52 protein-coding genes, 2 tRNA genes and 1 riboswitch (1 of these 55 only partly in view) are annotated in these 56,094 nt (G+C 60.9%); of the genes, 23 read left to right on the top strand and 31 right to left on the bottom strand.

The genetic code is table 11. The features are described 5' to 3' along the window. From AAAU26_RS12215 to AAAU26_RS12200, 4 genes are all read left to right on the top strand, one after another. Positions 1-1,064, top strand: partial view of an MBOAT family O-acyltransferase gene (locus AAAU26_RS12215; RefSeq protein ID WP_217209805.1) — the 3' portion only. The gene continues 355 nt to the left of window position 1, outside the view; 1,064 of the gene's 1,419 nt are visible here — the last part of the coding sequence; its start codon lies off the left edge, out of view; the stop codon is at positions 1,062-1,064. Between the two features lie 15 nt (positions 1,065-1,079). After that, positions 1,080-2,252, top strand: coding sequence for a DHHW family protein (locus AAAU26_RS12210; RefSeq protein WP_227618921.1), 1,173 nt, complete (start codon positions 1,080-1,082; stop codon positions 2,250-2,252). A 200-nt stretch (positions 2,253-2,452) separates the two neighbouring features. Beyond that, a complete protein-coding gene (locus AAAU26_RS12205) occupies positions 2,453-2,785 on the top strand; it encodes a hypothetical protein (RefSeq protein WP_227618920.1) in 333 nt (110 codons plus the stop codon). 92 nt (positions 2,786-2,877) lie between these two features. Continuing rightward, the gene (locus AAAU26_RS12200; RefSeq protein ID WP_149793994.1) at positions 2,878-3,204 is read left to right on the top strand and encodes a hypothetical protein; all 327 of its coding nucleotides are present in this window, start codon (positions 2,878-2,880) and stop codon (positions 3,202-3,204) included. A gap of 139 nt (positions 3,205-3,343) precedes the next feature. Here the strand turns inward: AAAU26_RS12200 and dnaJ are convergent, their stop codons facing one another. The 5 genes from dnaJ to AAAU26_RS12175 all read right to left on the bottom strand — a co-directional run bounded on the left by dnaJ (position 3,344) and on the right by AAAU26_RS12175 (position 9,142). Continuing rightward, a complete protein-coding gene (dnaJ, locus tag AAAU26_RS12195; protein ID WP_217209795.1) occupies positions 3,344-4,525 on the bottom strand; it encodes a molecular chaperone DnaJ in 1,182 nt (393 codons plus the stop codon). A 263-nt stretch (positions 4,526-4,788) separates the two neighbouring features. Further along, positions 4,789-6,621 (bottom strand): molecular chaperone DnaK, encoded by a 1,833-nt coding sequence (gene dnaK / locus AAAU26_RS12190; protein ID WP_158395384.1) that lies wholly within the window; start codon positions 6,619-6,621, stop codon positions 4,789-4,791. 92 nt (positions 6,622-6,713) lie between these two features. Continuing rightward, positions 6,714-7,340, bottom strand: a complete 627-nt coding sequence (locus AAAU26_RS12185; RefSeq protein ID WP_149793998.1) for a nucleotide exchange factor GrpE — start codon at positions 7,338-7,340, stop codon at positions 6,714-6,716. Beyond that, positions 7,337-8,410, bottom strand: coding sequence for a heat-inducible transcriptional repressor HrcA (gene hrcA, locus AAAU26_RS12180; RefSeq protein WP_149793999.1), 1,074 nt, complete (start codon positions 8,408-8,410; stop codon positions 7,337-7,339). Before hrcA ends, AAAU26_RS12185 begins: the two co-directional genes overlap by 4 nt. A gap of 189 nt (positions 8,411-8,599) precedes the next feature. After that, complete coding sequence (locus AAAU26_RS12175) at positions 8,600-9,142, bottom strand: stage V sporulation T C-terminal domain-containing protein (RefSeq protein ID WP_217209793.1); 543 nt, start codon at positions 9,140-9,142, stop codon at positions 8,600-8,602. A 149-nt stretch (positions 9,143-9,291) separates the two neighbouring features. Between AAAU26_RS12175 and AAAU26_RS12170 the strand changes: the two genes are divergently transcribed. Then, positions 9,292-10,539: an aminoacetone oxidase family FAD-binding enzyme gene (locus tag AAAU26_RS12170; RefSeq protein WP_227618919.1), complete on the top strand. Its 1,248-nt coding sequence runs from the start codon at positions 9,292-9,294 to the stop codon at positions 10,537-10,539. 47 nt (positions 10,540-10,586) lie between these two features. Here the strand turns inward: AAAU26_RS12170 and AAAU26_RS12165 are convergent, their stop codons facing one another. Both AAAU26_RS12165 and AAAU26_RS12160 read right to left on the bottom strand, forming a co-directional pair. Continuing rightward, positions 10,587-12,104, bottom strand: coding sequence for an alanine/glycine:cation symporter family protein (locus AAAU26_RS12165; protein ID WP_217209789.1), 1,518 nt, complete (start codon positions 12,102-12,104; stop codon positions 10,587-10,589). 117 nt (positions 12,105-12,221) lie between these two features. Then, positions 12,222-12,314: riboswitch (glycine riboswitch) on the bottom strand. A 180-nt stretch (positions 12,315-12,494) separates the two neighbouring features. Further along, on the bottom strand, positions 12,495-12,791 hold the full coding sequence (locus tag AAAU26_RS12160) for a hypothetical protein (RefSeq protein WP_227618918.1): 297 nt from the start codon (positions 12,789-12,791) through the stop codon (positions 12,495-12,497). A gap of 239 nt (positions 12,792-13,030) precedes the next feature. Between AAAU26_RS12160 and AAAU26_RS12155 the strand changes: the two genes are divergently transcribed. After that, entirely contained in the window at positions 13,031-13,936 is a 906-nt protein-coding gene (locus AAAU26_RS12155) for a hypothetical protein (RefSeq protein WP_227618917.1), read from the top strand. Here AAAU26_RS12155 and pdxR read toward each other — a convergent pair. Beyond that, positions 13,843-15,276, bottom strand: coding sequence for a MocR-like pyridoxine biosynthesis transcription factor PdxR (gene pdxR, locus AAAU26_RS12150; RefSeq protein ID WP_217209782.1), 1,434 nt, complete (start codon positions 15,274-15,276; stop codon positions 13,843-13,845). The genes AAAU26_RS12155 and pdxR overlap by 94 nt on opposite strands. 164 nt (positions 15,277-15,440) lie before the next feature. Here pdxR and AAAU26_RS12145 point away from each other — a divergent pair, with 164 nt between their 5' ends. After that, complete coding sequence (locus AAAU26_RS12145; protein WP_227618916.1) at positions 15,441-16,115, top strand: ECF transporter S component; 675 nt, start codon at positions 15,441-15,443, stop codon at positions 16,113-16,115. 73 nt (positions 16,116-16,188) lie between these two features. Here AAAU26_RS12145 and AAAU26_RS12140 read toward each other — a convergent pair whose 3' ends face one another. From AAAU26_RS12140 to AAAU26_RS12080, 13 genes are all read right to left on the bottom strand, one after another. Continuing rightward, complete coding sequence (locus AAAU26_RS12140) at positions 16,189-17,028, bottom strand: putative RNA methyltransferase (RefSeq protein ID WP_227618915.1); 840 nt, start codon at positions 17,026-17,028, stop codon at positions 16,189-16,191. Then, positions 17,028-18,974, bottom strand: a complete 1,947-nt coding sequence (locus tag AAAU26_RS12135) for a DEAD/DEAH box helicase (protein ID WP_227618914.1) — start codon at positions 18,972-18,974, stop codon at positions 17,028-17,030. The genes AAAU26_RS12140 and AAAU26_RS12135 overlap by 1 nt, the downstream gene beginning before the upstream one ends. Before the next feature lie 12 nt (positions 18,975-18,986). After that, the gene (locus AAAU26_RS12130; RefSeq protein WP_227618913.1) at positions 18,987-20,279 is read right to left on the bottom strand and encodes a DUF1015 domain-containing protein; all 1,293 of its coding nucleotides are present in this window, start codon (positions 20,277-20,279) and stop codon (positions 18,987-18,989) included. A 49-nt stretch (positions 20,280-20,328) separates the two neighbouring features. Continuing rightward, positions 20,329-21,438 (bottom strand): putative glycoside hydrolase, encoded by a 1,110-nt coding sequence (locus AAAU26_RS12125; protein WP_227618912.1) that lies wholly within the window; start codon positions 21,436-21,438, stop codon positions 20,329-20,331. Between the two features lie 24 nt (positions 21,439-21,462). Further along, positions 21,463-22,074, bottom strand: a complete 612-nt coding sequence (locus AAAU26_RS12120; protein ID WP_227618911.1) for an Rnf-Nqr domain containing protein — start codon at positions 22,072-22,074, stop codon at positions 21,463-21,465. Further along, positions 22,067-22,792, bottom strand: coding sequence for an Rnf-Nqr domain containing protein (locus AAAU26_RS12115; protein WP_158395408.1), 726 nt, complete (start codon positions 22,790-22,792; stop codon positions 22,067-22,069). The genes AAAU26_RS12120 and AAAU26_RS12115 overlap by 8 nt, the downstream gene beginning before the upstream one ends. Continuing rightward, a complete protein-coding gene (locus AAAU26_RS12110; RefSeq protein ID WP_227618910.1) occupies positions 22,789-23,826 on the bottom strand; it encodes an RnfABCDGE type electron transport complex subunit D in 1,038 nt (345 codons plus the stop codon). Before AAAU26_RS12110 ends, AAAU26_RS12115 begins: the two co-directional genes overlap by 4 nt. A 13-nt stretch (positions 23,827-23,839) precedes the next feature. After that, positions 23,840-24,490: a ribulose-phosphate 3-epimerase gene (gene rpe / locus AAAU26_RS12105; RefSeq protein WP_149794013.1), complete on the bottom strand. Its 651-nt coding sequence runs from the start codon at positions 24,488-24,490 to the stop codon at positions 23,840-23,842. A gap of 243 nt (positions 24,491-24,733) precedes the next feature. Beyond that, on the bottom strand, positions 24,734-26,251 hold the full coding sequence (locus AAAU26_RS12100; RefSeq protein WP_149794014.1) for a sensor histidine kinase: 1,518 nt from the start codon (positions 26,249-26,251) through the stop codon (positions 24,734-24,736). After that, complete coding sequence (locus tag AAAU26_RS12095) at positions 26,251-26,949, bottom strand: response regulator transcription factor (protein ID WP_015564480.1); 699 nt, start codon at positions 26,947-26,949, stop codon at positions 26,251-26,253. Before AAAU26_RS12095 ends, AAAU26_RS12100 begins: the two co-directional genes overlap by 1 nt. Positions 26,950-27,242: 293 nt before the next feature. Next, complete coding sequence (locus AAAU26_RS12090) at positions 27,243-28,439, bottom strand: dicarboxylate/amino acid:cation symporter (RefSeq protein WP_227618909.1); 1,197 nt, start codon at positions 28,437-28,439, stop codon at positions 27,243-27,245. A 90-nt stretch (positions 28,440-28,529) separates the two neighbouring features. Next, positions 28,530-29,858, bottom strand: coding sequence for an L-cysteine desulfidase family protein (locus AAAU26_RS12085; protein ID WP_227618908.1), 1,329 nt, complete (start codon positions 29,856-29,858; stop codon positions 28,530-28,532). 37 nt (positions 29,859-29,895) lie between these two features. Further along, on the bottom strand, positions 29,896-30,270 hold the full coding sequence (locus tag AAAU26_RS12080; protein ID WP_015564491.1) for a RidA family protein: 375 nt from the start codon (positions 30,268-30,270) through the stop codon (positions 29,896-29,898). A 291-nt stretch (positions 30,271-30,561) separates the two neighbouring features. Here AAAU26_RS12080 and AAAU26_RS12075 point away from each other — a divergent pair, with 291 nt between their 5' ends. Then, positions 30,562-31,194 carry a helix-turn-helix transcriptional regulator gene (locus AAAU26_RS12075; protein ID WP_227618907.1) on the top strand — a complete coding sequence of 211 codons (633 nt, stop codon included), beginning with the start codon at positions 30,562-30,564 and terminating at the stop codon, positions 31,192-31,194. Positions 31,195-31,251: 57 nt separating this feature from the next. On the opposite strand, the gene AAAU26_RS12070 is transcribed toward AAAU26_RS12075, so the two are convergent. Genes AAAU26_RS12070 through AAAU26_RS12060 form a run of 3 tightly spaced genes read right to left on the bottom strand, consistent with a single transcriptional unit; the run spans position 31,252 to position 33,859 of the window. Continuing rightward, on the bottom strand, positions 31,252-32,739 hold the full coding sequence (locus tag AAAU26_RS12070) for a YveK family protein (protein WP_227618906.1): 1,488 nt from the start codon (positions 32,737-32,739) through the stop codon (positions 31,252-31,254). Between the two features lie 59 nt (positions 32,740-32,798). Beyond that, positions 32,799-33,566, bottom strand: coding sequence for a hypothetical protein (locus AAAU26_RS12065; protein WP_227618905.1), 768 nt, complete (start codon positions 33,564-33,566; stop codon positions 32,799-32,801). After that, positions 33,566-33,859, bottom strand: coding sequence for a hypothetical protein (locus AAAU26_RS12060; protein WP_227618904.1), 294 nt, complete (start codon positions 33,857-33,859; stop codon positions 33,566-33,568). Before AAAU26_RS12060 ends, AAAU26_RS12065 begins: the two co-directional genes overlap by 1 nt. Before the next feature lie 306 nt (positions 33,860-34,165). Between AAAU26_RS12060 and ychF the strand changes: the two genes are divergently transcribed. Together ychF and AAAU26_RS12050 are read left to right on the top strand one after the other, a co-directional pair. Beyond that, positions 34,166-35,299, top strand: coding sequence for a redox-regulated ATPase YchF (ychF, locus tag AAAU26_RS12055; protein WP_015564543.1), 1,134 nt, complete (start codon positions 34,166-34,168; stop codon positions 35,297-35,299). A 9-nt stretch (positions 35,300-35,308) separates the two neighbouring features. Beyond that, a complete protein-coding gene (locus tag AAAU26_RS12050) occupies positions 35,309-35,992 on the top strand; it encodes a 5'-methylthioadenosine/adenosylhomocysteine nucleosidase (protein ID WP_207677280.1) in 684 nt (227 codons plus the stop codon). A 356-nt stretch (positions 35,993-36,348) separates the two neighbouring features. On the opposite strand, the gene AAAU26_RS12045 is transcribed toward AAAU26_RS12050, so the two are convergent. The 3 genes from AAAU26_RS12045 to malQ form a co-directional block, all read right to left on the bottom strand. Next, complete coding sequence (locus AAAU26_RS12045; RefSeq protein WP_015564545.1) at positions 36,349-36,789, bottom strand: hypothetical protein; 441 nt, start codon at positions 36,787-36,789, stop codon at positions 36,349-36,351. Positions 36,790-36,842: 53 nt separating this feature from the next. Beyond that, on the bottom strand, positions 36,843-37,640 hold the full coding sequence (locus AAAU26_RS12040; protein ID WP_015564546.1) for a GGDEF domain-containing protein: 798 nt from the start codon (positions 37,638-37,640) through the stop codon (positions 36,843-36,845). A gap of 195 nt (positions 37,641-37,835) precedes the next feature. Next, the gene (gene malQ, locus AAAU26_RS12035) at positions 37,836-39,413 is read right to left on the bottom strand and encodes a 4-alpha-glucanotransferase (RefSeq protein WP_227618903.1); all 1,578 of its coding nucleotides are present in this window, start codon (positions 39,411-39,413) and stop codon (positions 37,836-37,838) included. 149 nt (positions 39,414-39,562) lie between these two features. Between malQ and AAAU26_RS12030 the strand changes: the two genes are divergently transcribed. The 4 genes from AAAU26_RS12030 to AAAU26_RS12015 are packed head-to-tail and all read left to right on the top strand — an operon-like array spanning position 39,563 to position 42,815. Next, a complete protein-coding gene (locus AAAU26_RS12030; protein ID WP_227618902.1) occupies positions 39,563-40,747 on the top strand; it encodes an alanyl-tRNA editing protein in 1,185 nt (394 codons plus the stop codon). Positions 40,748-40,784: 37 nt separating this feature from the next. Continuing rightward, positions 40,785-41,552: a tRNA (guanosine(46)-N7)-methyltransferase TrmB gene (gene trmB / locus AAAU26_RS12025; RefSeq protein ID WP_149794027.1), complete on the top strand. Its 768-nt coding sequence runs from the start codon at positions 40,785-40,787 to the stop codon at positions 41,550-41,552. Continuing rightward, entirely contained in the window at positions 41,545-41,724 is a 180-nt protein-coding gene (locus AAAU26_RS12020; RefSeq protein ID WP_015564550.1) for a DUF6472 family protein, read from the top strand. Before trmB ends, AAAU26_RS12020 begins: the two co-directional genes overlap by 8 nt. Before the next feature lie 14 nt (positions 41,725-41,738). Continuing rightward, positions 41,739-42,815 carry a putative ABC transporter permease gene (locus AAAU26_RS12015; protein ID WP_227618901.1) on the top strand — a complete coding sequence of 359 codons (1,077 nt, stop codon included), beginning with the start codon at positions 41,739-41,741 and terminating at the stop codon, positions 42,813-42,815. A gap of 52 nt (positions 42,816-42,867) precedes the next feature. Here the strand turns inward: AAAU26_RS12015 and AAAU26_RS12010 are convergent, their stop codons facing one another. Beyond that, positions 42,868-43,788 carry a nucleotidyltransferase family protein gene (locus tag AAAU26_RS12010; RefSeq protein WP_227618900.1) on the bottom strand — a complete coding sequence of 307 codons (921 nt, stop codon included), beginning with the start codon at positions 43,786-43,788 and terminating at the stop codon, positions 42,868-42,870. Positions 43,789-44,066: 278 nt separating this feature from the next. Here AAAU26_RS12010 and AAAU26_RS12005 point away from each other — a divergent pair, with 278 nt between their 5' ends. From AAAU26_RS12005 to thrS, 9 genes are all read left to right on the top strand, one after another. Beyond that, on the top strand, positions 44,067-44,597 hold the full coding sequence (locus AAAU26_RS12005) for a hypothetical protein (RefSeq protein WP_227618899.1): 531 nt from the start codon (positions 44,067-44,069) through the stop codon (positions 44,595-44,597). A 138-nt stretch (positions 44,598-44,735) separates the two neighbouring features. Continuing rightward, positions 44,736-45,737, top strand: coding sequence for an L-glyceraldehyde 3-phosphate reductase (gene mgrA / locus AAAU26_RS12000; RefSeq protein ID WP_217209717.1), 1,002 nt, complete (start codon positions 44,736-44,738; stop codon positions 45,735-45,737). Positions 45,738-45,740: 3 nt separating this feature from the next. Beyond that, entirely contained in the window at positions 45,741-46,514 is a 774-nt protein-coding gene (locus tag AAAU26_RS11995; protein ID WP_217209715.1) for an SDR family NAD(P)-dependent oxidoreductase, read from the top strand. Positions 46,515-46,787: 273 nt separating this feature from the next. After that, entirely contained in the window at positions 46,788-47,597 is an 810-nt protein-coding gene (locus AAAU26_RS11990) for a gluconate 5-dehydrogenase (protein WP_015564554.1), read from the top strand. A gap of 140 nt (positions 47,598-47,737) precedes the next feature. Beyond that, a complete protein-coding gene (locus AAAU26_RS11985; protein WP_158395445.1) occupies positions 47,738-48,376 on the top strand; it encodes an RpiB/LacA/LacB family sugar-phosphate isomerase in 639 nt (212 codons plus the stop codon). Next, positions 48,373-48,759: a DUF1622 domain-containing protein gene (locus AAAU26_RS11980; protein ID WP_227618898.1), complete on the top strand. Its 387-nt coding sequence runs from the start codon at positions 48,373-48,375 to the stop codon at positions 48,757-48,759. The genes AAAU26_RS11985 and AAAU26_RS11980 overlap by 4 nt, the downstream gene beginning before the upstream one ends. Before the next feature lie 314 nt (positions 48,760-49,073). Continuing rightward, the gene (locus tag AAAU26_RS11975) at positions 49,074-50,816 is read left to right on the top strand and encodes an ammonium transporter (RefSeq protein ID WP_227618897.1); all 1,743 of its coding nucleotides are present in this window, start codon (positions 49,074-49,076) and stop codon (positions 50,814-50,816) included. 199 nt (positions 50,817-51,015) lie between these two features. Then, a complete protein-coding gene (locus tag AAAU26_RS11970; RefSeq protein WP_227618896.1) occupies positions 51,016-52,284 on the top strand; it encodes a chloride channel protein in 1,269 nt (422 codons plus the stop codon). A 438-nt stretch (positions 52,285-52,722) separates the two neighbouring features. Next, the gene (gene thrS, locus AAAU26_RS11965) at positions 52,723-54,507 is read left to right on the top strand and encodes a threonine--tRNA ligase (RefSeq protein ID WP_227618895.1); all 1,785 of its coding nucleotides are present in this window, start codon (positions 52,723-52,725) and stop codon (positions 54,505-54,507) included. Positions 54,508-54,573: 66 nt separating this feature from the next. Here the strand turns inward: thrS and trpS are convergent, their stop codons facing one another. The 3 genes from trpS to AAAU26_RS11950 form a co-directional block, all read right to left on the bottom strand. Further along, positions 54,574-55,635, bottom strand: a complete 1,062-nt coding sequence (gene trpS, locus AAAU26_RS11960) for a tryptophan--tRNA ligase (RefSeq protein WP_217209701.1) — start codon at positions 55,633-55,635, stop codon at positions 54,574-54,576. 267 nt (positions 55,636-55,902) lie between these two features. Further along, positions 55,903-55,979: transfer RNA gene (locus AAAU26_RS11955), tRNA-Asn, on the bottom strand. A gap of 39 nt (positions 55,980-56,018) precedes the next feature. Then, positions 56,019-56,093, bottom strand: a tRNA-Glu gene (locus AAAU26_RS11950). Position 56,094: the final 1 nt, after the last annotated feature.

Here is a 56,094-nt window from a genome sequence, read left to right as displayed (position 1 = left end):
TACTGCCGCTGGGCATCAGCTTCTATACCTTCCAGACACTTTCCTACACCATCGACGTCTACCGCCGGGATGTGGAAACGGAGCATAACATCATTGATTTTGGTGCTTACGTCGTCATGTTCCCCCAGCTCATCGCCGGCCCCATCGTCAAGTACCGGGATGTCTCCGACCGTCTCCATGTCTACAAAGGCCGCTATGAGCTCAAGCAGATCGAGGACGGCATGACCCTGTTCACTTTCGGCCTGGCAAAGAAAGTCCTGCTGGCCGACGCCATCGGTGCGCTCTGGACGGACATCATCGGCGTAGCGGACAGCCCCTCCGTCTCCTTCGTGGGCCTCGCCAACGCCTCGACCCCGCTGGTCTGGCTGGGCGTCATCGCCTACTCGCTCCAGCTCTATTTCGACTTTTCCGGCTACTCCCTGATGGGCATCGGCATGGGCAAGATGCTGGGCTTCGACTTCCCCCAGAACTTCAACTACCCCTATATCTCCGCGTCCATCACCGAGTTCTGGCGGCGCTGGCACATGACGCTGTCCGGCTGGTTCCGGGAGTATGTGTATATCCCCCTCGGCGGCAACCGCAAGGGCCTCAAGCGACAGATCTTCAACCTGTTCGTCGTCGAACTGCTCACCGGCATCTGGCACGGCGCGAACTGGAACTTCATCTGCTGGGGCCTGTACTATTTTGTGCTGCTGGCTCTGGAAAAGCTCTTCCTCCTGCCCTACCTCAAAAAGGGCAGGGTCTGGCCCCATATCTACACCCTCTTCCTCGTGGTCGTGGGCTGGGCCATGTTCGTGGGCAACGACGCAGGCGTGGAGTTCGGCCTGCTGTTCCGCAAGCTTTTCATCCCTTCCGGCGGCGTGATGCCCCTTTACTTCCTGCGCAACTACGGCGTACTGCTGGCGGTCTCCGTCGTCTGCTGCACCCCGCTCATCGAAAAGCTATGGAAGCTGCTTTCCCGCAATGTCATCACCAAGGCGCTGACCATTCTGGTGCTGTTGACGGTCTCGATGGCTTACGTCGTGGGCAGCACCAACAGCCCGTTCCTGTATTTCAACTTTTAAGAGGAGGCGTGAACGATGGACAAACATTCAAAGCGCTCCGCTTCGATTTTCCGCTATCCGGTCCTTATCGCATTCACCCTGTTTTTTGCCGGGCTGTTCGTGCTGGACCTTGTCACGCCGGACCGGGCCTACAGTGAACTGGAAAACACCACCCTCTCCCAGCGGCCCAGCCTGTCCAGCGTCTCGGCTGATGGGCTGAACAAGTTCTTCACGGCCTACACGAAATACGTCAAAGACCAGGTGGTGGGCCGTGACAACTGGGTCGCCCTGCAGAGCACCGTGGAAACGAAGGTGATGCAGAAGGAGCAGAGCGGCGGCATCCTGCTGGGCAAACAGCAGATGATGTTCCCCCGCACCTACGGCCTCGTTTCCAGCGAGACGCGCACCCTGCCCAAGAACACTGCCGCGCTGGAAGCGCTCTGTCAGCGGTACCCGGGCAAGGTCAACGTGATGCTGGTGCCTGCGGCGTCCGCTATCTACCCGGAAAACGTCCCTGCGGGCGCTCCGCTGCTGGACGAGGACAGTTATCTCGACTCGCTTTCCGATGCCGTACAGGCCGCCGGAGGCCGCTTTGTGGACGTGCGGCAGACCCTCACCGCGCACAAGGACGAATATATCTACTACCGCACCGACCACCACTGGACGAGCGCCGGCGCTTACTACGCCTACAAGCTGCTCTGCGACACCCTGGGCCTTACGCCCTTTGATCCCTCGGCCCACACCGTGCTGACGGCAGACGGCTTCTACGGCACCCACTACTCCAAGGCGCGGACGCCGGACGCAGAACCGGACACCATCACTTATTATGACCTGCCGAACGAACTGACCATCTACTCGGTCAGCGGCCCCGGCCAGCCCGCCGACGGCGAGACGACCGGCCTTTACGACACGGCCAAGCTGGACGTTTACGACAAGTATGCCATGTTCCTCCACGGCAACAACGGCCTGAGCCGCATCAAGGGCGACGGCACCGGGCGCGTTCTCGTCATCAAGGACAGTTACGCCAACTGCTTCGTGCCTTATCTGACGGCCAACTACGCCGACATCGACGTGGTGGATTTCCGCAACTACAACTACGGGCTGGACAAGCTCATCGCGGACAACGATTATGACCAGCTCCTCGTGCTTTACAGTTTCGACAGTTTCAAGAGCGACCCCTATCTCTACCGGGCCGGCGTAGCGGGCTGATACCGGGAATTATTGCAGTATTTTTCCACAAACTTCCGAGGTATTTTTCATGCATTTTCCCGGGTTTTTGTGGTTTCTGTCCAAAACCCTTGCACAAAATCCAGCGTTGTAGTAGAATGATGCTGTCAGAGATGTTTGCTCTGCAAGAGGGATTTTTGCAGCGCGGTGCGCCGCCTGCTGATATGAAGGAGTGATTCTTTATGAAGAAATATATGGAATTGCCTGCTGATTACGCAGTGCTTTCTGACGATGAGATGACCTACACCACCGGCGGCAGCGCTGTTGGCGGCGTCGTCACCATCGTGGGCGTGGCCGTTCTGGCATCCAGCTATGTCTGGGGCATCTCGCAGGCCAGAGATTGGCTGAGCGTTGACAGCAACCGCAGGGGCAATCCTCTCACCGTTATGGGCCGTGCAATGGACACCATCAGCGACGATATGTCCAAATCGCCTTCCAACTTCCTGCGTGACGTTGTTTCTACCGGTACGGTGGTGGCTCTCGCTCCCCTGAGCGCGCTGCTGCTCATCCTGTAAGTTTCCCCTGCGGCTTTTCGGGAACTTCTATCTTTCGTCAAACCGGCGCACACCGCGCTGTTTTGGGATATTGTTCGTAAAGGAGTACTATTATGGAAAACATCATGATGCTGCCCGCTTCCTACTGCGTGATGAACGAAGAGGAAATGACCTATACCACCGGTGGTGCCAGTGCTATTCAGGCTATCGCTGCATGGGTCTTCCCTCCTTATGCATGGCTTGCAGGCGTCACGGCTATCCGTGATTACCGCAAGAAGAACCCTAATACTTGGACTCAGGATGGTCTGGACTATTTCGCAAATGATATGGGGAAGAGTGTATCTAATTTCCTCTATGACCTTGCGTGTGCCAGTTGGGTTCTGGGCACCTCCGCTACCGGAATTGGCCTTGTGATTAACGCAGCTCTTATCCTGCTTTAATAAATCAGGAGACTCCAAAGAACAACAAAGGCGGCGGCTCTTCCCGCAAGGGAAGGGCCGCCGCCCTCTTTTTATCTGTCCATACAAAAAGCAGAGGCACCCGAACCGGATGCCTCTGCCTGTTTATGGACGTGTTGATTTAGTTATTGAACATATCCTTCAGCTTTTTGAAGAAGCCCTTGCGCTTTTCGTAGTTATCCTCTTTCAGGGTACCCTCGAACTTCTTCAGGGCCTCACGCTGGGTGCGGCTGAGCTTCTTGGGGATCTCGACCTCGCACTTGACGTACATATCACCGCGGCCTCTGCCATTCACATACTGGACGCCCTTGCCGCGCAGGCGGAAGGTGGTGCCGCTCTGGGTGCCTTCCGGCACATTGACCTCGACCTTGCCGTCGATGGAAGGCACTGTGATGGTATCGCCCAGGACAGCCTGACTGTAGGTGATGGGGAAGACGACGTAGATGTTGTTCTCGTCGCGCTGGAACACCTCGCTGGGCTGGACAGTCACTGCCACGATGACGTCACCTGCGGGGCCGCCGTTGGTGCCGGCATTGCCCATGCCCGAGAGGCGGAAGCCCTGATCGTCGTCGATGCCCGCAGGGACATTGGCCTCCAGAGTCTTCTTGACCGCAATGGTGCCGCTGCCGTGGCAGCTCTTGCAGGGGTTCTTGATGAGCTTGCCCTTGCCGCCGCAGCGGGAGCAGGGCTGCTGGGTCTGCATGACGCCGAAGGGCGTACGCTGCTGACGAATGACAAAGCCTCTGCCGCCGCAGTCAGGGCAGGTCTCCGGGCTGGAACCGGCGGCGCAGCCGCTGCCGTGGCACTCGGTACACTCCTGCTGACGGGTGATGGTGATGTTCTTCTTGCAGCCATGCACCGCCTCGTCAAACGTCAGGGTGATGCGCACCCGGATGTCCTGACCCTTGCGGGGGGCGTTGGGATTCGCCGAACGGCTCGAGCCGCCAAAACCGCCGAAGCCGCCGCCAAAGATGTCGCCAAAAATATCGCCAAGGTCAACACCGTCGCCGCCAAAACCGCTGAAACCTCCAAAGCCGCCGGGGCCGCCGCCGTTCTGGGCGGCGTAGTTGGGGTCAACACCGGCAAAGCCGTACTGGTCGTAGAGCTGGCGCTTCTTCGGGTCCGAAAGCACCTCGTTTGCCTCGTTGATCTCCTTGAACTTTTCCTCGGCTTCCTTGTCGCCGGGGTTATAGTCCGGGTGGTACTTCATGGCCAGCTTGCGGTAAGCCTTTTTGATCTCCGCGTCGGTAGCCGTCTTGGATACACCCAGCACTTCGTAGTAATCACGTTTCTCCTGTGCCATAATCCAATCACCTCTCGTATAAGCAGCAACCTCCCCTATATAGCAGCGCACTGCCGCTTCCAGTACAGACAGCCTCAAGCAGATCTGTACAAGCCTGACCGGCCTGCCAATGGCTCCCCTATTAGGGGAGCTGGCGAGCGTCAGCGAGACTGAGAGGTTTTCTCTATAACCAGCAAGAGCCGCCCCGGCAAAACCGGAGCGGCTTTTGCTATTCTACGCGCATACCCGCCGGTTTGGCCGGATACGCACTGCTGTGTCTCAAATCAGACTTCCTTGAAGTCTGCGTCCACAACGCCGTCATCGTTGGGCTTCTGCTGGCCGTTTGCGCCAGCATCGGGGCCGGGCTGTGCGCCTGCGGCCTGCTGCTGGGCAGCAGCGGCAGCCTGATACATCTTCTCGAAGACGTGGCTCAGAGCATCCTGCTTTGCCTTGATGTCGTCGATGGAGCCGGACTGGACAGCGGTCTTCAGGTCGGCCAGCTTTGCCTCAGCCTCGCTCTTGACGTCGGCGGGCATCTTGTCGCCGTTCTCCTTCAGCATCTTCTCAGTCTGGAAGACCATCTGGTCGGCGCCGTTGCGGATGTCCACTTCCTCGCGCTTCTTCTTATCGTCGGCAGCAAACTGCTCAGCTTCCTTCACAGCCTTGTCGATGTCGTCCTTGGACATGTTGGTGGAAGCGGTGATGGTGATGTTCTGCTCCTTGCCGGTACCCAGGTCCTTCGCGCTGACCTTCACGATGCCGTTTGCATCAATATCGAAGGTAACTTCGATCTGAGGCACACCACGGGGAGCCGGAGCGATGCCGTCCAGATGGAAGACGCCGAGGCTCTTGTTGTCGCGGGCAAACTCACGCTCGCCCTGCAGGACATTGATCTCAACAGAGGGCTGGTTATCCGCAGCAGTGGAGAAGACCTGGCTCTTGTGGGTAGGAATGGTGGTGTTGCGCTCAATGATCTTGGTGCAGACGCCGCCCAGAGTCTCAATGCCGAGGCTCAGCGGGGTGACATCCAGCAGCAGCAGACCCTTGACGTCGCCCTGCAGGACGCCGCCCTGGATAGCAGCACCGACAGCCACGCACTCATCGGGGTTGATGCCCTTGAAGGGCTCGCAGTTCAGCTCTTTCTTGACTGCATCGTAGACAGCGGGGATACGGGTGGAACCACCGACCATCAGGACCTTCTTCAGATCAGATGCGCGCAGGCCGGCATCCTGCAGAGCCTTGCGGACAGGGGTCATGGTGCGGTCGACCAGATCTGCGGTCAGCTCGTTGAACTTTGCACGGGTCAGGGTCATATCCAGATGCTTGGGGCCGGTAGCGTCAGCAGTGATGAAGGGCAGGTTGATCTGGCTGCTCATAGCGCTGGACAGCTCGATCTTTGCCTTCTCGGCAGCTTCCTTCAGGCGCTGAGCGGCCATCTTATCCTTGCGCAGGTCGATGCCGTTCTCGGTCTGGAAAGCGTCTGCCATCCAGTCGATGATGCGCTGGTCGAAGTCGTCGCCGCCCAGATGGGTGTCGCCGTTGGTGGCCAGAACTTCGGTGACGCCGTCGCCCATCTCAATGATGGAGACATCGAAGGTGCCGCCGCCCAGGTCGTAGACCATGATCTTCTGGTCATCTTCCTTATCGATGCCGTATGCCAGAGAAGCGGCAGTAGGCTCGTTGATGATACGCTTGACGTTCAGGCCGGCGATGGTGCCAGCGTCCTTAGTAGCCTGACGCTGGCTGTCGTTGAAGTAAGCAGGAACGGTGATGACGGCCTCGGTGACAGGCTCGCCCAGATAAGCCTCCGCATCAGCCTTCAGCTTCTGCAGGATCATAGCGCTGACCTGCTGGGGAGTGTACTCCTTGCCGTTCAGGGTCACCTTGTGGTCGGTACCCATCTGACGCTTGATGGAAGAAACGGTGTTCTCGGGGTTGGTGATGGCCTGACGCTTTGCGACCTGACCGACCAGACGGTCACCGGTCTTGGTGAAGCCAACAACAGACGGGGTGGTGCGGGCGCCCTCGGAGTTTGCGATGACGACGGGCTCGCCGCCCTCCATGACAGCCACGCAGCTATTCGTAGTACCAAGGTCAATACCAATGATTTTGCTCATAAATGAAGTCTCCTCTCAAAAGAACTTGTTTATCTCATGCTTAGATGTGAAGCGGATGTCTATATTCAAAACCCCTGCGGGTCTTTGCGGATCTACTCGGCCACCACGACGGTCGCGTGGCGGACGATCTTGTCGCCCAGCTTGTAGCCTTTCTGGTACACCGTGATGACGGTGCCGCTCTCCTGCCCGTCCGGGGCGGGGATCTGCTGGACGGCGTTCATGAAGTTGGGGTCAAAAGGCTTGCCCAGCGCCTCGATCTCCTCCACATGGAGGGCATCCAGTGCCTTGGCGGCTTTGTCCAGCGTCATAGTCACGCCCTTTTTGTAGTTCTCGTCGGTGGTGGGGGCGTTGGCTGCCATTTCCAGCGTGTCCAGGATGGGGATGATCTGGTTCACGGCGAAGGACACGCCATCGTTGAACTTCTGGTCAGCCTCGCGGGTGGAGCGCTTGCGGTAGTTCTCGTACTCCGCTGCCATCCGGAGCAGCTGGTCTTTGGCCTGTGCGGCGTTCTTCTCGGCTGCGTCGAGCTTTGCCTTTACGGCGTCCATCTCGCGTGCCTTCTTATTGAACCAGCCATCTTTCTTCTTGGCGTCTGCGGGTTCTGCCTCGGCCTCCTTCTCGGGGGCTGCGGCGGTCTCGGGCGCTTCCTGAGGTGCGGCTTCGGTCTCCTTTGCTTCCTGCTCGGGAGCTTCTGCCGTCTTTTTGGTCTCTTCGCTCATTCCAGATCCTCCTTATATATCACAGTCCGCCGGGGTGCGGCCATCTGCGGGGTGTCTTTTCGTTTACCGCTCATGCCCTCGCCAAGCTCGTCGGCGAAGAGGTGGAGCAGCGGCATCAGCTTCTGGAAGGGCATCCGGGTCGGCCCGATCAGGGCCACCGTACCCCACAGCCCGCCGCCTACCAGGTAGCGGTCGCTGACGATGCACAAGCCGGGGATCTGAGGTTCCAGATCCTCACCCAGCAGCACGCTCTCACTGCGGTCTGCCGGGGGTGCGATGATGTGGGCCGCCTGCTCTTCGTCGTTCAGCAGGGTGAGGATGTCGCCCACCTTGCCTTCGAGCTGCGGCCAGTTGAGCAGGTACTGCTCACCGCCCAGAAATACGTGGGGCTGTGCGGAATCCTGCAAAATCGCAGCGGCTGCGCTGATGACCGGAACCAGCTCCGGGTCGATTTGGCTGCACAGCTCTGCCAGCAGCCGGTTGGACAGGTCCACCGGCGCAACGAAGGTCAGGTTGCGGTTGAGCAGCGCGGCCAGCGCAGCGGCGTTCTCGCGGGAGAGGCCTGTGCGGACCCGCGCCACACGGGTGCGAACGTAGCCCGCCGTCGTGACGGCCAGCACAGCCGCCGCGCTGCGGCCCACCTGAACGACTTCGTAGTGGGCGACGCAGAGGTCTTCGGCACAGGGGGTGCTGACGGCTGCGGTGCAGCCGCTGATGGCGGCCAGCGCCTTTGCAGCGCCCTGTGCGAGCTTTTCCGGCTCATGGTCGAGGCTGGCGAAAACGGCTTCGACGCGGGCGCGGGTCACGCGGTCCAGCGGCTGGTCGTCCGTCAGCAGATTGTCGAGATAATAACGGTAGCCTTTGGCACTGGGGACACGGCCCGCGCTGGTGTGGGGCTGCTCCAGCAGACCCAGCTTGGTCAGCGCCGCCATTTCGTTGCGCAGCGTGGCGCTGGACACGGCCATATCAAAATAGTTTGCCAGCACACTGCTGCCCACAGGCTCGCCCTCGAGGCCATACAGCGCCACGATCGCCTGCAAGACTCGCTGCTTGCGTGCATCCATCGTCATAGCGCCTGCCTCCTTTTTGGCTTTCGTTTCTTTAGCACTCCATCTTCCTGAGTGCTAAGACCATTATAGCCAAAAATTTTTCCCTGTCAATAGCTTCTCGAAAAAGTTTATAAAGATTCATAATTCTGTCATAAACAAAAAAGGGAGCGCCTGCCAGAAACGCAGACGCTCCCTCTATTATAATAATGTTCACTCTTCCATCTGCTTTGCCAGGAACGCTGCCGCCACAGCCACAGCCTTCTGCTGGGCAGGGTCGGGCTGCTGGGTGCGGTCTTCGGCCAGCAGACCCACGGCCCCGGTGACATCCCCTGCCGCGATGATGGGCCACGCGCAAAGCAATGGCCGCAGCGAACCCTCGCAGGGCAGCAGGACATGCTCGGGGTCGCCCTCGCTGAGGTAGGGCTTGCGGGACTCCATCACCTTTTCCAGCGGCTGGCTGACGCTGCGGTCGGCAAGGTCGCGCCTCCCCGACCCGGCTGCGGCGAGGATGCGGTCACGGTCAGCCACGAAGGCCGTCAGGGCGAAGCTTCGGCTCAGCACCTCGGCGTACTGCACCGCCACCCCGTGCAGCTCCCCCACCGGGGAATACTTCTTAAAGATGACCTCGCCGTCGCCGGTGGTGAAGATCTCGAGGGGGTCGCCGCGGCGGATACGCTGGGTGCGGCGTATCTCCTTCGGGATGACCACCCGGCCCAGCTCATCGATGCGGCGGACGATTCCGGTTGCTTTCATCTGTGTACCATCCTTCCCATTCTGCATTTTCCCATGCTGTGTAGTTATTATGTGGAAGCGGCAGGGAAATATACACCTGCCCGTCCTGTGTTTGCCAAACAGGGGCGGCTATGATACAATAAATTTACTACAGAAAGGATGGGCAGAGGATGCAGCAGATTTTGATTTTGGGCGGCGGCGCAGCCGGTCTGGCCGCTGCGCTGGCGGCAGCACAGACCGCAGAGGGCCGCGCACACATCACCGTGCTGGACAAAAACGCGAAGGTGGGCAAAAAGCTTCTGGCCACCGGCAACGGGCGCTGCAATCTCGACAACCAGAACATCACGCCGGAGCGGTATTTCACCAGCAGTCCCAAAGCCTTGCGCCGCCTGCTGAGCGCCGTGGACGAGGCTGCGCCGCTGGCGTGGTTCGAGAGCCTCGGCCTCTACCCCCGCACCGACGAGGCCGGGCGGGTGTACCCGTATTCCAATCAGGCAGCGGACGTACTGGCCCTGCTGGAGCACCATCTGTCGAGACTGGGCGTCGAGGTGCGCACCGGCTGCACCGTCCAGAACCTGAGCCAGAGCCGGGGCGGCTATGCCGTCCAAATCGAAACAGAGGCAGGCCGCGAGACCCTGCGGGCCGACGCCGTCATCTGCGCCATGGGCGGTGATGCCGGCCCTCAGTTCGGCACCGATGGCTTCGGCACCCGGTTCGCCGCCCAGTGCAGCGGACGGATGGCCCCCCTCTATCCCTGTCTGACAGCCCTGCAGTGTGCTCATCCCCGCAAGTCGCTGGCCGGCATCCGGGCCAAGGGCTGCGCCAGCCTGCTGGACGGCGCAGATGGCCGCGTGCTTGCCCGGGAAACGGGCGAGGTGCAGTTCACCGAGTACGGGCTTTCGGGCATCTGCATCATGCAGCTTTCGGGTCTGTTGGCCCCGGGGCGCGGGCCGAAGCGGCCTATCGTGGCCCTCGACCTCTTCCCTGCTCTGAGTGAAACCGAGCTGGCCGCGCTGTTCGCCCAGCGGGTCGGACTATTGGGCAGCGAGGCGGCGGAGTTCTGGCTGGGCTTGCTGCCCGCAAAGCTGGGCCGGGCGCTCTGGTCCGATGCCGGTTTACCTGAAAACGCCCGCGCCCTGCCCGCCTCCGCGTGGCCGAAACTCGCCGCCACGGCCAAGTGCTGGCGGTTCGAGGGCTTGACGCCCTGCGGCTGGAAGCAGGCTCAGACCACCGGCGGCGGCCTGCTTCTGGACGAGGTAGAGGACGATTTCCAGTTCAAGGGTTGTCCGGGACTCTACTTCGTGGGCGAGACGCTGGACTGCGCCGGCAGCTGCGGCGGCTACAACCTCCACTGGGCCTTCGGCAGCGGCATCATCGCCGGGCGGGCGGCGGCAAAGCTTCGCAAAAAGAAGAAGTAAACCAGCAAGCCCCCGGAAGGTCGCCTTCCGGGGGCTTGCTTTTTGTGTTATTTGTTTGCGGCCTTATCCAGCTCCGCCTCCTCGGCGGCAGCCTCGGCCTCTTCTTCCTTCTGATACTCTTCAAAGGCCGACCACATGGGCTCGATGTCCTCGCCCCGGACGCGGCGGGCAAAGTAGTTCCTGGTGATGTCTACCACAGTGCTGGACAATGCCAGCACGCCGATGAGGTTCGGTATCATCATCAGGCCGTTGAAGGTGTCGGAGAGGTCCCACGCGAGGCCCAGCTTCATGGTCGCGCCCACAACGGTCATGCAGACAAAGACGACCTTATAGATGCGGCTTCCCGCCGTGCCGAAGAGATACTCCACGGCCTTGGTGCCGTAGTGGCTCCAGCCGAGGGTGGTGGAGTAGGCGAACAGCAGGATGGACACGGCGATGAACTTCGGGCCGAAACTGCCGAAAGCCGCCGTGAACGCCTGGCCCACCAGCGCATTGTCCTGCACGCCTGCGAGGACAGCGCCGCTCTCGAGGTCTACCACGCCGGTGGTCAGGATGACGAGGGCCGTCAGGGTGCAGACCACGATGGTATCGGCGAAGACCTCAAACACGCCCCACATGCCCTGATGCACCGGCTCCTTGACGTTAGAGGCCGAGTTGACCATGACCGCAGAACCGAGGCCGGCTTCGTTGGAGAACGCGCCGCGCTTGAAGCCCCAGGTGATGGTCTGGCTGATGCCGTAGCCCAGCGCGCCGCCGCCTACAGCGTTGAGGTTGAATGCACCCTTGAAGATCGCCGCCAGTGCCGCCGGGATATTGCCCGCGTGCATGACCACGATGATGAGCGCACCTGCAACATAGAACAGTGCCATCAGCGGCACCAGCTTTTCCGTGACAGCGGCCACCCGCTTGAGTCCGCCGATGACGATGAGGGCCGTGACCACCATCAGCGCAAGGCCGGTGGCGAGGTACGGCACATGAAAAGCCGCGTTCATGTTGCCGGCGATGGAGTTTATCTGGCTCATGTTGCCGATACCGAAAGACGCGAGGATGCAGAAGCAGGCAAACAGAACAGCCAGCACCTTGCCCACCGCCCTACAGCCGGGCTTTGCGCCCAGACCGTCGGTCAGATAATACATCGCGCCGCCGCTCCACTCGCCTTTTTCGTTCTTGCGGCGGTAGTAGACGCCCAGCACGTTCTCTGCAAAGCTGGTCATCATGCCCAGCAGGGCCATGACCCACATCCAGAAGATGGCACCCGGGCCGCCGGAGACGATGGCCGTGGCCACGCCCACGATGTTGCCGGTGCCGATGGTGCCCGCCAGCGCCGTACACATGCTCTGGAACTGGCTGATGGCCATGTCTTCCTTGCTGGTGTGGGCGGTGACGTCCTTATTGGTAAAAATAGCACCGATGGTATGCTTGAGCCAGTAGCCCATCCGCCGGAACTGGAAAAAGCCGGTGCGGACGCTGAGCCACAGGCCGGTGCAGAGCAGCAGTGCCAGACCGAACGGCCCCCAGACGAAGCCGTTGACCACATTGTTGACGCGCGTAACGATGTCCACCATATGAAATCCCCCTCTGATCATCCCAAACAAAAATGCGGGCAGAACCTCTTTTCCAAAGGCTCTGCCCGCAAAAAACTCAGCGTATGACCCCGCACAGGACACCTTTCCTGCGCAAAAGACGTTTGCTCTGTCCTTTTGCCTGAGAGATCGGCCCAAACGGCCTTACACCTTCGGCACCCGCCTCCTGCAGGCTTCTCCAGAGTGCGGCACACCCGGCTCACCGGGCGGCACATCTTGCGATTCGGTTCTCACCACATGCACAACTGTACACAATGGAAATACTTTATCACATTTCCGGCTTCTTGGCAAGCCTTTTACCGCATTTTATTCCCGAGTTTCATCTTTCATACCAGAAAGTGAATTTTGTTATGGTATGACTTTTTTCGTCCTTTATCGGTCGATGGGCGGTACATCATCGGGGCTGCCCATCGTGTCCAGCCACTCCAGCGCTTTCAGCTGGGGCGGCAGATGCGGCACCGGTTCGCTGTCCGGGTCGTCGTCGGGCGGGGTCACGAGGTCTTTCGGGCTTTCGGCCCCTTCGAAACCATGGGCAAGGCCGTCCGGGCTGGCGTCGCCGTCGCGGCGGGCTGTCTCACAGCAGTCCAGCCCCTCGTAGGCACTGGCCGGGCCGAGGTCGAGCCAGAAGTCCTCCCGCTCTTCCCTGCTGGGGGTATCATCGAATTTCATAGCATTTCCCTCCTTTTCTGCATAAAGGTTCCCCCATCAGGCCATGCTTTATGCAGTTTTTTAGAAGCTGTTTTCGTGAGCGGGGTTCGCCGAATGGCGAGGATTTTTACCCGCAGACAAGGCGATTTCCCGCAGCGATCCTTGGTGGATTGCAAGGGGAAGCAACGCAGTATACGGATAAAAAGACCGCTCAGGCGGTGTGCAATGCTTACGAAAACGGCTTCTCAGGGAGGAACGAGATGAAAGAAAAAGGCTGGAGACCCTTCTGGGCCGCACTGCTGGCGGCGCTGCTGGTGCTGCTGCCGCTAGTGGGCGGCACCGTGCTGCTCACCCGCCGCTCTCTGCGGACAAGACTGGCCTCCCGGCCTCAGAGCGGCGTCGCCATCCGTCAGCCGAAGGAAGAGAACCGCCTGAGTCTGCTGGTCTGCATCGCTCCCACCGAGACGACAGCACCCGGCTTTCTGCTGCTCTACCTGAATGCCAGTCAGAACTGCATCCATGCGCTGGCTCTGCCCGGAGAGCTGACCGTACCCTTCGGAGCGGACGAAACCGCCCTCTCCGACTGCTACCGCGCCGCCGGCCCGGCCCGCTGCCGGGAAGCACTTCTCTCAGCTCTCTCCCTGCCCGAGGACACCCACTATCTCGCCCTTGCGCCGTCCGTTCTGCAAGCCATCGCCGACCGGTACGGGATGCTTCGGGTGGGTTTTTCGGGAGCGCTGACCGCCGAGGAGCTGGCCCTCACCGGGTGCAGTTCCAATGTGCAGGCCATCTCGGCCCGGGAGGCAGAAGAACTGCTCAACGGGATGGAGGACACTGTCCCGCCCGCCCACAAAGCCGCCGCCCGGGCGGCGGTATGGGACGCCTTTTTCCGGCAGGAGCTGGAACTTCTGCCCGCTACCCTGCCGGACGCCCTGCGCGCCCACAGCTCGAGCCTGCTCACCGATTTGACGGCGCAGGACCTGCTCATTTTAGAAGATACGCTGGAATTTCTCGCCGACCGCTCTGCCGCCATCCACACCGAGGCCCTGCCCGGCGAGTGGGACGGCGAATGCTACACCCTCACCGACGACTCCCACGCCGCCGTGCAGGCCCTCTTCAACGTCTCACCCACCGAGGCACAGCTCTCGTCGGCCAGCGAGCCGTAACCCAGCACCAGCGTCCCGCCCAGAGCGGCCCCACCGCCGGTGAGGTCATAGTCACTCAGGAGGCTGAGCCGGACGCCTTCGGCCTCAGCAGCGGCCCGGAGAGCATCGTCCGGCGGCGGGTCGCGCAGTTCGGCCAGCAAGTGCAGGCCGGTGTGCAGGCCAGTGAGGTGCAGTTCTTCCGGTGCAAAGGCTTCCCGCAGGGCTTTTGTCAGGGCGTCCCGCCGGGCCTTATAGGCCACCCGCTCCCGGGCCAGATGGCGGGTGAAGTAACCGCCGGTGATGAACCGCGCCAGTGTCTGCTGCTCAAAACGGCTCACCGTGCCGGAGTAGAGGGCGTATTTCGCGTGCCATGCGGGCAGAAGCTGCTCCGGCAGCACCATGTAGGCGATGCGGATGCTGGGTGCGAGGCTGCGGGAGCAGGTGGAGAGGTAGACCACCGGCCCGTCGGCCCCCGCCATCCCCTGCAGGCTGGGCAGGGGCCGGGTGTCGAAACGGAACTCGGAATCGTAGTCGTCCTCGATGATGTACCGCTGCCCGGGACGCCGTGCCGCCCAGTGGAGCAGTTCTGCCCGGCGTCCGGCGGGCATGGTGACGCCCGTGGGGAACTGGTGGCTGGGGGTGACGTAGCACACCGCCGCCCCCGACTCCGACAGCGCCCGGATGGAAAGCCCGTCCTCGTCCACCGGCAGACAACAGCAAGAGATTCCGTTGTTTTCCAGCACCTGCCGGGCGCGGGGATAGCCGGGATTTTCCACTGCCGCCGGCCCGGGCAGGAGTGGTGCCAGCAGGCCCAGCAGATATTCGAGGCCCGCGCCAACGACGAGCTGGTGCGGGCCGCACCGCACACCGCGGTACTCCTCAAGGTACTCGGCCAGTGCCTGCCGCAGCGAGAGGTCGCCCTGCGCGTCACCGTGGGTCAGCAGCTCCGGCGAAGAGTACAGCAGCTCTTTTTGCAGCCGCGCCCATGTGCGGAAGGGAAACAGCTCCGGGTCTACGCCCCGGGTGGAGAGGTCGTAGCGGACGGGCTGCTCCGGCGCTGGCGCTGCCTCGGGCTGGGGCGGCGCGGCGGACTCTGTCCGCTCGGGCAGGGCCAGATATTCCTGTACATAAAAGCCGCTGCGCTCCCGCGCCTCCAGATAGCCCTCCGCCGCCAGCATCTGGTAGGCCGCGTCCACCGTGTTCACCGAGACGGAAAGCTCTGCCGCCAGCCGCCGCTTGCCGGGCATCCGGGTCCCCGCAGAAATCGCCCCCGTCCGCATCTCGGCGGCGAGGCTGCGGTAGAGCTGTTCGTAGAGCGGCACACCGGACGCCGCGTCCAGTGCTGTCGTCAAATGGACCATAAAAAGCCCCTCCTTTTCGGGCAGTGCGCCAAACTGGACCCATAAAAAATCTTTATTCTGGGTATTTGCACAGTGCCAGTTTTGCGTATAATAGGAGCATACCCGCAAGAGCCAAAAAAGTCAATCGGTTTTGTGGGTATTTCGTAAAACTGGGAGGGAAAATCATGTCAACAACTGCAATGTGGCTGCTGCTGGCAGTCGTCGTCATCGTTATCGTCTTTGCAAGTGTGCTGTATAAGCGCACCTTCACCGTCCACGAGCTGGCACTCACCGGCGTCATGGCCGCGCTAAGCCTCGTGGCCTACCTGTTCTTCCGTGTGCCGTTCTACGGCGGCTCTTCGTTCCATCTGGGCAACACCTTCACCGCCCTGACCGCCCTGCTGCTGGACGGCGTATCCGGCGGTCTGGCCGGTGCCATCGGTCTGGCTCTGGCCGACATCCTGGCCGGTGACCCGGGCTATGCCGTCACCACCTTCGTCCTGAAGTTCATCATCGGCATCACCTGCGGTGCGGTCGCTCACAAGGTGTTCAAGCTCCGTGAGCTGGACAAGCACACCCCCGGCTATCTGGCCAAGGTGATCGTCGCTGCCGCTTCCGGCCTGCTGCTGAATGTCTTCACCGACCCGTTCCTCGGCTACTTCCGCAATGTCTACATCTTCGGCCAGGAGTACACCATCGCCAAGGCTCTGACCAAGATCACCGGCGGCGTCACCTTCGTGAACAGCGTGGCCTCCACCGTCTGCGTCGTCATCCTCTATCTGGCTCTGCGCCCGGCCCTCGAGCGTGCAAACCTGCTGCCCAAGGCCCAAAAAGCATCTGAACCGAAGGCCGACAAGTAACCAACTTCCATTCCTGTCTGATGTACTCATAAAGCAAAAAGAGCGTGTGCCCGCAGCACACGCTCTTTTTGCTTTATTTCTTTTCAAATACGAGGAACCGGAACGAGATGTCCGTTGTCAATTCCGGCAGTGCCGCGAGACGGGCTGCGCCGTCCCGGGGCGTTTTCCAATAGTAGGGCGTCATGGCGAAGAGAGCTTCCAGCTGCCCGGCAGGCACCGTGATGCTGCCAGAGACTTCCCGCTCTCCGATGGCTTCAAAGCCCGGATACGCCACTTCCTGCACCGGGTTCTTGTAAGGCTTTTCGTAGAGGACGGCCTTCATCTGGAAGAGATGCTCTGCACCCGGCACGGCGTAGATAAGCCGTCCGCCGGGGCGCAGGACGCGGAGAAACTCCTCCTGCGCGAAGGGCGAGAAGCAGTTGAGCAGCACATCCGCCCAGCCTGTGCGCACCGGCTGATGGAAACTGGACGCCACGGCGTACCGAGCCGGGGGCAGAGCCTTCGCAGCCAGACGCACGGCTGGCTTTGCGATGTCGAAACCTGCCAGTTCCAGCGGGAGGCCCGCCTCTTCGAACTGCTTTGCGATGCACCGGTCATACCAGCCCTCGCCGCAGCCTGCGTCCAACAGGCGGAGCGGCTTTCCGGCTTTTGGCTGACCGTACTCGAGGCAGAGTTCTCCCAGCGCCTGCCCGAAGATGCCGTAGTAGCCCGCGCTCAGGAACGCGCGGCGGGCAGCGACCATTTCCCTGCTGTCGCCGGGGGCCTTGGTACGGGTGTTCTGCACCGGCAGCAGATGCCAGTAGCCCTCTTTGGCCCGGTCGAAGCTGTGGCCAGAGGGACATTTCAGTGCGTTATCCCCGGCAAGCGGTGCGCCGCACAGCGGGCAGCACCACGGGGCGAATCCCTCTGCCATCACACTTCCTCGCTGTGGTCCTCGATGGGAGCCGTCGCGCCGCCGTGGGCGTTCATATACTCCTCAAAGCTGGTGAACTTCTGCTGCGGCGGGCGGCGGCTGATGAGCACGAGGCCCGGGTCTTCGTCCTTCGTCGGAACATTATTGCTGCGGCTGCGGTTATTGCGGCCGGACTGCTCTGCCTTGGGGGCGCGGGGCGCACGGCCTGCGCCGCTCTGCTCATTGCGGTTGTTGCTGCGGCCACTGCGGTTCTCATTGCGCTGGCTGTTCTGCTGTGCAGGCTGAGCCGGGCGGGCGCTGCGGTCGTTCCGCTCATTGCGGGGGCTGCGGCCTGCACCATTGCGGCCATTGTTCTCGCTTCGCTGGGCGGGCTGGCGGTTCTGCATCGCGGTAGGAATGGTCTGGGCCGGAACGGCGGGGATGGCAGCGTTTTTCTTGGCAGAACGGAGCGGGGTGGCCTCCGGGGCGCTCACAAAGTGGGGGTCGAACTTCGGCTGGGCGTTGCTGCCGCGGCCTGCGCCCTGTGCAGGGGCATTGCCCTCGCGGCGGGGTCGGTTGTTATTGTTACGGCGGCTGTTGTCGCGTCCGCCGGGGGTGCGCTTGTTATCATCCATGAGTTGTTCCTCTTTTGCTTCGATTTTGGGAGCCTTCTGCTTTTTTGCCGCAGAGGGCTTGGCCGCACTCTTTTTTTCGGGCGCAGCGGGTTTGGCGGCTTTTTCCGCCTTGGGAGTTTCAGCCTTTTCGGGGGCAGGCTGTTCGGCCTTGGGCTTGCGGCCCCGCACCGGCGGGGCTGCTTTTACGGGGGCGGGTACGCCGTCCCACGGGTGGCCGGACACCACCGGTATCTTCCGGCGGTTGAGCTTTTCGATGCCGGCCAGATATTCCATCTCCTCGGGTGCGCAGAAGCTCACTGCCGTGCCATCTGCGCCCGCGCGGGCGGTGCGGCCGATGCGGTGGACGTAAGTCTCCGGCACCTCGGGCAGGTCGTAGTTGAACACATGGGAGAGCTCGCTGATGTCGATGCCGCGGGCGGCGATGTCTGTGGCCACCAGCACCCTGGTCTTGCCCTCCTTGAAGCCTTCCAGCGCCGCCACACGGGCGGTCTGGCTCTTGTTGCCGTGGATCGCAGCGGCGGTGATGCCCTGCTTGGTCAGATCGCGGGCGATCTTATCCGCGCCGTGCTTGGTGCGGCTGAACACCAGCGCATTCTGCACCGGCGGGGTCAGGTTCTTGATGAGCCAGGGCAGCAGGAACTTCTTGTTGCCCTTCTCGACGAAATACAGGCTCTGGTCGATGCGCTCCACCGTGCTAGACACGGGGTCCACCTTCACGAAGGCGGGGTCGTGCAGGATGCCTGCGGCCAGCTGCTCGATCTCTTTGGGCATGGTGGCGCTGAACATCAGGTTCTGGCGCTTTGCGGGCAGCTTTGCGATGACCTTCTTCACGTCATGCACAAAGCCCATGTCCAGCATCCGGTCGGCCTCATCCAGCACGAAGACCTCGAGGTTCGACAGGTCGATATGGCCCTGTCCGATGAGGTCGTTCAGACGGCCCGGGCAGGCGATGAGGATGTCCACGCCCTTTCGGATGGCCTCCACCTGCGGGGCCTGGCCCACGCCGCCGAAGATGACGGTGCTGCGCAGTTTGAGGTACTTGCCGTAGGCGTCGAAGCTCTCGCCGATCTGGAGGGCCAGCTCACGGGTGGGGGTGAGGATGAGGGCGCGGACAGCGCCCTTCTTGCGGGGGGCGGCGACGCTCAGCCGGTCGAGCATGGGCAGCGCAAAGGCAGCAGTCTTGCCGGTGCCGGTCTGGGCGCAGCCCATCAGATCGCGCCCTTCCAGCACCGGCGGGATGGCCGAAGCCTGAATGGGCGAGGGGGTCTCATAGCCTGCCTCGCTTACAGCCTTGAGCAGGGGGGCGGACAGTTTCAAATCGTTAAAAGTCATGGTTCTCCTTGGTCATTCTTTGATTCTGCGGCACTCGATGTAATACCGCTTTTCCTCCGCATGGCCCATGCTGAAGGTCTTGCGGGGCAGCACGCCGCCCATCACGATGCCTTTGAATAGATCGCTCTTCTCGAAGGGCGGCAGCAGGAAGGCCACGCCGCCCTGTCTGGTCAGGGCGCGGACGGCGGGCTCGTCGTGGACGTAATCCACCCGGGCCTCGCTGTGGCGGGCCATAAAGTATTCGATAAATTCGTCCACCGTGCCGACGGTCAGCGGGGCGACGGGGTCCTCGAAGCTGAGGACGTTGGACACATGGGGGCCGGCCAGCGTGAAGGCCTGCTGCTTCGAGTCGCCGAAGCAGATGCCGGCCATGTTGGAGTCGCTCCACGCGATGAGGGCCAGCAGCACCGCGCCGCAGTCCACATTGAAGAGGACGCGGTGGATGGGCTCGATCTCGATCGCAGGCGAATGGACGTTGCACACCTCAGCCAGGCACCAGCGGGCGGGATGGCTTTCCCGCTCCTCAGGGGTCAGGGTGGCTTTCAGCTCCTCCCAGCAGGCTTTGGCTGCGGCCAGCGAATGGTTGCCGTCGCCCACAGCCAGCGTCAGGGGCTTTGCGCCCCTGGCCTGGGGATACTTGGCGTCGAAAGCCTTCTGACTGCCCAGTGCGGCCAGTGCAGCATCGATCTGCGCCAGCATCGCAGGATCTTCCACGGCCCAGCCTGCAATGTGGCCGCCGCCCTGCATCAGCTCGCCCTCGTACAGCTTTTTCAGCTCGCTCTTGTGCGCGCCGATGGGCTCGACGAGGGTGCAGCCGGGGTCGTCGGCCAGCATCATAACATGGGGCGTTTCCAGCGCCGCACCCCGGCGCACGGCCATGCGGGGCGGGATGCGCTCAGTGACGGTGCGCTCGCTGGGCCGGATGGCCGGGCGGGCGCCCTTCTCGTAGCTGTAAGCCTCGAGGTCTATCTTGCCCACGAGGCCCTGACGCACCCGGCCGCTCTGCTCGGTGCGCTCGACGTAGACAAAGCCGTCCACGGCGCGGGTCAGCACGTCGCGGCTGTACTCGTCCATCGCGGCATGGATGTTCTCCACCCGCTGGGCCGCGTCTTCATCCTCGAGGTAGACTTCCGGCAGGATGAGCCGCAGGGTGCTGGGGCAGCCGCCCACAGCGGCGTCTGCCTGCTCCCAGTAGGCGCGGTCGCTGGTAAACTGGTCACAGGCCACGCAGCCCCACTTTTCCAGAGGGATGTTCTCCCCGGGCAGCAGGATGTGGGCCGGACCAAAGCAGGATGCAGTTTTCATAACACATTCCTCACTCTCACATAAATCACCAACAGCAAATGGAGCGCTCTCACTGGAAAATGCCCGCTGCATCGTCCCAGAACACGGCATGCTCCACGCCGGAAGCCGACAGGGTGTCCCGCAGCTCGTTGCGGGCGGTGTCGTCCATGGTCTGCTTTGCGGGGACTTCGACCACGAGGTTCCTGACGCCCAGCGCCGTCGCGGAGCCGCCCACGGTGGAAGCTCCGTCCGTCACCTGACCCAGCGAGTAACCGTACCACAGGGTCACGCTGCCCTCAAAGCGGGCATCCCATGCGGCGATGTCCGCAGCCAGCTGGGCGCTGCGGTCGCGCCCGCCGGTGGAGCCGAAGTCCTGCTTGCCGTTCTGGGCAGAGGGGAACTGGACGTTCTCCAGCAGCACATGGTCAAAGCCCATGCTCTGCACCTCGCCGATGAGGTCGCCGATGAACTGGACGGCCTCGTCGGAATAGGGGTTGAGCCAGGGGTTGCCGCCGGCGGACGCCTTATTATCCAGCCAGAGGTAAGCCTGCCCGGTGTAGCCGATGGCCATATTGCGGTCGGTGCGGGCCGCGATGGGGTCGCGGAAGGCCGCCAGCTTTGCCACCGGCACAAGGCTGTTCTCCTTGAGCACCGAGGCGATGAGGGCCGGGTCAAGGGACGCCCCCTCGATGCTGCCTGCCGCAGCAGCCACCTGAGAGGGATACAGGATATTTCCGGCACTGTCCTTCAGGGTGACGACGGCGTAGACCGCGCCCTGCTGGGCCAGCTGCTGGGCGGCGGCACGCAGGGAAGCTTCATCCTTTGCCGCAGCCGTGTCCAGAACGCCCCAGCTGCCCTCGATGATGACGCCTGCGGGTGCAGCCGGTCCCGATCCCGGCTCCGAGTCCACCCGCACCTCCGAGGAAGCGGCAGGCTCTGCCGTCACTTCCGACGAAGCGGCCGCACTGGACGCTGTCGTCTCAGACGAAGCCGAGAGGTCACGGTTGCGCACCACGGTGTACCAGGTGTGGGTGGCCCAGTCCAGCACATGGGGCGCGGCCAGCCAGCCCACGACCAGCACCACGGCCACCAGCACGATGATGCCGACGGCCTTCTTCACCCACATGCCGGGGCTGTAAAAACTGCGGTGATACCGCTTGACCTTTTTATACTTTGCCATGATCGTCCCTTTCTCCTGCACTCCTCACAGGATCACCGAGTGGCCCGTAAAACCATAGATAGCCAGCGCCAGCACGCCGATGTAGATGAGCGTGATGGGCAGGCCCCGGAACGCCTCCGGGATGGCCTCGCTGCGCAGACGGCGGTCAGCCTCCGTCACCAGCATGACGGCCAGCAGATAGCCCAGGCCGCTGCCGAGGCCGAAGCCCATGCTCTGCTCCAGCGTAAAGCTCTGGGTGCGCTCCACCAGCACCGTACCCAGCACGCCGCTGTTGACCGCCGCCAGCGGCAGGATGCGGAGCAGCTGGCCGCCGTGGCGCTTGCCCCGTGCGGCCCAGAGCACGATAAATTCAAACAGGCTCACCACCGCCACGCAGGCCAGATAGACCAGCGGACGGAGCTGGGCGGGGTTGGACTGGGCGGCGATGAAGCCGCCCGCATAGAACGCCAGCGAAGCCACCAGCACCTGCGTGACACAGAGCAGCAGGGCGAACCACCCGCTGCTGGTGCGCTCGTCGCCCACCAGCTGGACGAGGCGGGACACGCCGAGGCCCCGGGTGAACACCGCGTTCTGTGCAAAGACGGCCAGCACAGCGTAGCTGAAAAATACGCCGACGGCCTGCATCACATCATTCATCCTCAGGCTCCCCTTCTTTCTGGCGGTAGACCGCCATGAGGCCGCGGGCCTCCGATGTCAGATAGTTTTTGTACTTCCTGGCCAGCGTGCGCCAGACGGCACACAGCACGCCCAGCACGATGAAGCCGCCTGCCGGCATACTGGCCATGGGCAGGACGGGACGGCTCAGCACATGGCCGAACACCGTACCGGCGCTCAGCCACTCGCGCACACAGCCCAGCAAAAGCAGCAGCAGGCCGTAGCCGATGGTGATGCGGATGCCCTTGGAGACGGCCTTTTTCATCGTCTCCTGCACGCGGCCGAAGCGATAGGTCAGCAGCGGCTCCACCACCAGCATGGGCAGATAGATGCCCAGCACCAGCAGGCTCACGCCGAACAGCTGGTTCAGGATGGGGTATGCCGCCAGATAGACCACCGCCGCGCTGCCCGAATAGAGGATGCTGCGGGGCAGCAGCTTCTTTTCCAGCTCTGCGTTGGCCGGATGCTCCTCCCGCAGGGGGAACAGGCGGCTCAGCAGGCAGGCCAGCATCCGGGAGGGCGTCAGCAGCAGCGCCACGGCCACGGCCAGCATCAGGGCGTTCTGGCCGCTCGTCGCAAGGACGACCAGCGGCGCAAGGCCCATGCCCTGCATGACCACCGGGTTATTCAGAAAGACGCGGTCATGGTGGAAGAATCTTTCCGGGTCCCGGGTGATGAGTTCTGCAGCATGACGTTTCATTCCGCATCCCCCTTTCCGGTCTTCTTCTCTTTGAAGTATCTGCCGCTCTTTATCAGCTCATGGAGGCGGACTTCGGTGCGGTCGAGCCAGCCGGAGATGCTGTTGACCGCCAGAATGGCGAAGCAGACGCCCGTCTCGTAGACGCCGAAGTAGCGGAAGCCCATCGTAAAGGCTCCCACCATGGCGCCGTAGAGGATGCGGCCCCGCCGGTGGTGGGCGCAGGTGTAGGGCTCATTGAGCAGGAAGACGGCGCTGAAGAGCATCGCGCCCGTCAGCATCTCGTCGCGCACACAGCGCAGGCGGAACACAAGGCCCGCCGTAAAGGCGGTCCCCTCCGTCAGACCCAGCTGGCGCGGGAAGAAGAAGACGATGAGGCCCGCCGTGATGAGGAAGCTCAGAGAGGCGCTCAGCCGCACATCCTTCTGCATCCAGAGGAAGAGGCCGCAGGCCACCAGCACGATGGCTGCACCGGTCCCCATCGGGGCGGCATACTCGCCCAGCACCAGCGACAGGGCGCTGATGTTGATGAGGCCGCCGCTGCGCAGGGTGTCCGAGATGGTGCTGGATGTTGCCACGCCGGAGGCGTCCCAGAGCGGGATATTGGCGTATGGGGCCGGATAGCGGAAGACCTGCTCCGGCCAGGACACTGCCGCCACCGCGTAGCCCACGGCGGCGGGGTGGAAGGGGTAGCTGCCATAGCCGCCGAAGACCTCTTTGCCGATGAGAGCACCGGCCAGAATGGCGGCGGCGAGGACATACCAGTCCACCGTCGCAGGCATCAGCAGGGTGATGACGAGGGCAAAGCTCTCGTTGGAATAATCCCCGGCCTGATAGACGCGGCGGCGCAGCAGAGAGATGAGCCGGTCGCACAGGTTGCCCATCAGCACCGCAAAGCCGCAGAGCAGCAGCGGGCGCAGGCCGTAGAGGTAGCAGGAGACGCAGAGCAGCGGCACACAGAGAAAGCAGATGTGCTTATAGTATCTGCCGGTGCGCTGGAGTTCTTCCTCCTGCAGCCGGATCAATGCTTCATCCATGGGCAGTCCCCTCTCAGAGAGCTGCCATCGCACGGACGGCCGCGGCGGGGTCGGCGGCGCCAAAGATGGCGCTGCCCGCCACCAGCACGTCCGCACCGGCGGCGACGCACTGCGGAGCGGTGGCGGCATCCACGCCGCCGTCCACTTCCAGCAGGAATTTCAGGCCACGGCGGTCTTTTTCCGCCTTGAGCCAGCGGAGCTTGTCGAGGGCCGAGGGCATGAACTTCTGGCCGCCGAAGCCAGGCTCCACGCTCATGACCAGCACGAGGTCCAGCTGGTCGAGGTAGTAGCCCAGCTCTTCCACCGGGGTGCCGGGCTTGATGGTCATGCCCACCTTGCAGCCCTGGGCCTTGATGGCGTCGATGGTCTCCTGGATGTCGTCGTCGCACTCGAGGTGGAAGTTGAGCAGGCTGGCACCGGCCTTGGCAAAAGCCTCGGCGTACTGCTGGGGGTGGGTGATCATCAGGTGGACGTCATAGAAAGCATCCGGCAGGGCCTTGTGCAGGCTCTTGAGCACCGGGACGCCAAAGCTGATGTTCGGCACGAAGTGGCCGTCCATCACGTCATAATGCAGCATCTGCGCACCGGCATCCAGCACCATACGGCAGTCTGCGCCGAGATGGCTAAAGTCAGCCGAAAGGATAGAAGGACTGATCGTTGTCATTTTATTTTACTCCCCGTTATTTTTTAGAGAATTTTTGTAATTTTGCTCTGCCGCCGTCCCTGCGGCATCTCCCACAGGAGCAGTCGGCATAGTCGATTATAGTTTACATGAAAACAGCGAAAAAATCAAACCCGCCGCCGTGTTTTTCACGGAAAAGACGTAAAGTTCTGCGTATCTTCCCTCTTCCACAATGCAAAAAGCAGCCAGACCGCTCCTTTGAAGGGCAGTCTGACCGCTGTGAAGTTAGTCTACCGGCTTCATGCTGGCCGGGTCTTCCACCGCACCGGGGCGGCCGCTCTCGTCGGGCAGACGCTTCATGCCGCCGGGGTTGGGAGGCTGGACGGGCAGGGTGAAGACGAACCTGCACCACTCGCCCTGCTTGCTCTCCACCCGTATCTGGCCGCCGGAGAGGTTGACCAGCACCTTGCAGATGTTCAGGCCGAGACCTGCGCCCCGGGCGTGGAGACCCCGGGACTGGTCTTCTTTGTAGAAGCGCTGGAAGACGTAGGGCAGCGCCTCGGGGCTGATGCCCTGGCCGGAGTTCCAGATGGAGACTTCCACCTCCGGGCCCAGCCTCTCCACCCCGAAGCGGATGGTGCCGCCTGCCGGGGTGAACTTGATGGCGTTGTCCAGCAGATTGTAGGCCACCTGATGGATGAGGTCGGGGTCGGCATAGACCAGCACCTTCTCATCCATGGTCAGGCCGTCAATGTCTATCATGCCGTCGTTGATGCGCTGCTCCGCCGAGAGGGCCACGCCGGTCAGCGTCTCCCAGATGTTGAACATCCGGGCGTTCACCTGATATTCGCCGCTCTCCAGCTTCGAGAGGTCCAGCATATTCTGGATGAGGCGCGCCAGACGGCCCGTCTCCTCACTGACCAGCTGTAAGTAGTGGTTCTGCATATCGGGCGGGATGGTGCCGTCCAGAATGCCGTCGATGAAGCCCTTGATGGTGGTCATGGGGGTGCGCAGCTCGTGGGCAATATTGCCCATGAACTGGCCCCGGGAGTTGTCGTTGGACTGGATATTGTCCGCCATCTTGTTGAAGGTGCGGGCCAGGTCGGCCACTTCGCCTTCGCCGTCCACGCCCTCGACCCGGACGGACAGGTCGCCGCCGCCGAAGCGCTGGGCCGCATCCGTCACCTTCTGGATGGGGTCGGTGAGCTTATGCATCATCACCTTGGTGAGGACGCTGGCCACCAGCAGCATCAGACAGGCCGAGAGGAAGAAGTTCGAGAAGAACTCCTTGCGGAACTCCACCAGCCGGTCGCCCGACGAGCAGAGGAAAAGGTAGCCGGTACACTCGCCGCTCTCGCTGCGCATCTCATGCACCGAGATGTAGCTCTTCTCGGTCAGTACACCGTCCAGCGTACCGAAGATGTGATAATTCTCCTTGGCCTTGGCCGACTTTTCCAGCACGGACGCCTCTACCACATCCCCGGCCAGATCGTCCGGGTCTGAGGCCAGCACCACGTTGCCGTCGCAGTCGGTGAAGAACAGGTACACTTCCGCGCTCTCGCCGATGAGCTCGAGCTTGGTGTTCAGGGCTTCCAGTTCTTCGCCTTCCGGCAGAGCGGCTTCCTGCACCAGATGGGACGCCGTGCGCTGGGCCACATTGACCACTTCGTCCAGCACGTCGTACCGCTCCTGTGCGAAGTAGTTGCTGAACAGCACCAGCTCCGAGCCGCCCATGATCACCGTGCCGAAGATGAGCAGGGTGCTCATGAGCGAGAAGAACGCAACGGAAACACTTTTGCGCATTACTGACGCACCTCGAATTTATAGCCCACGCCCCAGACGGTCTTCAGCTCCCATTTATCGGAAGCACCGGCCAGCTTCTCGCGCAGGCGCTTGACATGGACGTCGATGGTGCGGCTGTCGCCGTAGTATTCGAAGCCCCACACCTCGTCCAGCAGCTGGTCGCGGGTGTAGACCCGGTTGGGGTGAGAGGCGAGGCAGTTCAGCAGTTCCAGCTCCTTCGGGGGAGCTTCCACCACCTTGCCCTTGACCCGCAGCTCGTAGCTGTTCATGTCGAGGCGGAGGTTGTCGAACTCGATGACGCCCTCGGAGCTCTCGGTCTGGGACGTGGTGACGGTACAGCGGCGCAGCACCGCCTTGATGCGGGCCACGACCTCTTTGGTGTCGAAGGGCTTGACCATGTAGTCGTCTGCGCCCAGCTCGAGGCCCAGCACCTTGTCAAAGGTCTCGCCCTTGGCCGTCAGCATCATGACCGGGGTGTTGCCCAGCTTGCGGATGCGGCGGCAGACCTCAAGGCCGTCCATCCTGGGCATCATGACGTCCAGCAGCACCATGTCGGGCTTGAGCTGGTTGAACTTTTCAAGGCCCTCTTCGCCGTCGTTGGCCGTCGTGACCTGATAGCCCTCCTTGGTCAGGTAGAGCCGCAGCAGCTCGCAGATGTTGGTATCGTCGTCCACAACGAGTATCTTTTCGTTTGCCATGTGAGTGTTCCTCCTCTATCCAGTCCAAAGCCAGCCCCCGCCGGGCGCTGGCCGCAATTTTGATGTTGACCTATATTTTATTATACGGGACAGTTATGACAAAATAAAGAAGGTTTTGTATGATTTTTGAATCTTTGGCAGACAAAGAGGGCGGGAGAAGCAATATAAATACACCAAAAGGGGCCTCCTTTACAGGAGGCCCCTTTTGCATATCACGGGCTGGTCAGAATGGGGGACGCAGCCCGGTTTCTGGTATTTTCAGGGAAATGCGCTCAGATCCTTTGAAGCGGTCTTTACAGGACGGGGGTCTGGATGTTGTCGTTGTTCTTGATGCCGTGCTTCTCGGCGTAGCCGGTCAGCATCAGGGTCAGAGCGCCGTCGCCGGTGACGTTGCAGGCAGTGCCGAAGCTGTCCTGCAGGGCGAAGATGGCGAGCATCAGAGCGGTGCCGGCGTCATCGAACATCAGAACGCCGGTGATGAGGCCCAGAGAAGCCATGACGGTGCCGCCGGGGACGCCGGGAGCGCCGATGGCGAAGATGCCGAGCAGGGCGCAGAAGAGGAGCATGGTGCCGATGCTGGGCAGGTGGCCGTAGAGGATCTTGGAGATGGTCATGCAGAAGAAGACCTCAGTCAGGACAGAGCCGCAGAGGTGGATGTTGGCGAACAGGGGGATGCCGAAGCTGACCATATCCTTGCGCAGGACCTTGCTCTTGCGGGCGCAGTCCAGAGCGACTGCCAGGGTGGCGGCGCTGGACATGGTGCCGACAGCGGTCAGGTAAGCGGGGCCGTAGTGGCGGAGGACTTCCCAGGGGTTCTTGCCGGAGTATGCACCGGCCAGCAGGTACAGGACAGCCAGCCAGATATAGTGGCCTGCCATGACGATGAGGATGATCTGGATGAAGGCAGGCAGCTGGTGGGTGATCATGCCCTCATAGCTCAGGTTGCAGAAGGTAGCGGCGATATAGAAGGGCAGCATGGGGATGATGATCTTGCCGACGATGTCCAGCACGATGTTCTGGAACTCGCCGAGGAAGTCGCAGGTGAGCTTGCTGTTGGTCCAGGTAGCGGCCAGACCCACCAGAACGCTGAGCACGAGGGCGCTCATGACGCTCATGATCTGGGGGATGTTCAGCTCGAACACGACGTCGGGCAGGGTCCGCAGACCGGCCACCTCAGTGTCGATGGACAGGTGCGGGATGAGGGCGTAGCCTGCGCCGGTGCTCATGAGGGCTGCGCAGACAGAGGAAACGTAAGCGATCACGATCGCCACGCCCAGCAGGCGGGAAGCGTTCTTGCCCAGCTTGGTGATGGACGGGGCAATGAAGCCGATGATGATGAGCGGCACGCAGAAGGTGATGAGCTGGCCCATGATATACTGTAAGGTGACGACCACCTTCATGACGCTCTCCGGGAAAACCTGGCCCAGGATGACGCCGATGATGATACCGAGAAGCAGCCGGAACGGCAGGTTATTGAATAGCTTTTTCATAATAATTTACCCCTAATTCTCCTGCGCTTCGGGCGCAGGGTGTTTTTTGCAGGATGCGGATGCAGGCTTGCCAGGGTGTTGCGAGGACGCTTATTCGGCGTCCGGAGCATGTTCTTTGTTGAGCATCAGATCGAGGATAACGCTGTCGCTGGTGCCGTGGGTGCTGAGGATGGCGAAGTTGTCCAGCGTGCGCTCCACGTTCTCTTCCACGATGCCGTCGGTGCTCTGGACGCGGACGCCGCGGGTACCCATGGCCGCTGCCTGACAGGCGGCATTGACGCAGGTGGAAATTTTCAGGGCGCAGTCGGCCTTTGCGCCGTCGCACACCATGCCGGTGACATTGCCCACCATGTTCTGGATAGCGCAGCATATCTCATGGTAGCCGCCGCCCAGCAGGTATGTAATGCCGCAGGCCGCGCCGGTGCCGGCGACGGTGGCGCCGCACAGGTTGCTCAGACGGCCAAACTTCGACTTGATACGGATGGCGATGAGGTTCGACAGGGTGACGGCACGCAGCATGGTGGGCTCGTCGATGTCCAGCCAGTGGGCAGCAGCCACGACGGGCATCGTCGCAGTGATGCCCTGATTGCCGCTGCCGGAGTTTGCCACCACCGACACTGGAGCACCTGCCATACGGGCGTCTGCGCCCGCAGCGGCGGCTATCATGGAGTTGGTGGTCAAATCGCGGGTCATGAGGCCCTTGCGGCAGTTGAGGTCGAGGTTGCGGCCGATGGCGAGGCCGTATTCCTTCGAGAGGCCCTCATCGCTGATGACGGAGTTTACCTTCACGGCACTGCGGATGATGTCGATGGGGTCGTTCATCGGGTCGAGCTCTTTGGTGCAGTAGTCCCAGATGGAGCGGACGGTCAGGAAGGACGCGATCTGCTCCGGGGAGACCACATCGCTGTCGCCTGCGGCGGCGGTGTCCGTGTCCCGCTTGTCGAGGGTGGCCACCCCGTCCTGCTCCACCAGCACGACGTTGGTGTGCAGGTCGCGGACGATGGCACGGCCCGTATGGCCGCCGCCCTTGGCAATGACCTCGATGTAAAGCTTCTGCGGCACCTGCGCCACATTCACCCTGACCTTGCCGGCTTTGACCAGCGCGGCGGCAGATTCCACCGTCTCGCGGGGGACGTGGTTCATGACTTCCAGCAGATAGACCGGGTCGCCGCCCAGCGCACCGATGGCGGCGGCATAGTCCATGCCCTCGTAATCGGTGCCGGGGATGCCCGCCGACATGGCGTTCTTGATGATGTTGATGCTGGCGTTGACCGTGATCTCTTCGGCCTTATCCACACCGGCCTTCCGCAGGGCCTGACCCGCCTCGGCGGCAGTCAGCGCCACAGCGCCCGGCTCGGTGCAGCCGGTAGCCAGCTCCATCTCACTGTTCAGGATGCGAATGAACATGTTCTGTTCCATAGTGTTGCACCGTCTCTTTCTCTTATAGGATGCTCTGTTACTTCACGGCGATGCATTCGATCTCCAGCGGTGCGCCTTTCGGCAGTTTCGCCACCTGCACGGCGCTCCGCGCGGGGAAGGGCTGGGCGAAGTATTCGCCGTAGACTTTGTTCATCTCAGCAAAGTCGTTCATGTCGGCCAGAAAGACCGTGGTCTTGACCACATCGGCCAGGGTCATACCCTGCTCGGCAAGGATGGCCTGGATGTTCTTGAGGGACTGTGCGGTCTGGGCCGCGATGCCCTCGGGGATGGCCCCGGTGGCGGGGTCGATGGGGAGCTGGCCGGAGACGTAGACCGTCTGGCCTGCTGCGATGCCCTGCGAATACGGCCCGATGGCGGCGGGTGCCTGTGCAGTGGCGAGTGCCTGTTTCATAATTCTCTCTCCTTTTTCCGAATTGCAGGGGCATCGCTTGCCTTGATGCCCTTTGTCCTGACCCTATCCTAACGCGGCGGGCGTCAAAAGTCAACAATTTTCTCTCTCGATGAGAAATTATTATCACTTGTGACAAATCCCGCGGATATTTTGAAGCACTTTCACGAAAATGCATTGAGTTTTCCATTTCTCATTGTCAATAACACGCGAACGTGATATGATATAGGCAGCAGGATGAGAATAAATTCTCATCATTTCCCTCATGAAACAACGTGGAAAGTGGTGACATACATGGATGCACGGCTGGAACCCTATCGGACACTCGTTTCGTTTCTGGGCGAGGCGCTGGGGCCGGACTATGAAGTGGTGCTGCACGACCTGACCAGCGAGGAAGGCACCATCGCAGCCATCGTGAACAACAACATCAGCGGCCGCACCGAGGGCGCACCGCTGTCCAATATGGCCCTGCGGTTCATCCACGGCAAAGTCTACGAAAATCAGCCCTATGTGGCAGGCTATCAGGGCGCGTCGCAGGCCAAGGGGCGGCTGCGCTCCTCCACCATGTTCATCAAGGACGGCAGCGAGCTTATCGGGATGCTCTGCATCAACTTTGACGCCGCCAAGTACAGCCGGATGGCGCAGGAGCTTCTGGCCCTCTGCGGGGCCCATCAGGAGCCCGGCCCCAGCGTTGGGGTGGAAAACTTCGTCAGCAGCCTGCCCGACGCAGTGCAGGCCGCCATCACTGACGTGACCGGCAGCGCTCTGCCGCCCGACCGGCTGACGATGGACGAAAAGATCCGCATCGTGGAAGACCTGCAGCAGGCGGGCATCTTCTACATGAAAGGCGCGGTCAGCGAGGTGGCGGCACAGCTGGGCTCCTCGGAAGCGACCATCTACCGCTATCTGAGCAAGCTGAAAGACTGATACATACAAAAACGAGGGATGGCTCTGAAGCCATCCCTCGTTTTGATATACTGGTAATTATGCGTACAGAACGCAGCCGAGGACCTTCTTGCCGAAGCTCTCGAGCTTTGCCTTCTGTGCGCGGAGCGAAGCGTGAGTAGAAACAGCGCAGTCTGCTGCAAGGACAACGACATCCACTTTGGCAGCCTCAGAGACCGTTGCCGAAGACTGCAGGATACTGCCGGAAACAAGGATATTCTTGCCGTCCAGCTCGCCGGAAGCCTTCAGAGCCTCGCCCAGAGCAGTCAGCTGATCCCCGGCAATGTCGCCGGTCAGCAGGATGTTCTCAGCCTCCGGCACACGGTTGCGGATGGTCGCCGCGATGAGGCGGGTCATCTCAGCATCGGCACTGCCGTCCGGCCGCTTCTCCATCTTGTTGAGAGAGGCATCCATGCCCTTGGCGGACTTGGACGCTGCGTTGGCCAGCGTACCCAGCACGCCCACGCCGCAGCTGCTCTGGAGGTCCTCGCTGACACAGACCTTGTCCTCCATCAGGAAGCGGACGACTGCCACGCCTGTCACAGCCACGATGCCCAGCAGGAAGCCGGTAAGAACGAACTTCTTGGCACCGCTGCTCTGCTTGGGCTCCTCGGGCTTTTCCTGTGCGGCGAGGTCCTGATCTGCAGTCTCGATGCTCTTTTCCAGCAGCTCATGATTGTTCTGCAGGTCTGTCAGATTGTTCTGCAGGCTGATCATGTTATCACGGGTATCCTGCTGGCTGTCGCGCAGCCAGGTCAGCACAGTGGTGCTGTCACTGCGGGAGACCTGCTTGGTATTATGGCCGCCCACGGTCGTCTCGATGTTTTCGCGGACTGCCTCCATCCGCTTGAGCATCAAATCCATGATGCGGCCCGCCTCATCAGCATCTTCACCATAAGTCGTGATGGTCAGCAGACGGGTATCGTTGTCCACAGAAACACTGATAAGTTCACGCATATAGCGTTCTTCCATGCTGAACTGGTCCGCAATGGTGATGATGGACTCATGGCTGGTCAGCAGGCTGTTGTAAGCACTGAGGACGGCGCTGGTGTAGTCCGGGTTCTGGTAGTCCATACCAGGCATGATCTTATAATCGGTGGTGATATAGAAGCGGGTCTCCGAGGTATAGACATTGTACGGGTCGAGCTTCTGGCGCACCGACTTGTCGATATACTCCTGTGCATTGTCGATGTCGAACTGGGCGCGCACCTGATCCGCCTCGTTCTGGTTCAACTGCTGCTTATAGCTGGTGACATCCGTGTCGTGCTTCGTCTGGGCCTCACGGTACTCGACCATGTCCTCTTCGTACTGCTGCTCTGCGCTGGTGCGGGGGACTTCCTCGCCGTTGGCGATGGCCTCATCGATGGCGCGCTGGTTCAGCATTCCCTTCACCACGCTGAAGCCGCCGAACAGCACGGCGCAGATCACCGCTGCGGCGGCCATCTGCTTGTACCTATGGGCGACCGCAAAGAACAGCGAGACCAGATCGATCTCCTGCTCCTGATTTTCTGCCTTGTAATTGTCCATACTTTGTGATTCCTCTCCTGTGCTTCTGCTTTTCAGCCTTCCTTGCTCTTTCAGAACAGTCAGCCGTTATACAGCTTGTTTTTCAGCTCTGCATAGCGCTGGCTCTTTTCGGCTTTGTAGGTGCTCATGACCTGATCGGCCAGTTCTGTGCTCTGTCCATTTTCTTTCAGGACCGTGCGCAGCTGGCTCACAATGCGGCCCATCTCCTTGTCGCAATACGACTGCAGCGAGGTGAGCTCACCTGTCTTGGACAGGCAGATCATGATCTTTTTGGTTTTGGTCTGCTGCTCTGCGGGCAGCGTCTTGTACTCAGCCTTTGCCGCAGAGATGCTGGAATTGAGTCCCTTTTCTGCAATGGCTTTCAGCGCGTAGGTCTGCTGGATGAGAGCCTTGACTTCGGCCTCACAGGCTGCCTCCTGCTGCTTTTTTTCCGCCGGAGCCTCGGACGACGAGGCTGCGCTCTGCTCCGTGCCGGATGCAGAGTCTTCCGGCTCGCTGGACGCTGCCGCCTCAGACTCCGTTCTGGCCGGCTGCTCACCGGCGGCGGTCCCCTGCGCCTCGGAGGCTGCAGGCGCTTCATCCGTACCGGTCCGGGTCAGGCTGTCCAGCGTGAGCTCGCCGCTGAGCAGCTGTTCCAGTTCCGCATCTGTGATGGTGACAGATGCCGCTTCATTCGCTTCGTTCTCCGAGAGGGCGGGTTCAGCCGCTGTCACTCTTACCGTATTGAAGATGCTGAAAAAGCCGAATGCACCAGCCGCTGCCAGGCCAAGCAGTGCCAGCAAAGTCTTCCAGCCCCACTTTTTGACCTTTCTCTTTTCCGCGGCCATTAGTTCTTCTTGCTCAGGTAAGTGTCGATCTTCTCGCCCAGGTGGTAGATACCATAGATGTAGCCGATCATACCCATGATCCCCATGCTCTTGAAGTTCTTGAACCAGTTCTGCAGCGGCTCAGTAGAACCCTTCTTGGCGCTGCTCCAGACAGCCGAGCGAGTATCACTCAGGACTGCGTCCCGCAGATAGTCACCGATGAGGTAGTTGAACAGCCCCCAATAATCGGCACCGCCCTCAATATAGATTTTTTCATTTTCCGCAATCACAGTATATTCGACAGGATAATTCATTTTGTTTTCCTTTCTCGGGTCTAGTCCCTCTATTTTACACGATCCCAATGCTTCCCGAGCGCAAAAGGGCAGACTTTCCCCTTCAAAGCACGCTCTTCCATGCATTATATCATAGTTTGCAGGCGCTTTCAACCGATTCGAAAGTGAAAAATCAATCACATATCGCCCATCTGCCCCTTCTTCTGCTTCCGGAAAGGTCTTGAAGAGCCGCCGCAGGCATGATAAAATAGATGTGTATGTAAAAATGACCCGGAGTCATTCTGTAAAATGCTCTGTCATCCATGACTATAAAAGGAGAAATCTGAAATGAAACTCGGTATCGTCGGCCTGCCCAACGTCGGCAAGTCCACTCTGTTCAACGCCATCACCTCCACCAAGAACGCGGAGGCTGCAAACTACCCCTTCTGCACCATCGAGCCCAACAGCGGCATCGTGGCCGTGCCGGACAAGCGGCTGGATAAGCTGGCTGAGATCTGGCAGACCAACAAGAAGACCCCCGCTATCGTGGAGTTCGTGGACATCGCCGGCCTCGTCAAGGGCGCAAGCCAGGGTGCCGGCCTCGGCAACAAGTTCCTCGGCCACATCCGCGAGTGCGATGCCATCGTCCATGTCGTGCGCTGCTTCGACGACGACAACATCATCCATGTCGTGGAGGACGTGACCAAGGCCGAGGCCGTGGACCCCATCGCCGACATCGACGCCATCGACTACGAGCTCATCCTTTCCGACCTCGAAGTCGTCCAGAACCGCGCAGGCCGCATGGCCAAGGCCGCAAAGAGCGGCAACAACAAGGGTGCTGCCGCCGAGGCCGCATGGCTGCAGCAGCTGGCCGCCCATCTGGAATCCGGCAAGCCCGCCCGCAGCTTCGACTTCGACGAGAACGACGCCGAGCAGCAGACCGTGCTCCACGAGATGGGCCTGCTGAGTGCAAAGCCCGTCCTCTACGCTTGCAATGTGGGCGAGGACGACCTGATGGAGGGCATCGAGAACAACAAGTACGTCCCGCTGGTGGCTGCACGCGCCAAGGAAGAGGGCGCACGCTACATCCCTATCTGCGCCAAGACCGAGGAGGACATCGCCGACTACAGCCCCGAGGAAAAGAAAGCCTTCCTCGCCGAGATGGGGATCGAAGCAAGCGGCCTCGACAACCTCATCACCGCCAGCTACGACCTGCTGGGCCTCATCTCCTTCCTGACCGACGGCAAGAAGGAGTGCCGCGCCTGGACCATCCGCAAGGGTACCAAGGCTCCGCAGGCTGCCGGCAAGATCCACAGCGACTTTGAGCGCGGCTTCATCCGCGCCAGCGTCATCGCCTACAGCGACCTCGAGGCCCACGATTTCGATTACGCTGCCGTCAAGGCCAAGGGCCTGCAGCGCACCGAGGGCAAGGAATATGTCGTGAAGGACGGCGATGTCATCGAGTTCCTGTTCAATGTGTAAGGAGAGTTTATGATTTTAGGTATCATGGGCGCAATGCCCGACGAAGTGGACCAGCTCTGCGCCAGGCTGGAAAATGTCACGGTCGAGCCCTACGGCGGCGTGGAATATCACAAAGGCACACTGGCCGGCAAGCAGGTGGTCGTCTGCTGTGCAGGCATGGGCAAGGCCAACGCCGCTGCCACCACCCAGGTGCTCATCACCAAGTTCGGTGCTGAGAAGATCATCTTCTCCGGCATCGCAGGCAACATGACAAGCAAGATCGGCATTGGCGACGTAGTCATCGGCAAGACAGTGCTTTACCACGACGCTCAGCTGGATATGATCTGCCAGAATCCGCCTTTCCTGAAGGAGTACACCGGCGACCCGGCCCTTATCGCCGCCGCCGAGAAAGCCTGCGCCGACGCAGGCGTCAAGGCTCTGGCAGGCAAGATCGCCACCGGCGATATGTTCGTGGGCGACAGCGCCACCAAAGCCGCCATCGAGGCCAAATGCGCCCCCGACTGCGTGGAGATGGAGGGCGCGGCCGTGAGTCAGATCGCCGCCAAGAACGATGTGCCTTGCGTCATCCTCCGCGCCATGAGCGATAACGCCGACGAGGACGGCCATGAGGTGCTGGTGGTCAAAAAGTTCAGCATCACCGAGTACGTCGCCACCGCGACCAAGATCGTCGCCGCGATGGTCGAATCTCTCTAATTTTAGCTGCGAAAAGCTCCTGCCTCATCCGGGCAGGAGCTTTTTCTATTGCAGCATCTAAAAAATCTGCTGCGAAGCAGCAAATCGGAGAAGCGAGAAAAAAGCGCAACAGCGACGACCGCCGCCAGTGGCGGAAACAGGGAGGAGCTGTTGGGACAGCGGCCAGCAGGATGCGAGCGGCAGCGAAGCAGACGCTGGGAGCCGCAACCCGTCTTAGCGAAGCGGCTAGCTTTTTTCCGTTTCGACTTCCCCTTCGGGGTCTGAAAGGGGCGAGCAGCCCCTTTCCCGTGCCCGCGCCTCGGAAAAGCGGCGCTTTTCTGGTTCTCTTTTGGCGCGCAAAAGAGAACTTAGCTCCGTTACAGGTACTGCTCCAGCTTCAGCCTGTTATCCTCCTCAAAATCCTGCAGCTTCTGCATCAGCCTCTTCGACCCCGGCGCGGCGTCCGGGTAGTCCTTCTGGGATTTGATGCAGTCCACCACGCCCATGCCGCTGCCCTGGGTGAGCATCTCGGCGAGGTTGCGGGTGGATTTGTCGGTGATGGTCTTCATGCCGATGCTCACCTTGGTGTTGAGCTTCGCCATAGCGCTCTGGCCCTGGGCCGAGCCGCCGCAGGCGTCGATGGCGGCGTGGGCCTCCTGATTGAGCTGGCGGTAGATATTGCGCTGGCGCAGAAGCTCCGCCTTGAACTGCTCATCCTCCGCCATCGGCACGAGCTGGTCGAGGGTATTCTTCCCCATCTCGGTGTTCTGCACGATGGCTTCCAGCATATTGAGATTGTCGTTTTTCTGGTTTTCCATACAAAAATCCCCCTTTTGAGGGTAGTTTCTCTCAAAAGGGGGACTCTTATGCATTATTCGCCGTCGTAGATGCGGTCTCCGCCTGCGGTCTGTGCAGCGGCCAGCCGCTTCTCGCACAGGTCATAGAGGGCATCCCAGTTCTTACAGCGCACCTCGCGGGTGCCAGCCACGCCGATGGACTGGGTGAACGGCACCCGGCGCATCAGGCCCACCGAGGCCACACACTCCTTGGGCATCTCGGCGTAGATGGCTTTCAGCTCCTCTTCCAGCTCACGGCGGGTGCGGTCGGCGCAGCCGATGGCGAACAGGGTATCGCTCAGGCGGCAGACCACCCGCTCAGCAGGCTGGTCAAAGTGCTTTTTCCACTGGTTTGCCACAAAGCAGACCAGCTGGCCCATGACGGCGTCGCTCTCCCGCGCGGAAAGCTTCTCTGCGCCGTCGATGGACACCAGCGCCAGCGCAGCGCAGCGGTGGCAGTCGGTCCACTCATCGAGTTTCGTGCAGAATTCCGTCTCGTAGTAGCGGCGGTTGAACACCCCCGTCACAAAGTCGTGGTTCATGTCGTCGCGGCACATCTCCCGCTCCCGCGGGGTCATCCGGTCTTCGGGCAGATCATTGCCAGCCAGAGGGGCCGTCATCTGCAGCTGCCACACCTTGCCGTCTGCCACGACACAGCGGCGCAGCACACAGTCCACCTGACCGCCGCGCAGCTCGTAGTCCACCATCAGGCCGTCGTCCTGCCAGCAGCGGTCGGCGTCCTCGTCCACCTGCGTCAGGCTCACATCCTGAAACACAGGCCGCGAACTTTCGACGAATTGCCGCAAGTCCTGCTCAGTCCATTCATTTTTCATGCGTTTTTCCCCATTTTATACACCGGGTCTTCCTTCCCGGTGCTCTGCCTTTTCACAGCCGAGCCTGTTTTCATGGCCAGTGTATCGCTGTGAAAATAAGTCTTATATCTGACTGCGTCTCATGCGATTATACCACGATGGCGGGGCGCTTACCAGCAAAACGCACAATTTTCAAAAAGATTTTTTACATTCCCGTCAAATTGAGGTTTTTGCCTCTTTTTCGACCGGCTCCTTGGCGCGGCAGTAGACCTCGCACTCAGCCTGGATACGGCTGGCCAGCGGCTCTGCGTCGAAGCCCTCCGCGGCACGCCAGGTCCAGTTGCCGCCCAGCTTGCCGGGGGTGTTCAGGTGGGCCTCTGCGCCCAGACCCAGCCAGTCGGGCATAGGGATGATGGCCCGGTCAGCCACAGAGCCGAGGGCCGCACGCAGCAGCGCGATGCGGGCGGCGTCCGGCTTGACGGCGGCCACTTCCTTCGCGGTGGGCTTGCAGGGAGTCAGGTGGAGATAAGCGGCGGCGTTGGCCTTTTCCTTCCCGGTGGCGGCGTTCTCCCACCAGTCGGTGAGGGTGGTGTTGTCGTGGGTACCCGGGTAGACCACGCTGTTCTTGACGTAGTTGTGGGGCAGATACTCGTTGTCGCCGCCGCCGAAAGCGAACTGCAAAACTTTCATGCCCGGGAAGGTGCTGTCGGCCAGCAGCTCGCGGACGCTGGGGAACAGCTCGCCCAGATCTTCCGCGATGATGGGCAGCTTACCGAGGGCAGCTTCCAGTGCGTGGAACAAGTCCATCCGGGGGCCGATCTCCCACTTGCCGGTGCAAGCGGTAGGGCTGCCCGCCGGGATGGCCCAGTAGGTGTCGAAGCCGCGGAAGTGGTCGATGCGAAGCAGGTCGTAGATGCCGAGGGCGTGGCGGACACGCCGGATCCACCAGACGTATCCCGTCTGTTTATGATACGGCCAGTTATACAGTGGGTTGCCCCAGAGCTGGCCGTCTGCGGAGAAGTAATCCGGCGGACAGCCGGCCACGCGGGCAAAGCCTCCCTGCGCGTCCAGCTCGAAGAGCTCGCCGCCCACCCATGCATCCACCGAGTCGGCAGAGACGTAGATAGGGATGTCGCCCAGAATTTTCACGCCCTTGGCGTTGGCGTAGTCCTTGACCTTTTTCCACTGGGTGGCAAACTCGTACTGCAGGAACTTCCAGAAGCCGATCTCCTCTTCCTGCTCTGCTGCGAACTTTGCCAGCGCGGCGGCGTCCCGCAGGCGGTACTCCCGGGGCCACTCAATCCAGCTCTTCATGCCGTTGGCGGTCTTGAGGGCCATGTAGAGGGCGTAATCATTCAGCCAGCTGTCGTTGGCAAGGGCGAAAGCGTAGTAGTCGTCGGGGTAGTAGTGGGCGCAGCCGTGGAGACCGGCGTACTTCTCGCGCCATGCGGCGTAGGCGGTGCGCAGCACCTTATAGCGGCTGGTGTAGAGAGTGCCGTAGTCCACCGAAAGCGGGTCATCCCCCCACTTTTCCGCCTTGAGCTGGGCGGCGGTCAGCAGGCCGTCGGCCTTGAGAGCGTCGAGGTCGATGAAGTAGGGGTTGCCCGCAAAGGCAGAACAGCTCTGGTAGGGGCTGTCGCCGTAGCCGGTGGGGCTGAGGGGCAGCAGCTGCCAGATGTGCTGGCCAGCAGCGGCCAGAAAATCCACGAACTTGAGCGCTTCGGCGCCAAAGCAGCCAATACCATAGGGGCCGGGCAGGCTGGACACCGGCATCAGGATTCCACTTTCACGCATGATGATACCTTCCTCGCTTTATATTCCGTTTGGGTTTATGCTGTTTCCTATCATAACATAAGCGAAGACTATTTTCCACAGGCAAAAAACGTGGTATACTTAGTTTTATAGTGGGATAATATCGTTTTTATTACAGGAGGTATCGTGCCATGCAGCGCACGGAAAAATATTTTGAGAACGACGCATTCCGCAAGACTGCCGCCGGGGTCATCCTGGCCGCAGAGGCGGACGCAAAGACGGGCGGCGGGCGCATCGCGCTGGACGGCACGGTGTTCTACCCCGAAGGGGGCGGTCAGCCCGCCGACAGAGGCACGCTTACCCTCGCCGACGGCACGGTGCTCCATGTCACCGACGTCCACGAGACGAACGGCATCATCTGGCACACGGTGGATGCCCTGCCCGAGACCGCACAGCCCGGTGCCGCCGTCACCGGCACCATCGACTGGGAGTGGCGCTTCGACAAGATGCAGCAGCACACCGGCGAGCACATCCTCTCCGGCATCCTGCACCAGATGTTCGGGGCGGAGAACGTGGGCTTCCATATCGGCTCCGACGCCGTGCGGATGGACACCAGTGTCCCCATCTCCGCCGAGGGCCTGCGGGAGGCAGAACTTGCCGCCAACCGCATCATCTGGGAGAATGTGCCGGTGCTCATCACCTACCCCACCCCTGAAGAGCTGGCGGCGCTGACCTACCGCAGCAAAAAAGAGATCGCCGGGCAGGTGCGCATCGTGACCATCCCGGGCGCGGACGTCTGCGCCTGCTGCGGCACCCACACCGCCGCCACCGGACAGGTGGGACAAATCAAGATCCTCACCTCTGAGAACTACAAGGGCGGTGTCCGGCTCAGCGTCGTCTGCGGCGGACGCGCCCTGCGGGAAGCGCAGGCCATGCGGAGCCGTCAGGCCGACATCGGCGCACTGCTCTCGGCTAAGGCCGACCAGACCGCCGTGGCGGTCCACCGGGTGTACGACGAGTACACGGCCCTGAAATTCGCCCACTTCGGCCTGTGCAGTCAGCTCTTCGATGCACTGGCCGCACAGCTTGGCCCCGACGAAACGGCCATCCGCACCGTTCCCGGCCTCGACCCGGACGGCCTGCACCGTCTGGCTGCACGGCTGAGCGAGGCCACCACCGGCCTCTGCGCCGCTCTGACGCCCAGCGAGAAGGGCACCGGCTACTGCATCGCGCAGACCGGCGGCGACGTCCGCGCCCTGACCAAAGCCCTCAACGCCGCCCTGAACGGACGCGGCGGCGGCAAGCCCGGTATCTGCCAGGGCAGCTGCGCCGCCACGCCGGAGCAGGTAGAGGAATTTTTGAAGAAAAATCTGTAAGTACAAACTTTTCACGTCACAAGGAGAATACTATCTTATGAGAATGCGTTTCAAGCCCTACGCCCACGACGAACTGATGGCCGCTGATTTCCACGTCCACGAGCCCCTTATCTGGGGCGGCAAGTGGCACAGCCAGTATGCCCGCCCGGAGCAGCCTTTCGTGCTGGAGCTGGGCTGCGGCAAGGGCGGCTTCATCTCCCAGCTGGCCTCTGCCCACCCCGAGAACAACTATCTGGGCATCGACATCACCGACAAGGTGCTCATCCTCGCAAAGCGCAAAATCGAAGCCGCTTACGCCGAGGCAGGCCGCCCCATCGACAATGTCAAGATCATGAGCACCGACATCGAGCGCATCAAGGGCGTCATCACCCCGGAGGACACCGTCAGCCGCATCTACATCAACTTCTGCAACCCGTGGAGCAAGAACGCTTCCTCCAACAAGCACCGCCTCACCTACCCCCGTCAGCTCATCCAGTACCGCGATTTCCTCAAGGACGGCGGCGAGATCTACTTCAAGACCGACGACGATGACCTGTTCCGCGACAGCCTGACCTACTTCCCCGCTTCCGGCTACGACATCGTCTGGCAGACTTACGACCTCCACGAGAACGAGCCGGAGTGGAACATCCGCACCGAGCATGAGGGGATGTTCACCGAGATGGGCATTAAGATCAAGGCCCTCATCGCCCGCAAGAAGGCCGGCGACGACTCCGTGACCTGGGTGGAGCCGAAGGTGCTCAAGAAGCTGGCCGCGCAGGCGGAGGCCGAAGCTTCGGCCAAGGCCGAGGGTGAAGGCAATGTCTGACCCTTGTGAATACTGCCTGAACAACCAGCAGGACGAATATGGCAGCTGGTACTGCGCCGAGGGCGGCGCACTGGATGAGGACGAGATGGCCCGCTATCTCTCCCATACCACTTCGGCCTGCCCTTACTTTGAGCCGGGCGATGAATATAAGATCGTCCGCAAACAGAACTGACTGGAGGTGTCCCCTTGTCGTTTTTTCTTAATACGACAGTCTGCGGTTTCTCGCTTTATCATATCCTTGCGTTTTTCCTCATCTACTCCTGCCTGGGCTGGTGCGTCGAGGTGGTGTATGCCGCCGCCACCACCGGCCAGCTGGTGAACCGGGGCTTCCTGAACGGCCCGGTCTGCCCTATCTACGGCTTCGGCATGATACTGGTGCTCTTCTTCCTCACACCGCTGGAAGATGACCTGTTGCTGCTGTATCTCGGCGGCGTCATCCTGCCCAGTGCCTTGGAGCTGGTGGGCGGATGGGCGCTGTATAAGCTCTACCGCACCCGCTGGTGGGACTATACCGACAAACCCTTCAACATCGGCGGCTATGTCTGCCTTGAGTTCTCGCTGATGTGGGGCGTGGGTGCCATGGTGATGGTCAAGGTCATCCATCCCACCATTGCCGCGCTGGTGAACATCATTCCGCCGCTGGTGGGCTTTGTGCTGATGTGTCTGCTTTACGCGGTGTATGCCGCTGACGTGGTGGCAACCGCCATCGCCGCCTCCGACCTCGCCCGGGAGCTGGACGCTCTCGAGAAGGTGGCCGACAGTATGCATGCTGTCAGCGACGCCATGACCGAGATCCTTGGCACCACCGCACTGGACATGGACCAGAAGATGGACGAGAGCCGCCTGCAGCTCAAGCTGGCCGCCGCCGAGGCCCGGGACAGCTACGACAAGCTGTCGCCCCGTGAGGCCGCTTCCACCATGCGCACCCGCGCCGATGAGGCCATGGAGGCCGCACGCCGCGCCTCCCAGACTGCCCGCCTCAACGCCGCCGAAGCGGCCAAGGCCGTCAAGCTGGCCGCGCAGGGCAAAGCCGAGCAGACCACCGCATTCCTGCAGCTGGAACAGCTCAAGGAAGAGCTGGCAGCCCGTGCGCAGGTCATGCAGGCCCGCACCCGCCGCGGCACCCATCTGCTGGGCAAGGGCCGTATGCTCCGCGCCTACCCCAAGCTGAAGCACGGTCAGAGCAACCGCTCCCTCAGCAGCCTGCTCGAGCAGCTCGAGGACGAATATCCCGACTCCTTCAACGGATTCGGCATCCAGTAAAGATAAAAAAATACGGCTGGGACGCTGTCCCAGCCGTATTTTTTTATGCAGATTAAGCCCAGAGATTTTCCGGGTAAAGGCCGTCGGCCGTCTTTTTGGCGATGGCTTCCACCACCACGGGTTTATCCTCGCGGTAGGTGACGCCATACCACTTATCGGTGCTGCGCAGCACCTTGACGGCGGCTTTCTTTTCGCCGATGAGCTCACTGACCACCAGCGGCAGGAAATACTCGCACTTGAGCGGGTTCTTTTCCAGATTCTCGTCCAGCCAGCGGGCAAAGCGCCGGTCGGCTTCCTTCACGAAGCTCTCGCCGAAGCCCCAGAGGTTCATGCTCACGGGCGTCTCGCCGGGCAGGTCCGTCCAGCTCTCGCCGCCGTCCTCGGTGTAGTGGATGCCGCCCTCATAGGTCTCGATGCGGGTGCGCTCGGTGACGCTGTGGAGGGTGCTGTCCTCGTTGAGAGCGCAGACGCCGCGGGCGACGCTGCCATTTTCGGAAACGGTGTTCTTGAGCAGGTAGCTCACCATACAGTAGTCGTAGACCTCGCCGTCGGTGTGAGTGGAGAGGTAATCGTAGATGACCTTGAACGCCTCAGGGCCGTAGTAGTCGTCGGCATTGATGACGGCGAAGGGGCCGTGGATGTAGGGCTTTGCGGCCAGCACCGCGTGGCAGGTACCCCAGGGCTTCACGCGGCCCTCGGGGATGGTGTAGCCCTCGGGCAGCTCATCCAGCTGCTGGAAGGCGTACTTCACGTCCATCACCCTGGACACGCGGTCGCCGATGGCAGCTTTGAAAGCCTCCTCGATCTCGTGCTTGATGACGAAGATGACCGTCTCGAAGCCTGCGCGGCGGGCGTCGTACAGGGAATAATCCACGATGACCTGACCGCAGGGACCCACCGGGTCGATCTGCTTCATGCCGCCGTAGCGGCTGCCCATGCCGGCAGCCATGACCACCAGGACCGGTTTGTTCATGTTTTATCTCCTCCTTGAAAAGGGTGTTTCTCTTTTACGGTTTTATTATACTCCAAACCACGCCGGGCAACAAGACGAAGCTGTTTTTTGAAACTTGACAAGTTTTTATTGCATATATTGGCAAGTAAATATTGCCTTTTGCTTCCAGATAGAGTATAATAACTTCATCCGACACAAAAACGACCGGCCAGCCGCTTTTGCAGGCCGAAGTCAAGAAGCCGTTTTCACAAGCATTGCACTCCGCTTATGAAAGCAGCTTCTGGAAAGTGAGTTTTTCCATGAACGAAACTGTGACCAAGCGTTTCCTGCTCTACTTTCGCCTGATGATGGTGGTGTGGATCCTGATCGCTAACGCCTTTTTCCACGCCATCGAGTTTGAATACAGCTGGCTCGTCTTTTTGAGCAACATCATGCTCTTTACGATGGAGGGCGACATCAAAGACCGCTTTGTCAGCGTGGAGCTGGGCGGCCTCGTGGGCATGGTGCTCACGGTGCTGGCGATGCTGGCCATCGGTGCGCTGACGCCTGTTCTGGGCGGGATGCTGGGCCTGCTGCTGCCGCTGGGCGTGGTGCTCTTCCTCCTCATCATCCTGCACCCCTACGCCCCCAAGGTGCTGAACAATGTGGGCTTTGCCTACCTGACCGTCGCCTGCATCGACAGCGCAGCTTTTGCAGCGAATCTGCCTCTCTTCTTCGGGGTGTACATCGTCGGCTCTCTGGTCTTCAACGGCGGCTGCGTGCTGCTCATGAAGCCGGCCCGTTATCTGGCCGCCCGGAGCATCAAGAACGACGTCAAGGCTGACGCCTGAATCTGAGCTTCTCGTCTTTTCTTCTTTTTTCTCACAGCGCCCCGGCAGCAAAGATGCCGGGGCGCTGCACTTTTATGTGGATTCTGCCGTTTTTCCGTGCTACAATGGGGTAAACTGAACGAAAGGAAGTTTCCCGCCATGTATGCTGCATCTCCTGCACGCTACTCCACTCTGCCCTACCACCGCTGCGGCAAAAGCGGCCTGATGCTGCCCGCCGTCTCGCTGGGCCTGTGGCACAACTTCGGCGATACCGCGAACTTCGAGAACATGCGCCTGCTCTGCCGCACGGCGTTCGACAACGGCATCACCCACTTCGACCTCGCCAACAACTACGGCCCCGAGCCGGGCAGCGCCGAGAAGAACTTCGGCCGCATCCTCAAGGAAGATCTTGCCCCCTACCGCGATGAGCTCCTCATCAGCACCAAGGCGGGCTACACCATGTGGGAAGGGCCTTACGGTGACTGGGGAAGCCGGAAATACCTGCTGGCCAGCCTCGACCAGAGCCTGAAGCGGATGGGCCTCGAGTATGTGGACATCTTCTACCACCACCGGATGGACCCCAACACCCCGCTGGAAGAGACCATGGGTGCTCTGGCGCAGGCGGTGCGCAGCGGCAAGGCGCTTTATGCCGGCTTGTCCAACTACAACGGTGAGACGCTGGAAAAAGCCTGCGCCATTCTCGACGAGCTCCACGTCCCCTTCGTCATCAACCAGAACCGCTACTCCATCTTTGACCGCACCATCGAGCAGAACGGCCTGAAAGAGACTGCTGTCCGGCTGAACAAGGGCATTATCGCCTTCAGCCCGCTGGCGCAGGGTCTGCTGACCAACCGCTACCTCAACGGCATCCCGGAGGACAGCCGCATCCGCACCGATGGCCGCTTTTTGAAAGAGAGCGTCATCACCGAGGAAAAGCTTGCACAGATACGCGCCCTGAACGAAATCGCCGCCGCCCGCGGCCAGACGCTGGCCGAGATGGCGCTGGCGTGGATACTGCGGGACGGCAAGGTGACGAGCGTCCTCATCGGCGCGTCCAAGCCCCAGCAGATTCTCGACAACATCGCTGCCCTGAACAACACCACCTTCACCGCTGACGAGCTGGAAGCCATCGACAAGGCTTCCGGATTTTACAAGGAGTAATTTATGTCCAAAACTGTATGGATAACCGGAGCTTCTTCCGGCATTGGCCGGGAGTTTGCCCGCCGGTATGCCCGCCTCGGCTTCCGGCTCATCCTCACCGCCCGCCGCACCGACCGTCTCGAAGCTCTGGCTGCAGAGCTCACCGCGAAGCACAGCACCTTCTGCCGCATCCTGCCTGCTGATTTGGAGCAGGAGAGCGAGTGCGCCCGTCTCTGCGAGGCGCTGACTGACGAGCGCATCGATATTTTCATCAACAACGCCGGCTTCGGCGTCTGCGGCAGCTTTCTTGAGACCAGCGGCGAGAAAGAGCTCTCCATGGCGAAGGTCAATGTGCTGGCCATGCACCAGCTGTTCAAGTTCGCCGTGAAAAAGATGGAGGCTCAGGGCTTCGGCACCGTGCTCAACGTGGCGTCCTCCGCCGGGCTGCTGCCGGGCGGACCCTATATGGCGGGCTACTACGCCACCAAAGCGTATGTTGTCAGCCTGACCCGGGGCGTGGCCGAAGAACTGCGGGAGCAGCACAGCCCGGTCTACGTCTGCGCCCTCTGCCCCGGCCCGGTGGACACCGAGTTCAACGAGCGGGCCGATGTGGTGTTCGCACTGCGGGGCATCAGCCCGGAACTCTGCGTGGAGGAGGCCATGCGGGGGATGCTCCGCCACAAGACCATCATCGTCCCATCGGCCCTCATGCGGGCGGCAACGACGGCCCAGCGGTTCATGCCGATGGCCATCCTCATGCCCATCATGGCCCACCAGCAGAAGAAAAAACTGGGCTGAAAGGCCATTGTGTGCAACAAGCAGCAATCCCGGCCTTTGCAGAGTCCGTTTTTATGACGATTTCACGAAAACGCAGCAAAATAAGAAAAAATTTGCAGTAATTGTGCTAAGAAAACACCTTGACAGTCGGAATAAAGAATGCTACTCTAGTATACAAGAGGGCGCAGGGCCGGACAGTCCAAATTGCTGCTTCCCGTGGCGGCAGTTTGACTACAGATATAGTCCGGCAGCGCAGCACCCCGCAAAGCAAAATTCTGATTGGAGGACTTAATTATGGCACAGTGTACTCCCAAATCCTTTGACCTGACCGGCAAGGTCGCGCTCATCACCGGCGCATCTTACGGCATCGGCATGGCTATCGCAAAGGCAATGGCCGCAAACGGCGCTACTATCGTCTTCAACGACATCAAGCAGGAGCTGGTCGATAAGGGTCTCGCCGCTTATGAAGAAGCTGGCATCAAGGCTCACGGCTATGTCTGCGACGTCACCGATGAGGACGCCGTGAACGCTATGGTCGCAAAGATCACCGAGGAAGTCGGCCATATCAACATTCTGGTCAACAACGCCGGCATCATCAAGCGCATCCCCATGACCGAGATGACCGCTGCTCAGTTCCGTCAGGTCATCGATGTTGACCTGAACGCTCCGTTCATCGTCGCCAAGGCTGTCATCCCCGACATGATCGCTCAGGGCGGCGGCAAGATCATCAACATCTGCTCCATGATGAGCGAGCTTGGCCGTGAGACCGTCTCCGCCTACGCTGCTGCCAAGGGCGGCCTGAAGATGCTGACCAAGAACATCGCCTCCGAGTACGGCGAGTACAACATCCAGTGCAACGGCATCGGACCCGGCTACATCGCTACCCCGCAGACCGCACCTCTGCGCGAGCGTCAGCCCGACGGCAGCCGTCATCCCTTCGACAGCTTCATCGTCGCCAAGACCCCCGCAGGCCGCTGGGGCGAGGCTGAGGATCTGGGCGGACCCGCTGTCTTCCTGGCTTCTGCCGCTTCCGACTTCGTCAACGGCCTCATCCTGTACGTTGACGGCGGCATCCTGGCTTACATCGGCAAGCAGCCGCAGTAAGTTTTTCCATATCCGGCATTTTTTGCGCCGTGTCCGCTGCCTTCCGGGTGCCGGGCACGGCGCTCTTTTGTTTCCCATATCGACTTTTTTTCCGGAATCTGCTACACTGGTCATAATAATAAAAACAGGAGGACTTTCCCATGAAGATCGCACTTATCAACGAGAACAGTCAGGCCGCAAAGAACGGCATCATCGAGGCCGCTCTGAAGAAGGTCGTAGAGCCGATGGGCCACGAGGTGGTCAACTACGGCATGTACGCTGCCGATGACGCCGCACAGCTGACCTATGTGCAGTGCGGCATCCTCGCCGCCATCCTGCTCAACAGCGGCGCTGCCGACTACGTCATCACCGGCTGCGGCACCGGCGAGGGCGCCATGCTGGCCCTGAACAGCTTTCCCGGCGTCATCTGCGGCCATGTGGAGGACCCCGTGGACGCCTACACCTTCGCCCACGTCAACGACGGCAACGCCGTGGCCATGCCTTTCGCTAAGGGCTTCGGCTGGGGCGGTGAGCTGAACCTCGAGTACTGCTTTGAGAAGCTGTTCGGCTTCGGCCACGGTCAGGGCTACCCCAAGGAGCGCGTCGAGCCCGAGCAGCGCAACAAGAAGATCCTCGACGGCGTCCGCGCCGCCACCTTCAAGCCCCTCATCGAGTGCCTCAAGAGCATCGATCAGGACCTGCTGAAGGGTGCCATCGCCGGTGAGAAGTTCAGCGAGCTGTTCTTCGCCTCCTGCAAGGACGAGGAGCTGGCCGCTTATATCAAGAGCCTGCTGGCTTGAGCGGTGACCAGAGCATGACGGCCCTGTATCACCTGAACGAGAACATCGCCCACCTGCTGGAGGGCTTTCTGGAATCGGCAGTCCCCCTCATCGCGGGGCTGGCGGAGGTCATCGGCCTGTTCATCATCGTGACGAGCCTTGTCAAGGCCACCTACCACTATGTGCGGACGACCTTTTTCCACGACCGGTACGACTTCCACCACGAAATGAGCACCGGCCTGACGACGGCATTGGAATTTCTCATGTCGGCAGAGATCGCCAAGACCTTCCTTCTGCAGAACCTCGAGTCAGTCATCCCGCTGGCGGCGACTTTCGCGCTGCGCGCTCTGATGAGCCTGCTGCTCCATGTCGAAATGCGGGCAGACCACAAGGGGGAAAAATGATGCCTGCCAAAGTTTTCTTTGCCCAATCTTTTCCGGTTTGTGCAGAACGTCAAAAATAGCATCCAGCTCTTGACACTTTGACCAAACCGCCTTATACTCTTGCCATCGAAAGCAAAGGCGCTGACGGATGAAAGATCCGCCAGCGCCTTTTGTGTTTCCGGGGGAAGTGTATCCCCTGCGGCCAAGGGAGAAATAGAGGGCTTCCTTTTCCGGATTTTCCGCGCTGCTGCGCAGATAGAGGGGTGCAGCAGCCGGAGTGTACGCGCCGCCGGGCTGGCACCCGGCAGCCAGATCATTGGGGAGGTATCTGCGTCATGTTCAGCTCCGTCAACACCTGTTGGACGCTCGTAGGAGCGTTCCTCGTCTACTTCATGCAGGCCGGCTTCGCGCTCTGCGAGGCAGGCTTCACCCGCGCCAAGAACACCGGCAATATCCTCATGAAAAACATGATGGATTTTTGTATCGGCACGCCCTGCTACTGGCTCATCGGCTTCGGCCTGATGTTCGGCGGCACCGGCGCTCTCATCGGCGGGTTCGACCCTTTCATTCAGGGTGATTATTCTCATCTGGGCCTCGACATCCCGCTGTGGGTGTACATCGTGTTCCAGACTGTCTTCTGCGCAACGGCAGCCACCATCGTCTCCGGCTCCATGGCCGAGCGCACCAACTTCAAAGCCTACTGCGTCTACTCCGCAGCCATTTCGCTGGTGGTCTACCCCATCTGCGGCCACTGGATGTGGGGCGGCGGCTGGCTCCAGAGCATGGGCTTCCACGACTTTGCCGGTTCTGCAGCAGTCCACAACGTCGGCGGCATCATCGCCATGCTGGGCGCGGCCCTGCTGGGTCCCCGCATCGGCAAGTACGACAAGGACGGCAAGCCCCACGCCATCCCCGGCCACAACCTGACCGCCGGTGCGCTGGGCGTGTTCATCCTCTGGTTCTGCTGGTTCGGCTTCAACGGCGGCTCTTCCCTGAGCCTTTCCACCGATGAGACCATGACTCTGACCGGTCTGGTCTGCTTCAACACCAACCTTGCGGCAGCAGTTTCTACCTGCGTGACCATGCTCTTTACCTGGAAGCGCTACGGCAAGCCCGACGTCTCCATGACGCTCAACGGCTCTCTGGCTGGTCTGGTGGCCATCACCGCAGGCTGTGACACCGTTTCGCCCTTTGGTGCTTTCATCATCGGCTTCGTCGCCGGCATCCTCGTGGTGCTGAGCGTCGAGTTCTTCGATAACATTGCGAAGATCGATGACCCCGTGGGCGCTGTCTCCGTCCACTTTGCAAACGGCGTCTGGGGTACCATTGCCGTGGGCCTCTTCTCCGACGGCGGCAACGGTGTCGGTAAGGGCCTGTTCTACGGCGGCGGTCTGAGCCAGCTGGGCATCCAGCTTCTGGGCCTCATCGTGGTGGACGCCTATGTTCTGGCCGTCATGTTCGTCATCTTCAAAGTCATCGACAAGGCCATCGGTCTCCGCGTTCCCGCTGAGGTGGAGATCGACGGTCTGGACATCCACGAGCACGGTCTGGCTTCCGCTTACGCCGGTTTCGCCATCTCCGATGCAAACTCTGCCGCCATGGTCCCCAACGAGAACACCGACCTCGGCGAGGACGACGCTTCCAAAGCTTCTGCAAAGCAGATGGACGCCGCTGTGCCTGTGGTGCGTGAGCCTGCTGTCATCCACGACGGCATCTACGACACCGGGATGCACAAAGTGTCCATCATTGCAAAGCTTTCCAAGTTCGACCAGCTCAAGAGCGCCCTCAACGATCTGGGCGTCACCGGCATGACGGTCACGCAGGTCATGGGCTGCGGCATCCAGAAAGGCACCACTGAAAAATACCGTGGTGTGCCTGTGGACAGCACCCTCCTGCCGAAGATCAAGGTCGAGGTCATCGTCTCCAAGATCTCGGTCGATTCCGTGGTGGAGGCCTCCAAGAAGGCCCTTTACACCGGCCACATCGGCGACGGCAAGATCTTCGTCTACAACGTGACCCGCGTGGTCAAGATCCGCACCGGCGAAGAGGACTTTGCCGCCCTGCAGGACGTGGAGTAAGCGTCCCCCTGATTTCATCGCTATCCCGCCGAGACGGCGTGGATATATTGTTCTCCTTTTTCCTTTTTTCTGATAATTCCAAACACAGCTCAAAGCCCCGCTCCTTCACACAAGGGAGCGGGGCTTTGGCGTTTCTTGACAGCGCCCGTCCGTCGTGCTATCTTTGTGGGCAGGATATAAAAAACACAGGAGTGCTATCATGAAAGAATTTTTGAAAAGGGAGCTTTATTCCTTCCGGGCCGTCGCGGCCATCCTGGCCCGCTGGCTGCTGTTGGCCGTTCCCACCGGCCTCGTCTGCGGTGCCGTCGGCACAGCGTTCCACCTGGCCGTGGAGCATGTCACCGAGTGGCGGGCCGAGCACATCTGGCTGCTCTGGCTTCTGCCGGTGGCAGGTCTTGCCATCGTGGCACTTTATAAGATAACGGGCTGCGAAGGGATGGGGACGAACAACGTCATCCGCGCCGTCCACAGCGGCGAGAGCGTCAGCCCGCTGCTGGTGCCGGCCATCTTCTTTGGCACGGTGCTCACCCACCTCTGCGGCGGCTCGGCCGGACGCGAGGGCGCGGCTTTGCAGATGGGCGGAAGCATCGGCTACAACATCGCAAAGCTCTTCCGCTTCTCCGACCACGACCGCCGCACGGCCACGGCCTGCGGCATGGCGGCGTTCTTCTCGGCACTGTTCGGCACGCCGCTGTCGGCGACCCTCTTCGGCATCATGGTGGAGGACGTGGGCCTCGCGTTCTCGGTGGCCTTTGTCCCCGGCTTCGCCGCTGCCCTCATCGCCTATGGCGTCTCGCTGGCCTGCGGCATCTCTCCTACCCATTTTGAGCTGACCGCACCGGCGCTTTCCATTGATTCTACTCTGCTGGTGGCTGTGCTGGGTGTTGCCTGTGCGCTGGTGGCCCGGACATTCTGCTGGCTTCTCCACACCATGGAGCACGAGATGCCCCGCCGCCTGCCAAACCCCTGGGTGCGCGCCGTCGTGGGCGGTGTTGCCGTGGTGGCCCTCTCCTACCTGATGGGCGTGGGCCGCTACAACGGCGCGGGCATGGGCGTCATCACTGCCGCCGTGGAGCAGGGGCAGGCCCTGCCGTGGGACTTTATCTGCAAGATACTGCTGACCGCCCTGACCCTCTCGGCGGGCTTCAAGGGCGGCGAGGTCGTCCCCAGCTTCTACATCGGTGCGACCTTCGGCTGTGCATTCGGCCCGCTGCTGGGCCTGCCCGCCGGGTTCTCCGCCGCCGTGGGCCTCGTTTCGGTGTTCTGCGGCGCGACGAACACCCTCATCCCCTCCATCCTGCTGGCCTATGAGCTGTTCGGCGGCGTGGGGCTGGAGCTGATCGCGCTGGGCTGCGGCGTCTGTTATATGCTCTCCGGCACCCACGGCCTCTACAGCAGTCAGCTCTTTGTGACGGAGAAGCTGCTGTCGGAGTATACGGAGAGCTGGGGGAAGCGGCTGCACCACTGATCCTCTTTCATTTTCCAGCGCACAGCCCTTGATTTTTTCCGTTTCTCGTGCTACAATCATCTGTAGTTTCATCCTGTGATGCGCAGTGTGCGCAGGTTTTCTGCCGCCGGTGCGTCAAAATCAAATGTCCCAAAACGATGATGCGGACAAACCGAAGTCCCGTTCTCCATGCCGCAGAGAGGGCTGCCGTCCGGAAGGACGCGCTGCAAGCAGCCTGCCATGTGCCGGACTTCTACCACCGCAGAGTGCAGAGGAGAACCTCTGCCGGGTGCGCCCGTTACAGCACAGCGAGTGGCGTGCAGCAGCACGCAATTCGGGTGGAACCGTGGAACGCAGTTGGATCTTTCAAAGGCGCTTCATCCCGTAAAGCAAATGCGGGGTGAAGCGTCTTTTTTTGTTATACCAAACGCATTTTTCATGTCAAGAAGGAGTAACACCATGAAGATCATCTATAAGGACGGTCATGTGGACGAGTGCCCGCAGGACCAGGAACTGCACGTCATCCGTCACACCGCAGCCCACGTTATGGCTCAGGCCATCAAGCGCCTCTACCCGGAGGCTGACTTCGCCTTCGGCCCCGCCACCGAGAACGGCTTCTACTACGACGTTGACCTCGGCGACACCAAGCTGACCGACGAGGACCTGGCCAACATCGAGAAGGAGATGCGCAAGATCACCAAAGAGAATCTGGCCATCAAGCCCTTCATCCTGCCCCGCGCAGAGGCCGTCAAGCTGATGGAAGAGCGCCACGAGAACTATAAGGTCGAGCACATGGCTGACCTGGCCGACGAGACCGAGTTCAGCTTCTTCCAGCAGGGCGAGTACGTCGATATGTGCATCGGACCTCACCTGACCTACACCAAGGCTCTGAAGGCCTTCAAGATCACCCAGCAGTCCGGTGCATACTGGAAGAACGACAAAGAGAACAAGATGCTGACCCGTATCAACGGCGTGGCTTTCCACAATCAGGAGGAGCTGGACGCCTGGGAGAAGGAGCAGCAGGAGGCCCGTGAGCGCGACCACCGCAAGATCGGCAAGGAGATGGGCCTGTTCATGACCGACGACCTGGTTGGCCGCGGTCTGCCCATGTTCCTGCCCGCAGGCTACACTGTCTGGCAGGAGCTGGAGAACTATATCAAGGAGAAGGAGCGCGCCCGCGGCTACCTGCACGTCATGACTCCCTGCATCGGCACCGTGAATCTGTACAAGACTTCCGGCCACTGGGATCACTACCGCGAGAATATGTTCCCCGCCATGGAGATGGAGGGCGAGAGCTACGTCCTGCGCCCGATGAACTGCCCCCATCACATGATGATCTACGCAAACCGTCCCCACTCCTACCGCGACCTGCCCATGCGCATCGGCGAGATCGCACACGACTTCCGCTATGAGTCCTCCGGCACCCTGAAGGGCATCGAGCGCGGCCGTCACTTCTGCCAGAACGACGCTCACCTGTTCTGCACTCCGGAGCAGATCAAGAGCGAAGTCGCTGATGTCTGCAACCTCATCTTCGAGACCTACAAGGATTTCAACATCACCGACTACCGCTGCGTTCTGTCCCTGCGTGACCCCGCCGATAAGAAGAAGTATCACGACGACGACGCGATGTGGAACCACGCTGAGAACGCTCTGCGCGAGGTCCTGACTGAGCTGGGCATCCACTTCACCGAGGAGATCGGCGAGGCTGCTTTCTACGGCCCCAAGCTGGACGTCAACGTCAAGCCCGCTGTCGGCGCTGAGTACACCCTGTCCACCTGCCAGCTGGACTTCTGCCTGCCCGCAAAGTTCCACCTGACCTATGTGGACAAGGACGGCACCGAGAAGACCCCTGTTGTCCTGCACCGTGCAATTCTGGGTTCTCTCGACCGCTTCATGGCCTACCTCATCGAGGAGACCAAGGGCAAGTTCCCCACCTGGCTGGCTCCTGTTCAGGTCAAGGTTCTGCCCGTCTCCGAGAAGACCCTCGAGTATTCCGAGGCCATCACCGAGAAGCTGGTGGAGGCCGGTGTCCGTGTGGCTCTGGACGACGACAACCAGAAGATCGGCTACAAGATCCGCGCTGCACAGCAGGTGGACCGCGTGCCTTATATGCTGGTCCTGGGCGCCAAGGAAGCCGAGGCCGGCAACGTCTCCGTCCGTGACCGCAAGGGCGAGACCACCACGATGGAAGTGGATGAGTTCATCGCAAAGGTCACTTCCGAGATCAAGAACCGCAGCCTGTAAGCTGTAACGTAAGATACAAAAAATCCCCTCCGCCGTCTGGCAGAGGGGATTTTTATTTACGTCTTGTTATTTCAGCAGATTATCATCCGTGAAGTAATCGATTTTCATGGACTTGCGCACTTCGGCGAGGGTGGCGGCGGCGGTCTTTTCGGCCACGGCGCTGCCTTCCTTCAGAATTTCCACGACCTCGGGCAGGCGCTGCTCCCACTCCTTGCGGCGGTTGCGGATGGGCTCCAGCTCAGCCTGCATGACGCTGTTCAGGAACTTCTTCACCTTCACGTCGCCCAGACCGCCGCGCTGATAGTGTGCCTTCAGCTCGTCGAGGTTCTGGTACTCGGGCAGGAACTCGGCAAAGTGCTCCGGGCGGCTGAATGCATCCAGATAGACGAAGACGGGGTTGCCCTCCACCTTGCCGGGGTCCTGCACGCGCAGGTGGTTCGGGTCGGTGTACATGGACATGATCTTCTTCTTGATGTCCTCAGGCTCGTCGGAGAGGTAGATGCAGTTGCCGAGGCTCTTGCTCATCTTGGCCTTGCCGTCGGTGCCGGGCAGGCGCAGGCAGGCGCTGTTCTGGGGCAGAACGATCTCCGGCTCCACCAGAGTCTCACCGTAGACGGCGTTGAACTTATGGACGATCTCGCAGCACTGCTCGATCATAGGGCGCTGGTCCTCGCCTGCGGGGACGGTAGTGGCCTTGAAGGCGGTGATGTCCGCAGCCTGGCTGATGGGGTAAGTGAAGAAGCCCACCGGGATACTGGACTCGAAGTTCTTCTGCTGGATCTCGGCCTTGACGGTGGGGTTGCGCTGCAGGCGGGAGACGGTGACGAGGTTCATATAATAGAAGCTCAGCTCGGTCAGCTCCGGCACCATGGACTGGATGAAGATGTGTGCCTTGGCGGGGTCGATGCCCACGGCCAGATAGTCCAGAGCGACCTGCAGGACGTTCTGGCGCACCTTCTCCGGATTGTCGGCGTTGTCGGTGAGGGCCTGTGCGTCAGCGATCATGATATAGATCTCGTCGAACTTGCCCGAGTTCTGCAGCCGGACACGCTCCTTCAGAGAGCCGACATAGTGGCCGACATGGAGCCGGCCCGTCGGGCGGTCGCCCGTCAGAATGATCTGTTTCATACTTTTCTCCTTTTTCATCAGGCGCATTTTTCCTCAACCTCTCCGTCACAGCTGACGCTGTGCCACCTCCCCTAATAGGGGAGGCTCTGGCGAAAAGGGTAAGTTTTCGGTTTTGCCAAGGGCTCTCCTGTCCGGAGAGCTGGACGCCGCAGGCGGCCTGAGAGGTTCATTTTTTATAAGTATATCCCCCGCCGCTTTCCCTGTCAACAAAAGCCGCACCGGAACGGATAAAAAAGAAAAAGCGATGGAAAACTTCCATCGCTTTACTGGCGCCTCTTGCCTGACTCGAACAGGCGACACCCTGATTAACAGTCAGGTGCTCTAACCGACTGAGCTAAAGAGGCATCTATATAAAACGGCGCAAAGCCGTTTTACTACTAAAATGGTGACCCGTACCGGAATCGAACCGATGTTAAAGGCGTGAGAGGCCTCTGTCTTAACCGCTTGACCAACGGGCCA

It is taken from the genome of Faecalibacterium longum, from assembly GCF_040094125.1.
In the GTDB taxonomy this organism is placed as follows: domain Bacteria; phylum Bacillota; class Clostridia; order Oscillospirales; family Ruminococcaceae; genus Faecalibacterium; species Faecalibacterium longum.
The sequence above is the reverse complement of the archived record's forward strand: the minus strand, read 5'-3'. Positions and strand labels throughout refer to the sequence as shown.

Coding starts and splice junctions, on each gene's coding strand:
- AAAU26_RS12210 (WP_227618921.1), top strand. CDS start 1,080: ATGGACAAACATTCAAAGCGCTCCGCTTCGATTTTCCGCTATCCGGTC.
- AAAU26_RS12205 (WP_227618920.1), top strand. CDS start 2,453: ATGAAGAAATATATGGAATTGCCTGCTGATTACGCAGTGCTTTCTGAC.
- AAAU26_RS12200 (WP_149793994.1), top strand. CDS start 2,878: ATGGAAAACATCATGATGCTGCCCGCTTCCTACTGCGTGATGAACGAA.
- dnaJ (WP_217209795.1), bottom strand. CDS start 4,525: ATGGCACAGGAGAAACGTGATTACTACGAAGTGCTGGGTGTATCCAAG.
- dnaK (WP_158395384.1), bottom strand. CDS start 6,621: ATGAGCAAAATCATTGGTATTGACCTTGGTACTACGAATAGCTGCGTG.
- AAAU26_RS12185 (WP_149793998.1), bottom strand. CDS start 7,340: ATGAGCGAAGAGACCAAAAAGACGGCAGAAGCTCCCGAGCAGGAAGCA.
- hrcA (WP_149793999.1), bottom strand. CDS start 8,410: ATGACGATGGATGCACGCAAGCAGCGAGTCTTGCAGGCGATCGTGGCG.
- AAAU26_RS12175 (WP_217209793.1), bottom strand. CDS start 9,142: ATGAAAGCAACCGGAATCGTCCGCCGCATCGATGAGCTGGGCCGGGTG.
- AAAU26_RS12170 (WP_227618919.1), top strand. CDS start 9,292: ATGCAGCAGATTTTGATTTTGGGCGGCGGCGCAGCCGGTCTGGCCGCT.
- AAAU26_RS12165 (WP_217209789.1), bottom strand. CDS start 12,104: ATGGTGGACATCGTTACGCGCGTCAACAATGTGGTCAACGGCTTCGTC.
- AAAU26_RS12160 (WP_227618918.1), bottom strand. CDS start 12,791: ATGAAATTCGATGATACCCCCAGCAGGGAAGAGCGGGAGGACTTCTGG.
- AAAU26_RS12155 (WP_227618917.1), top strand. CDS start 13,031: ATGAAAGAAAAAGGCTGGAGACCCTTCTGGGCCGCACTGCTGGCGGCG.
- pdxR (WP_217209782.1), bottom strand. CDS start 15,276: ATGGTCCATTTGACGACAGCACTGGACGCGGCGTCCGGTGTGCCGCTC.
- AAAU26_RS12145 (WP_227618916.1), top strand. CDS start 15,441: ATGTCAACAACTGCAATGTGGCTGCTGCTGGCAGTCGTCGTCATCGTT.
- AAAU26_RS12140 (WP_227618915.1), bottom strand. CDS start 17,028: ATGGCAGAGGGATTCGCCCCGTGGTGCTGCCCGCTGTGCGGCGCACCG.
- AAAU26_RS12135 (WP_227618914.1), bottom strand. CDS start 18,974: ATGACTTTTAACGATTTGAAACTGTCCGCCCCCCTGCTCAAGGCTGTA.
- AAAU26_RS12130 (WP_227618913.1), bottom strand. CDS start 20,279: ATGAAAACTGCATCCTGCTTTGGTCCGGCCCACATCCTGCTGCCCGGG.
- AAAU26_RS12125 (WP_227618912.1), bottom strand. CDS start 21,438: ATGGCAAAGTATAAAAAGGTCAAGCGGTATCACCGCAGTTTTTACAGC.
- AAAU26_RS12120 (WP_227618911.1), bottom strand. CDS start 22,074: ATGAATGATGTGATGCAGGCCGTCGGCGTATTTTTCAGCTACGCTGTG.
- AAAU26_RS12115 (WP_158395408.1), bottom strand. CDS start 22,792: ATGAAACGTCATGCTGCAGAACTCATCACCCGGGACCCGGAAAGATTC.
- AAAU26_RS12110 (WP_227618910.1), bottom strand. CDS start 23,826: ATGGATGAAGCATTGATCCGGCTGCAGGAGGAAGAACTCCAGCGCACC.
- rpe (WP_149794013.1), bottom strand. CDS start 24,490: ATGACAACGATCAGTCCTTCTATCCTTTCGGCTGACTTTAGCCATCTC.
- AAAU26_RS12100 (WP_149794014.1), bottom strand. CDS start 26,251: ATGCGCAAAAGTGTTTCCGTTGCGTTCTTCTCGCTCATGAGCACCCTG.
- AAAU26_RS12095 (WP_015564480.1), bottom strand. CDS start 26,949: ATGGCAAACGAAAAGATACTCGTTGTGGACGACGATACCAACATCTGC.
- AAAU26_RS12090 (WP_227618909.1), bottom strand. CDS start 28,439: ATGAAAAAGCTATTCAATAACCTGCCGTTCCGGCTGCTTCTCGGTATC.
- AAAU26_RS12085 (WP_227618908.1), bottom strand. CDS start 29,858: ATGGAACAGAACATGTTCATTCGCATCCTGAACAGTGAGATGGAGCTG.
- AAAU26_RS12080 (WP_015564491.1), bottom strand. CDS start 30,270: ATGAAACAGGCACTCGCCACTGCACAGGCACCCGCCGCCATCGGGCCG.
- AAAU26_RS12075 (WP_227618907.1), top strand. CDS start 30,562: ATGGATGCACGGCTGGAACCCTATCGGACACTCGTTTCGTTTCTGGGC.
- AAAU26_RS12070 (WP_227618906.1), bottom strand. CDS start 32,739: ATGGACAATTACAAGGCAGAAAATCAGGAGCAGGAGATCGATCTGGTC.
- AAAU26_RS12065 (WP_227618905.1), bottom strand. CDS start 33,566: ATGGCCGCGGAAAAGAGAAAGGTCAAAAAGTGGGGCTGGAAGACTTTG.
- AAAU26_RS12060 (WP_227618904.1), bottom strand. CDS start 33,859: ATGAATTATCCTGTCGAATATACTGTGATTGCGGAAAATGAAAAAATC.
- ychF (WP_015564543.1), top strand. CDS start 34,166: ATGAAACTCGGTATCGTCGGCCTGCCCAACGTCGGCAAGTCCACTCTG.
- AAAU26_RS12050 (WP_207677280.1), top strand. CDS start 35,309: ATGATTTTAGGTATCATGGGCGCAATGCCCGACGAAGTGGACCAGCTC.
- AAAU26_RS12045 (WP_015564545.1), bottom strand. CDS start 36,789: ATGGAAAACCAGAAAAACGACAATCTCAATATGCTGGAAGCCATCGTG.
- AAAU26_RS12040 (WP_015564546.1), bottom strand. CDS start 37,640: ATGAAAAATGAATGGACTGAGCAGGACTTGCGGCAATTCGTCGAAAGT.
- malQ (WP_227618903.1), bottom strand. CDS start 39,413: ATGCGTGAAAGTGGAATCCTGATGCCGGTGTCCAGCCTGCCCGGCCCC.
- AAAU26_RS12030 (WP_227618902.1), top strand. CDS start 39,563: ATGCAGCGCACGGAAAAATATTTTGAGAACGACGCATTCCGCAAGACT.
- trmB (WP_149794027.1), top strand. CDS start 40,785: ATGAGAATGCGTTTCAAGCCCTACGCCCACGACGAACTGATGGCCGCT.
- AAAU26_RS12020 (WP_015564550.1), top strand. CDS start 41,545: ATGTCTGACCCTTGTGAATACTGCCTGAACAACCAGCAGGACGAATAT.
- AAAU26_RS12010 (WP_227618900.1), bottom strand. CDS start 43,788: ATGAACAAACCGGTCCTGGTGGTCATGGCTGCCGGCATGGGCAGCCGC.
- AAAU26_RS12005 (WP_227618899.1), top strand. CDS start 44,067: ATGAACGAAACTGTGACCAAGCGTTTCCTGCTCTACTTTCGCCTGATG.
- mgrA (WP_217209717.1), top strand. CDS start 44,736: ATGTATGCTGCATCTCCTGCACGCTACTCCACTCTGCCCTACCACCGC.
- AAAU26_RS11995 (WP_217209715.1), top strand. CDS start 45,741: ATGTCCAAAACTGTATGGATAACCGGAGCTTCTTCCGGCATTGGCCGG.
- AAAU26_RS11990 (WP_015564554.1), top strand. CDS start 46,788: ATGGCACAGTGTACTCCCAAATCCTTTGACCTGACCGGCAAGGTCGCG.
- AAAU26_RS11985 (WP_158395445.1), top strand. CDS start 47,738: ATGAAGATCGCACTTATCAACGAGAACAGTCAGGCCGCAAAGAACGGC.
- AAAU26_RS11975 (WP_227618897.1), top strand. CDS start 49,074: ATGTTCAGCTCCGTCAACACCTGTTGGACGCTCGTAGGAGCGTTCCTC.
- AAAU26_RS11970 (WP_227618896.1), top strand. CDS start 51,016: ATGAAAGAATTTTTGAAAAGGGAGCTTTATTCCTTCCGGGCCGTCGCG.
- thrS (WP_227618895.1), top strand. CDS start 52,723: ATGAAGATCATCTATAAGGACGGTCATGTGGACGAGTGCCCGCAGGAC.
- trpS (WP_217209701.1), bottom strand. CDS start 55,635: ATGAAACAGATCATTCTGACGGGCGACCGCCCGACGGGCCGGCTCCAT.